We start from the raw sequence: 55,517 nt of genomic DNA on the forward strand, positions 1-55,517 counted from the left end.
CCGAGTTGATGTCGATGGACACCAGGGCTTCGGTCGGATCGATCACGATGGATCCACCGGACGGCAGTTTCACTTCGCGCTGGAAGGCGGTTTCGATCTGGCTTTCGATCTGGAAGCGGTTGAACAGCGGAACGCTGTCTTCATACAGCTTGATCTTGCTGGCGTACTGCGGCATCACCTGGTTTATGAAACTCAGGGCTTCCTGCTGCGCTTCAATGCTGTCGACCAGTACTTCGCCGATGTCCTGGCGCAGGTAGTCGCGGATGGCGCGGATGATCACGTTGCTTTCCTGATAGATCAGGAAGGGGGCAGCGCGGTCCAGCGAGGCTTCTTTGATAGCGGTCCAGAGTTGCAGCAGGTAGTCGAGGTCCCACTGCATTTCTTCGCTGGAGCGGCCAAGGCCTGCAGTGCGCACGATCAAGCCCATGTCGCTTGGCGCGACCAGACCGTTCAGTGCTTCACGCAGTTCATTACGCTCTTCGCCTTCGATACGACGCGAGATGCCACCGGCGCGCGGGTTGTTCGGCATCAGGACCAGGTAACGGCCAGCGAGGCTGATAAAGGTGGTCAGGGCTGCGCCCTTGTTGCCACGCTCTTCTTTCTCGACCTGAACGATGACTTCCTGGCCTTCCCGGAGCACGTCTTTAATGTTGACGCGGCCTTCTGGAGCCTTGCTGAAATATTCGCGGGAGATTTCTTTGAGCGGCAGAAAACCGTGGCGCTCAGAGCCGAAGTCGACGAAAGCAGCTTCGAGGCTAGGTTCTACGCGGGTTATTTTCCCTTTGTAGATGTTGGATTTTTTTTGCTCACGGGCGCCGGACTCGATGTCCAGGTCGTAGAGTTTCTGCCCATCTACCAGGGCAACACGCAACTCTTCGGGCTGAGTTGCGTTAATCAGCATTCTTTTCATGTAGTACCGTCGGTTTCCGGTGCTGGCGGAAGCGGCGTTCGGCACACACGACTTCAGGGGTCGGTGTCAGGTGCGTCAGGAACGGTCGTAAAGCGTTCCAGTGTCTAGCGGCGGTCAGCCAATTGTGCTGGGCCGCGACGGACGTCTCCTGCTCGCTGTGATAACAGAAAGCACTAAGTCAGGAGGAGGAATCAGCTGTTGGTAGCGGACGAGATGAGGCGTCTTGGTAAAGCGAGCTGCTACGCGGACCAACAGTTGTACATCTCCACCCTACACGTATCGCTGAAACTCGGGTGCCGCTCGCGAAAATCCGCAGCGGGTTAACTATTACCGCAACCGTCCAAAGGGGCAGGCTGCGCATCATGGCTTATAGGCTTTATTTCCGAGTTATTCACAGCCTTGGAGGCTTTTCTTTCGTTGAATAACCCGTCGGACGGCCTCACGTCCCAAATGGGTTGCGTTGGTTGGGGATGGCAGTTTTGGCGATCATCCGCAAACCAGGCCGCTTTTGGCGGCGTTCCCGACTATAGCAGCAATGATTAAGTGCTTCAATTCCATAAAAAATTGTTATGATTGCGCGATGACAAATCCTTCCCCTCCAACCTCCGGCGTCCAGCTGCTCGAGGTTGCGCCGGAACTTGCCGGCCAACGCATCGATAACTTTCTCCGCACCCAGCTTAAAGGCGTGCCCAAGACTTTGATTTACCGGATTTTGCGTAAAGGCGAAGTGCGTGTGAATAAAGGTCGGATCAAGCCCGAATATAAGCTGCAGGCCGGCGACATCATTCGTGTGCCGCCACTGCGCCTGGCTGAGCGCGATGAGCCCGAGCCGCTAGCTCAAGGTCTTTTGCAGCGCCTTGAGGCAGCGATTGTCTATGAAGACAAGGCGCTGATCGTGCTGAATAAGCCCGCAGGCATTGCTGTGCATGGCGGCAGTGGCCTGAATTACGGGGTTATCGAAGCCTTTCGTCAGTTGCGCCCGGACGCCAAGGACCTGGAGTTGGTGCATCGCCTGGATCGCGACACCTCGGGTCTGCTGATGATTGCCAAGAAACGCAGCATGCTGCGTCACCTGCATGAAGCCTTGCGTGGCGATGGCGTGGATAAGCGCTATATGGCGCTGGTGCGCGGCCACTGGGCTACGGCGAAAAAACAGGTCAATGCGCCGCTGCTTAAGAGCAATCTGCGTTCCGGTGAGCGCATGGTCGAGGTCAATCCTGAAGGTAAGGAGGCCTTGACTATTTTCCGTGTGCTGCGCCGCTTCGGCGAGTTCGCCACTCTGGTCGAGGCCAAGCCGGTGACCGGGCGTACCCACCAGATTCGTGTACATGCGCAGCATGCCGGGCACTGCATTGCCGGTGACAGCAAGTACGGCGATGACGACTTCACTAAGGAAATTCGCGATCTAGGCGGCAAGCGCCTGTTTTTGCATGCCTATGAGTTGGTCGTGCCGCTGCCTGAGGGTGGTCAGCTCAAGCTTGCCGCGCCAGTCGATGAAATGTGGGCGCGAACCCTGGAGCGTCTCGGTGCCTGATTCTCAGGTGCGTGATTGTCAGGAGCGTCGCTACCAGCTGCTGATCTTCGATTGGGATGGCACCTTGGTCGATTCCATCGGTCGGATCGTTGCGGCGATGCACCTGGCTGCCGATGCCTGTGAGTTGCCGCGCTGCACCGATGATCAGGTGCGCGGCATTATCGGTTTGGGTTTGCCTGAGGCGATTCGTTGCCTGTATCCGGATATGCGTGATGCGCCTCGCGCACAACGTTTGCGGCAAAGCTACAGCGAAAACTACCTGGCCCTGGAGTCCGAGCCGTCGGCGCTGTTCCATGGTGTGGCTGAGGGCTTGGAGGCGTTTCGTGCCGAGGGCTATCGTCTGGCGGTGGCGACTGGTAAAGGTCGGCATGGCTTGCAGCGGGTGTTGGCTGATCGTGGCTGGCTAGACTATTTCGACTACAGCCGCTGCGCCGATGAAACGGCGAGCAAGCCGGACCCGCTGATGCTGCATGAGATTCTTGCGCAAAGCGGTGTTGCAGCCAGTCAGGCGCTGATGGTCGGCGACTCGTCCTTCGATCTGTTGATGGCACAACGCGCTGGCATGGATTGTGTGGCGGTCGGTTATGGCGCGCAGCCGTTGCAGGCGCTGCGTGCGTGTCAGCCAACAATGGCAATAGAATGTTTTACCGAGTTGCGCGCCTGGCTGGGTCGGCGTGCGTCTAATCAGTCAGTTTGAGGTGGTTTTGCATGGCAGATGAATGGAAAGCGTCGGCAGCGGCTGATGGTGACGGAAAAAGCTGGCAGCTGCTGGAAAAAACCCTGCTGGCCGGTGTGCAGGAGCAGCGGCGCGCGCGTCGCTGGGGGATTTTCTTCAAGCTGCTGACCTTCATTTATATCTTCGGCGCGCTGGCGTTGTTCTCGCCCATGCTGGCGATGAAAAAAGGCGCGACTACCGGCAGTCATACTGCGGTAATCGACGTGCGCGGGATGATTGCCGATCAGGAATCGGCCAGTGCCGATAATATTGTCAGCAGCCTGCGTGCGGCGTTTGAGGATGCCAATACCAAGGGTGTGATCCTGCGCATCAATAGCCCGGGCGGCAGTCCGGTGCAGTCGGGCTACATCTATGACGAAATTCGTCGTCTGCGCACCGAATACCCAGCGATCAAGCTGTATGCGGTGATCACTGATCTGGGGGCTTCGGGTGCTTATTACATCGCCAGTGCGGCTGATGAGATCTATGCCGACAAAGCCAGTCTGGTCGGCTCCATCGGTGTAACGGCGGCCACCTTCGGCTTTGTTGGGGTGATGGAGAAGCTGGGTGTGGATCGCCGTGTGTATACCTCTGGTGAGCACAAGGCATTTCTCGACCCGTTCCAGCCACAAAAGGCTGAAGAAACCAAGTTCTGGCAGGGTGTGCTGGAAACCACCCATCGTCAGTTTATTGCCAGCGTCAAGCAGGGTCGTGGTGAGCGCTTGAAGGATGCCGAGCATCCTGAGTTGTTCTCGGGCTTGGTCTGGTCGGGCGAGCAGGCCTTGCAGTTGGGTTTGATCGATGCGCTGGGCAATACAAGCTATGTGGCGCGAGAAGTGGTTGGTGAGAAAAACATTGTTGACTTCACCGTGAAGGAGTCGCCATTTGATCGTTTCGCGAAAACCCTGGGCGCCAGCATGGCTGAGCGTATTGCCCTGTGGATGGGTTTTCAGGGGGCGGCGCTGCGCTAACGCTTGAGTCTGTTGAAGGTGAGCCCGGTCATTGATCGGGCTTGTTGCTTTTAGGGGATATCGATACCGCTGGCCAGTAGCATGTCCACCAGGCGAATCAGTGGTAGGCCGATCAGGCTGCTGCTGTCACTGCCTTCGGTGTTGCGAAACAGGCTGATGCCCAGGCCTTCGGCCTTGAAGCTGCCGGCGCAGTCGAAGGGTTTTTCGGCGGTCAGGTAGCGCATGATTTGCGCTTCGCTGAGTGGGCGGAAATGCACGGTGAAGGGGATGCAGTCGGTTTGCTGCTGGTCGGTGGTGCTGTTAAGTAGGGTGAGGCCGGTTAGAAAGGTCACGCTATTGCCGCTGGCGGCCAGTAATTGTTCGCGGGCGCGCTCAAGGGTGTGTGGTTTGCCGAGGATCTGCGTGCCGAGTACCGCGACCTGGTCCGAGCCGATGATCAGGTGCTGGGAGTGGGTTGCGCTGAGTGCCTGGGCTTTTTCCAATGACAGGCGGCGCACCAAGGTGTCTGCGTCCTCATCGGGGCGCCGTGTTTCATCGATGTGCGGGGCGCTCCAGGTAAAGGGCAGGCGCAGGCGGGTGAGCAGTTCGCGGCGGTAGGGTGAGCTGGAGGCGAGCACCAGAGGCAGCACGGCGATTTCCTTCTATATAAGAGTTTGCAGAGGGTGGGCGATTCTAGCTGTCGGCCCATATGCTGGACAGGCCGAATTTCCTTTGACAGCGGCGGGTTGCATCCCTAAAATGCGGCGCCTATGTCAAATGGCCCGATTCCACCTCACGTTGATCCGCGCAAATTAGCTGATCGCAGTGCCACCCTCGAAGGTGAGCTGCAACTGTCCGATTTGCAGCGACTCTGCGGCCCGCTTGCCGATAACCAAGGCATGGTGCGTACGAAGTTCTTCTTCGAGCGCGACGAGCGCAATGCTGTAGTTTTCCACAGCGAGCTTGAGGTTGAAGTCAAGATGGTTTGCCAGCGTTGTCTGGAGCTGGTCACTTTGCCGATCCATAGCGCGTGTGATTACGCTGTGGTGAAAGAGGGTGCGAATACCCAGTCAGTGCCGCAAGGCTATGACGTGATTGAGTTGGGTGAAGACCCATTGGATCTGCTGGCGCTGGTTGAGGAGGAGCTTCTGCTTGCCTTGCCCATTGTCCCGGCTCATGACCCTAAAGATTGCCAGCAGCCGACCGGCCTCGAAGAGCCCGAGTCGAGCGAGGACGAGGTAACGCGGTCCAACCCGTTCAGTGTATTGGCGCAGTTAAAGCGTGACCCAAACGTTTAGGAGTTAATTAGTTATGGCTGTTCAGCAGAACAAAAAATCCCGTTCCGCCCGTGACATGCGTCGTTCGCACGATGCCCTCGAGGCCAGCACTCTGTCGGTCGAGAAAACCACCGGTGAAATCCACCTGCGTCACCACGTATCGCCAGAAGGCGTTTACCGTGGTCGTAAAGTGATCGACAAGGGCGCTGACGAGTAAATCTTGTCCGCTCCGATCATCGCGATTGATGCAATGGGTGGGGACTTCGGTCCCCACTGCATTGTTCCAGCCTGCATCTCTTGCCTGGCTGAATACCCTTCGTTGCACCTGGTCCTCGTCGGCCAATCCTCTCTGCTTGAATCTCTGATTGTCCGCTATCCCGGCGTTGATCGTGCACGTCTGCGCGTTGAGCATGCTGGCGAAATTATCACCATGGACGAGCGGCCAGCGCAGGCGCTGCGTGGCAAGCCAGATTCGTCGATGCGTATCAGTCTTGAATTGCTGCGCAGTGGTGCGGCGCAGGCTTGCGTCAGTGCCGGTAATACCGGGGCACTGATGGCGTTGTCGCGCTACGTACTGAAAACCCTGCCCGGCATTGATCGTCCGGCCATGGTCACCGCCATTCCGACGCAGGCGGGTTTTTGCCATCTGCTCGATCTGGGCGCCAATGTCGATTGCAGTGCCGAGCATCTGTACCAGTTTGCCGTGATGGGCTCGGTTACCGCTGAAGCGTTGGGTACGGTGCGTCCGCGCGTGGCGCTGCTGAATGTCGGTACTGAAGACATCAAGGGCAACCAGCAGGTCAAGTTGGCAGCCAGTCTGCTGCAGCAGGCGGAAGGCTTGAACTACATCGGTTTTGTCGAGGGTGATGGGTTGTATCGCGGTGAGGCCGATGTGGTGGTGTGCGACGGGTTTGTCGGCAATATCCTGCTCAAGTCCAGCGAAGGCCTGGCGGCAATGATTGCCGGGCGGATTGAGGCGCTGTTCAAATCCAGCCTGGCTGCGCGTCTGGTGGGCGCTTTGGCGTTACCGCTGTTGCGGCGTTTGCAGGGTGAGTTGGCCCCGGCACAGCACAATGGTGCGAGTTTTGTCGGGCTGCAGGGCATTGTGGTGAAAAGCCATGGTGCGGCCGGGCCTGATGGTTTTAAAAGCGCTATTCGCCGAGCATTGCGGGAGATTGAAGAAAATCTGCCGCAGCGTTTGCATGGTCGCCTGGGTGAACACCTGCTTTAGAATGTGACCGCAGCGAACAGCCTGTCATCCAACTGTCAGTTTCTTGCGCTTGGCTAGGCTGAGCGCGTAATACCGACGATCACGATCATTAGGAACAGGTTTCCATGTCTGCATCTCTCGCATTCGTCTTTCCGGGTCAGGGTTCCCAGTCGCTGAGCATGCTCGCCGAGCATGGTGCACAACGACCGCTGATTCTCGAAACCTTCGCCGAGGCTTCCGAAGCCCTTGGTTATGACCTCTGGGCGCTGACCCAGCAAGGTCCTGAAGAGCAACTCAACCAAACTGACAAAACCCAGCCGGCGATTCTCACTGCCTCTGTTGCGTTGTGGCGCGCCTGGCTTGCCGAGAGCGCCGCGCGGCCGGCTTTTGTTGCTGGCCACAGCCTGGGTGAGTACTCGGCGTTGGTAGCGGCGGGCAGCTTGTCGCTGGCTGCTGCGGTTAAGCTGGTGGAGCATCGCGGTCAGCTGATGCAGCAGGCGGTTCCAGCCGGGCAGGGCGGCATGGCGGCGATTCTCGGCCTGGAAGATGCCGATGTATTGGCTGCCTGTGCCGAAGCTGCGCAGGGTGAAGTGGTCAGTGCAGTGAACTTCAATGCCCCGGGCCAGGTGGTGATCGCCGGTGGCGCTGCTGCCGTCGAGCGCGCGATTGAGGCCTGCAAGGCGCGTGGCGCCAAGCGTGCGATGCCGCTGCCGGTCAGTGTGCCGTCGCATTGCGCGCTGATGCGTCCTGCGGCTGAGCGCTTTGCTGAAGCAGTAGCGGCGATTGACTGGCAGGCCCCGCAGATTGCTCTGGTGCAGAACGTCAGTGCTGCGGCAGTGACGGATCTGGAAGGGCTCAAGCGTGACCTGTTAGCTCAGCTCTACAGCCCGGTGCGTTGGGTTGAGTCGATTGTCTGCCTGTCTGCGCAAGGCGTGACTGATCTGGTCGAGTGCGGTCCGGGCAAGGTGTTGTCTGGTTTGAACAAGCGCTGCGTCAAAGGCATCAATACCCATAACCTGGACACCCCGGACGCTTTCGCTGCTGCGAACGCGGCCCTGGTCTGATTAAGGAGAAACGTTATGAGCCTGCAAGGTAAAGTTGCATTGGTCACTGGCGCGAGCCGTGGCATTGGCCAGGCGATTGCCCTGGAGTTGGGGCGTCAGGGTGCGGTGGTTATCGGCACCGCCACGTCTGCTTCGGGCGCTGAGCGTATCGCGGAAACCCTGAAAGCTAATGGCATTGAAGGGGCGGGGCTGGTGCTGGATGTCAGCGACAGCGAGTCGGTCGCCAGCACCCTTGAACATATCCAGCAACATCTTGGTCAGCCGTTGATTCTGGTCAATAACGCCGGCATCACCCGCGATAACCTGATGCTGCGGATGAAAGATGACGAGTGGTTCGATGTCATCAACACCAACCTGAGTAGCCTGTACCGGCTGACCAAGGCCGTGTTGCGCGGCATGACCAAGGCGCGCTACGGGCGCATCATCAATATCGGTTCGGTAGTGGGTGCCATGGGCAACGCCGGGCAGGTCAACTACGCAGCTGCCAAGGCTGGTCTTGAAGGTTTTGGTCGTGCATTGGCGCGTGAGGTGGGTTCGCGGGCGATTACCGTGAACGCCGTGGCACCGGGCTTTATCGACACTGATATGACCCGTGAATTGCCGGAAGCGCAGCGTGATGCGCTGCTGACTCAGATTCCGTTGGGCCGTTTGGGGCAGGCCGAAGAGATCGCAAAAGTGGTCGCTTTCCTCGCTTCTGATGGCGCGGCTTACGTCACAGGCGCTACTATCCCTGTGAACGGCGGGATGTACATGAGCTGAATGTGACGGATGGCTTCAGAAAACTGTCATAGATGCTGTCTAAAATCCGTTATAAAGCTGCAACAGGTTTGTAGGCAGGTCGTTGAAGTGTTTGTGGGGCACCCCGGCATTCAGCTTGAAATGCTAAAAACCCTTTCTATACACTTGGCCGCAGAACAGTGGCCAAGATTTGTCCCATTAGGAGTGAGAACAACGTATGAGCACCATCGAAGAACGCGTCAAGAAAATCGTTGCCGAGCAACTGGGCGTCAAAGAAGAGGAAGTAACCAACAGCGCTTCCTTCGTTGAAGACCTGGGTGCCGACTCTCTTGACACCGTTGAGCTGGTGATGGCTCTCGAGGAAGAATTCGAGACCGAGATCCCGGACGAACAAGCCGAGAAGATCACCACCGTTCAGGAAGCGATCGACTACGTTACCGCTCACGCGTAAAACGTAATCGTCGGATCCCGACTCGGAAAAGCCGCACTCCCTTCATCAGGCGTGCGGCTTTTCTTTAAGCGCTTTCCAGGCGTTGATAACTAGAAAAGGAGATTGCTGTGTCGCGTAGACGCGTCGTGGTTACCGGTATGGGCATGCTGTCGCCATTGGGTAACGATGTGCCGAGTAGCTGGCAGGGCATTTTGGCTGGCCGCAGTGGCATTGGCCTGCTTGAGCACATGGATCTTTCCGCTTTTTCCACGCGTTTTGGTGGCGCGGTAAAGGGCTTCAACGTCGAGGAATACTTGTCCGCCAAAGAGGCGCGCAAGCTCGATCTGTTTATCCAGTACGGCCTCGCTGCCAGTTTTCAGGCAGTGCGCAGCTCTGGCCTGGAAGTCACCGACGCCAACCGTGATCGTATCGGTGTGGCCATGGGCTCCGGCATCGGCGGCCTGACCAATATCGAAAACAACTGCAAATCGCTGCATGAGCAAGGGCCGCGGCGTATTTCGCCGTTCTTCGTGCCTGGCTCAATCATCAATATGATTTCCGGTTTCCTGTCGATCCATCTGGGCCTGCAGGGACCTAACTACGCCATCGCCACAGCCTGTACCACCGGTACGCACTGCATCGGCATGGCGGCGCGCAATATTGCTTACGGCGAAGCCGATGTGATGGTTGCCGGCGGCGCCGAGATGGCCGCTTGCGGCCTGGGTATGGGCGGCTTCGGTGCGGCTCGTGCGCTGTCGACCCGCAATGATGAGCCGGGCCGGGCCAGCCGCCCGTGGGACAAAGATCGCGATGGCTTCGTGCTCTCCGATGGTGCTGGCGCGCTGGTGCTGGAAGAGTTGGAGCATGCCAAGGCACGTGGCGCGACCATCCATGCCGAGCTGATCGGCTTTGGCATGAGCGGCGACGCTTACCACATGACATCGCCACCGGAAGATGGCGCGGGTGCTGCGCGCTGCATGACCAATGCCCTGCGCGATGCTGGCGTAAATCCTGAGCAGGTGCAGTATATCAATGCCCATGGCACCTCGACCTCGGCGGGTGACAAAGCCGAAGTGGCGGCGGTGAAGTCGGTGTTCGGCGAGCACGCTTACAAGCTGGCGGTTAGCTCGACCAAATCCATGACCGGCCACCTGCTCGGCGCTGCCGGTGCGGTGGAGGCGATCTTCAGCATCCTCGCGCTGCGTGATCAGGTGGCACCGCCCACCATCAACCTGGATAACCCGGACGAAGGCTGTGATCTGGACTTCGTCGCGCACCAGGCCAAGGCCATGGCGCTGGACGTAGTGTTGTCCAACTCCTTTGGCTTTGGTGGCACCAACGGCTCGCTGGTGTTCCGCCGGTTCGCCGGTTGATGCTGAGCTGGGTCGATGGCCAGCCGGCCGAGTTGCTGTCCGTCAAGGATCGCGGCCTGGCCTACGGCGATGGGTTATTTGAGACCATCGCCGTAAATGCCGGGCAGCCGGTTCTGCTGGAACGCCATCTGACCCGGTTGGCCGAAGGCTGTGTACGGCTGAAAATTCCTTTCGATCTAGCCGTCGTGCGTGCCCAGTTGCTGGCCTTTAGTCAGCAGCTGGGTGACGGGGTGGCCAAACTCATCCTCACTCGGGGCGACGGGCAGCGTGGCTATGCGCCGCCCCAGCCCGCCCAGCCTCGCGTGATGCTGCAGGCGGCTGCAAAACCGATTTATCCCGCAGCCTATGCCGAGCAGGGCGTACGCCTGTTTGCCTGCGCTACGCGTCTGGCCGAGCAGCCGCTGCTGGCGGGCCTGAAGCATCTCAACCGACTGGAACAGGTGCTGGCGCGTAGCGAGTGGCAGGACGCCGAACATGCCGAGGGCCTGATGCTGGATGCCAGCAGTCGGGTGATCGAGGGCGTTTACAGCAACCTGTTGCTGGTCAGTGGCGGCGTGCTGATTACCGCTGACCTGTCGCGTTGTGGGGTGGCTGGTGTGATGCGCGCTGAGTTGCTGGCCCAGGCGGCCGCGCTTGGGATTGAGTGTCAGGTACGCGATATCAGCTACGCCGAGTTGCTGGCGGCGGACGAAGTCATGCTGTGCAACAGCGTCTATGGCGTGTGGCCAGTTCGCGCTTTGCTTGCACACGACTGGCCGGTCGGCCCGCTCACCCGTAAACTGCAGGCCATTGCCCGCGATCTACTGGACTGCTGATTCGTGATACGCAAAATTTTGCTGCTGCTGGAAGGCGGTGTGTTGCTGGCTGGCCTGCTGGTTGCGTTTGCCGCCTGGCAACAACACACGGCGCTGCATCAGCCGCTGAACCTGACTGAAGAGTACCTGGTGGATGTGCCGGCAGGCGCGACGCCGGGTGGTGTGCTCAATCGCCTTGAGGCCGATGGCATCCTCGATCAGGCCTTCTGGCTACGCCTTTACTGGCGCTTCAATCTGCGTAATCAACCGCTGCACAGTGGCGAGTATCGCCTGATCCCCGGTGCTACAGCGCTGGATATGCTCGGCCAATGGCGACGCGGTGAAGTCCTGCAATACAACCTGACGCTGGTTGAAGGCTGGAATTTCCGCCAGGTGCGCGCGGCGTTGGCGCGTGAAACACGCCTTGAGCTGACCCTGAGCGAGCTGAGCGATGCCGAACTGATGAAGGCGCTTGGTCTGCCGGGCCTGAACCCGGAAGGGCGTTTCTTCCCCGATACCTACAGTTTTGTGCGTGGCATGAGCGATCTTGATTTGCTCAAGCAGGCCCATGCACGACTGGAGCAGGTGCTGGCTGAAGAATGGGCGCAGCGCGCCAAGGACCTGCCCTACAAAGAGCCTTATGACGCGCTGATCATGGCTTCGATGATTGAGAAGGAAACTGGCGTGCCGCAAGAGCGTGGCGAGATTGCCGGGGTATTTGTGCGGCGTCTGCGCATCGGTATGCGTCTGCAGACTGACCCAACGGTGATCTACGGCATGGGCGAACGCTACAACGGCCGCATCACTCGCAACGACCTGCGCGAGCCGACGCCTTATAACACCTACACCATCGATGGCATGCCGCCGACGCCCATCGCCCTGGTCGGCCGTGAGGCGATCCATGCAGCGCTCAACCCGGTGGCCGGCAGCAGCCTGTATTTCGTCGCCCGTGGCGATGGCAGTCACGTATTTTCCAACACCCTGGAACAGCACAATCGCGCCGTGCGTGAGTATCAGCTCAAGCGCCGCGCGGACTATCGTTCGAGCCCGGCCCCAGTCGCGCCCAATAATCAGTAAGGACAGCCTGTGAGCGGTTTGTTTATCACCCTGGAAGGCCCGGAAGGCGCAGGCAAGAGCACCAACCGAGACTACCTGGCCGAGCGCTTGCGCGAGCAGGGTATCGATGTGCTGCTGACCCGTGAGCCGGGTGGCACGCCACTGGCTGAGCGGGTGCGCGAACTGCTGTTGGCGCCCAGTGATGAGCCGATGGCGGCTGATACCGAGCTGCTGCTGGTGTTTGCCGCGCGTGCCCAGCACTTGGCGCAGGTGATTCGTCCGGCCCTGGCGCGCGGCGCTGTGGTGCTCTGTGATCGCTTTACTGATGCAACTTATGCCTACCAGGGCGGCGGTCGGGGGCTCTCCGAGGTGCGTATCGCCTTGTTGGAAGAGTTCGTGCAGGGGGCGTTACGCCCGGATCTGACCCTGGTGTTCGATCTGCCGGTCGAAGTGGGGCTGGCCCGCGCTGCGGCGCGAGGTCGGCTGGATCGCTTCGAGCAGGAAGGCCGGCAGTTCTTCGACGCCGTACGCCAGACCTACCTGCGCCGCGCGGCTGAGCAGCCGCAGCGCTACCGCATCCTTGATGCCTCGCAATCCTTGAGCGAGGTGCAGCAGGCATTGGATCAGCTGCTGCCACAACTGCTGGAGCTGCAGCGTGGCTGACGCTTACCCCTGGCAGGATTCGCTTTGGCAACAACTGGCTGGCCGTAGCCAGCATGCTCACGCTTACCTGCTGCACGGCCCCGCTGGCATCGGCAAGCGCGCGCTGGCTGAGCGGCTGATGGCGCGCCTGCTGTGTCAGCAGCCCGCTGGCCTGGATGCCTGTGGCCAGTGCAAGTCCTGTCATCTGCTGGCGGCCGGCACCCATCCGGATAACTACATTCTGGAGCCGGAAGAGGCCGACAAGGCGATCAAGGTCGACCAGGTGCGTGAGCTGGTCAGTTTTGTGGTGCAGACCGCGCAACTGGCTGGGCGCAAGGTGGTATTGGTCGAGCCGACCGAGTCGATGAACGTCAACGCCGCCAACGCCTTGCTGAAAAGCCTGGAAGAGCCATCCGGCAATACCGTGTTGCTGTTGATCAGCCATCAGCCCAGCCGCCTGTTGCCGACGGTGAAAAGCCGCTGCGTGCAGCAGGCCTGTCCATTGCCAAGCGAGGCGATGAGTCTGGCGTGGTTGCAGCAGGCGTTGCCTGGCTGTAGCGCCGATGAGCATCGCGAGCTGCTGTTCCTTGCCGCAGGCTCGCCGCTGGCGGCGGTTAAGATGCATGAGCAGGGCGTTATCGCTCAGCGCGCGCAGGTGGTTGAGGGGGTGAAGAAGCTGCTCAAACAGCAGATTGCGCCCAGCCAGCTGGCCGAAAGCTGGAATGCGGTGTCCCTGCAGTTGCTGTTTGACTGGTTCTGCCAGTGGTCGCAACTGATGCTGCGCTACCAACTGACCCGTGATGAAAACGGCCTCGGGCAAGCCGATATGCGCAAGGTGGTGCAGTACCTGGCGGAGAAAACCCCGCAGCCGAAAGTGCTGAACATGCAGGATTGGTTGCTGGCGCAGCGTCAGAAAGTTCTCGGCAAGGCTAACCTTAACCGTGTCTTGCTTCTCGAAGCCTTGCTGGTGCAGTGGGCAAGCTTGCCCGGACCGGGCTAGAATCGGCCATTAAGTGAATAAAATCAGGAATGCCGCATGAGTCTGCCTCCTAACTTGGGCCCGCGTAACGGAATTTTGTCGCTGACAATCAAGGACAAATCCGTGCTTTATGCCGCTTACATGCCCTTTATCAAGAACGGCGGCCTGTTTATTCCAACCAACAAGAGCTACAAGCTCGGCGATGAAGTGTTCATGCTGCTCAACCTGATGGATGAGCCGGAAAAGATTCCGGTCGCCGGCAAGGTGGTCTGGATCACCCCCAAGGGCGCTCAGGGCAATCGCGCTGCCGGTGTAGGCGTGCAGTTCAATGATGGCGACAACACCGCGCGCAACAAGATCGAAACCTACCTGGCCGGTGCGCTGACTTCGGATCGCCCGACGCACACCATGTAAGTGGTTTTTCCTCCGTATTACGGTGCCCGCTCTGCGGCACCGATTCTCAAGTGATTGTTCCCCATGCTGGTTGATTCCCACTGTCACCTTGACCGCCTCGATCTGGCCGCCCATGGCGGTTCGCTCGACGCGGCGCTGGATGCTGCGCGCGCGCGCGGCGTTGGTCATTTTCTGTGCATCGGCGTCAGTGCCGATAATGCCGCCGCGGTCAAAGGACTGGCTGAGCGCTATGCCGATGTCGATTGCTCGGTCGGTGTGCACCCGCTGGACCTTGAGCCGGGCGCGGCTCCAGCGCTGGACTGGCTGCTCGGTGAGCTGAATCACCCGCAGGTGGTGGCCATCGGCGAAACCGGCCTGGATTATCACTACGAGCCGGAGTCTGCGGAACTGCAGCAGGCATCCTTCCGTTTGCACCTGGATGCGGCGCGGATTACCGGCAAACCGGTGATCGTGCATACCCGCGAGGCGCGTGCCGACACCCTGGCGCTGCTGCGTGAAGCGGCGTTGCCGCAGGCCGGCGTGCTGCACTGCTTTACCGAAGATTGGGAAATGGCCAAGGCCGCGCTGGATATCGGCTTCTATATCTCGCTGTCCGGTATCGTCACCTTCCGCAATGCCGAAGCGCTGCGTGAAGTGGCGCGCCAGGTGCCAGCTGATCGCTTGCTGGTGGAAACCGACTCGCCTTACCTGGCGCCCATCCCGCATCGCGGCAAGCCGAACCTGCCCGAGTACGTGCGTGATGTGGCCGAGTACCTGGCAGTGCTGCGTGGTGTGAGCTTCGAGCAGTTGGCCGAACAGACCAGCGCCAATTTCAAGCGCCTATTCCCGCTGGCTCGGGTGGTTTGATCAAGCTTTCCTGAAAAGTCGAACACAAAAAAAACCCGGGCTCTGGGGGATGAGACCGGGTTAAGACCATTAGGAGTAAATCAAGGTACGCGGTCCACGGTACCTTGCCTGGCGGGGCGCTTGGGGGATACGCCGCACACCAGTACTGCTCAGTATTGGTGAAGATTGGCGAACGTCCAGGCGGTTTACCGGCATTCTTAAACGGATTTGGAATACAGAGTGCGCTGCTGAGTCCTCAAGCAGTCGCCAGCTGCCGCAGCAGCGCCAGTGTCTCTTCAATAGCACTGGGTTCGCTGTAGAAGTGCGGCGACAGGCGGATACCTGCACCGCGCTGCGCGCAGATCACTTGCTGCTGTTTCAGCTGACTGAACAAGGCCGAGTTGTCCCAACCATCCAAGCTGAAAGTCAGGATGCCGGAGCGCTGCTGACGCTCCACGGCGCTGTGCAGGTGCGCGCCAGGGATTTTCCCCAGCCCATCGAGCAGCCACTGCATGCGCTCCTGCAGGGCGCTTTCGACCGCAGTCATGCCCACCTCTTCCAGCAGCGACAGGCTGGCCTCCAGGGCCATCGCGCCGAGCATGTTCGGGCTGCCGCATTCAAAACGCCGAGCGCTGCGGGCGGGCTCCCAGCTGGTGCGCTGGTAGTCGCCGGCATGCTCGAGCATATGCCAGCCGTACTCATGCAACTTGAGTTGTGCACGCAGATCGCTGCGGCAGTAGAACACCCCGAGCCCTTCCGGGCCGAGCAACCATTTATGGCCGTCGGCCATGGCAAAGGCGCACTGGCTGGCCTGCACATCGAAGGGCAGGGCACCGAGCTGCTGGATCGCATCGATGCACAGCAGCACGCCGCGCGTCTCGCAGCCCTGACCTAGGCGCGGCAGATCCAAACGCAGGCCGCTGGCGTACTGCACCGCGCTGATCGCCATTAGCCGGGTGCGCGGCCCGCAGGCGGCAAGCAGGGCTGTTTCGGCATCGCCCTGATGCAGATTGACCTGCACCACCTCGACGCCCTGCGGGGCGAGCGCTTCCCAGACAATCCGGTTGGAGGGGAATTCTTCGTCGCTGATCACCACTTGATCGCCGGCTCGCCAGTCCAGGCCGAATGCGACAAAGGACAAGGCTTCCGAAGTGTTTTTCACCAGCGCGATATCGCTATGCGAGGGCGCGTTGAGCAAACGCTGTAGGCGTTCACGCAGGCGTCGCTCGACTTGCAGCCAGGCCGGGTAGTCGCGGGCGCCTGTGCGGGCGTTCTCGATGGCAAAGCGGCTGACCGCATCGACGGCCCGTTGTGGCCAGGGGGAAACGGCTGCGTGGTTCAGATAGCGCAGACCGGGAAGTTGCGGAAACTCGTCATGAACTGCGTACATGGTCGGATGATCCGTGCAATTTGCCGTTAGTTAGGCATAATACGCGCCTTCGTTTTTTTGACCCCGTAGTCCTTTTATGCATAAAGAACCCCGCAAGGTCCGTGAGTTTCGCCGCCGCGAACAGGAAATTCTCGACACAGCACTGAAACTCTTCCTCGACCAGGGTGAAGACAGCGTGACTGTGGAGATGATTGCCGACACGGTTGGTATTGGCAAAGGCACCATCTACAAACACTTCAAATCCAAGGCGGAGATTTATCTGCGCCTGATGCTCGACTACGAGCGCGATCTCAACGAGTTGCTGCACTCGGCCGATGTCGACCGGGACAAGGAAGCGCTGTCGCGCGCCTACTTCGAGTTCCGCATGCGCGACCCGCAGCGCTACCGGCTGTTTGACCGCCTGGAAGAGAAGGTGGTCAAGGGCAATCAAGTGCCGGAGATGGTCGAGCAGCTGCACAAGATCCGCGCCTCCAACTTCGAGCGTCTGACCCAACTGATCAAGGGTCGCATCGCCGAAGGCAAGCTGGAAGACGTGCCGCCGTACTTCCATTACTGCGCTGCCTGGGCATTGGTGCACGGCGCTGTAGCGCTGTATCACTCGCCGTTCTGGAGCAATGTGCTGGAAGATCAGGAAGGCTTCTTCCAGTTCCTGATGGACATCGGCGTGCGCATGGGCAACAAGCGCAAGCGTGAGGGTGACACTCCGGCCAGCTGAGGTATTCAGCGCGTGGATAAGCACTCTGCTGCGTTGGCGGCGCCCCTATACTCGGCGCCTACCTTTGCTGGAGACGCGCATGATCGTTGACCGCCAGGGCCGGCGCTTTCGCAATCTGCGCGTCAGCCTGACCGCCGCTTGCAACTATGCCTGCACCTACTGTGTGCCGGACGGCAAACGTCTGGTGGCTGCGCAGGATGAGTTATCCGCCGAGGCCATGCTGCGCGGCGTGGCCTATCTGATCGAAGCCGCTGGCATCGAACGGTTGCGCATCACTGGCGGTGAGCCGCTGGTCAGCCCCAAACTCGACGCTTTTTTGCGCGGCGTCAGTCAGCTCGGTTTGGCCGATATCAGCTTAACCAGCAACGGTCAGCTGCTGGCGCGCAAGCTGCCGTTGTTGCTCGAATGCGGCATTCGCCGTTTGAATATTTCCCTGGACACCCTCGACGCTGCGACATTCCGCAGCATTGCCCGTGGCGGCGACCTGACGACGGTGCTCGATGGCCTGCAGCAGGCGCGGTCGGCGGGGATGCAGATCAAGGTCAATATGGTGCCGTTGCGCGGGCAGAACCTTGATCAGGTGCTGCCGCTGCTCGATTACTGCCTGGCCAATGGCTTCGAGCTGCGCTTTATCGAGCTGATGCGTATGGGCCATCTAGCCCGCGACGGCAACGGTTTTCAGCGTCAGTTTATCGGTATGCCCGAGCTGTTGGCGCTGATCGGCAGCCGCTACGACTATGTCCAGGCCCATGCTGCACTGGACGCCACCGCGCTGCGTTACGCCATCCCCGGCGTTGGCCATTTCGGCGTGATCGCTAATGAAAGCGTACCGTTCTGCCGCACCTGTTCGCGCCTGCGCCTGTCCTCAACCGGCTGGCTGCATGGTTGCCTGTCCTCAAGCAATCGCCACTACATCGGCGACCTGCTCGACAAACCGCGCCACCAGGCGTTGCCTGCGTTGCAGGGCCTGCTGGTCAAGGCGCTGGGCGACAAACAGGCTGTAGCGTTCTCCGGCGGCGCGACGGTGATGAAGATTATTGGCGGCTAAGACCGCCGTTTGCCTTGAGTGAAGAGCATGCAAGATTTCCCCATCAGCTATATCGAACCGGTGTTCCGCCCACCCAGTGAAGCCCATTCGCTGATTCTGCCGGTGACCAATGGCTGCTCTTGGAACCATTGTGGTTTCTGTGAAATGTACACTCAGGAGCAGAAGAAATTCCGTGCCCGTGATGAGGCGCAGGTGCTTGAAGAGATTCGCCTGACCGGTGAGCGGATGATCGTGCAGCGGGTGTTTCTCGCCGACGGCGATGCCCTGGTGCTGCCGACTCGGCGCCTGTTGACCATTCTGCAGGCGATTCGCGAGCACATGCCGGAAGTCGAGCGAGTATCGAGTTACTGCTTGCCGCGCAATTTGCGCAAGAAGTCGGTGGATGAGCTCAAGGAGCTGGCCGATGCCGGCTTACGCATGGCGTATGTGGGGGGCGAATCCGGTGATGACGAGGTGCTGGCGCGGGTCAATAAAGGCGAAACCTACGAGTCTAGCCTGAGTGCGCTGAACAAGCTGGGTGAGGCGGGCATCACCCGTTCGGTGATGATCCTCAATGGCCTGGGCGGCACAACCCTGAGTGAGCAGCATGCGGATAATTCGGCGCGCCTGATGAATGAGTCGCAGCCGGAATTTCTCTCGACCCTGGTGGTAAGTTTTCCGACTGGTGAGGCGCGGTTTCGCCAGGGTTTTGCTGGCTTTCAGGCGCTCAATCAGCAGCAGTTATTTGTCGAGGTGGAGCGTTTGCTAAGTGGTCTCGAGCTGCACGATACGGTATTTCGCAGTGATCATGCCTCCAACTATCTGGTGCTCAAGGGCACTCTTGGCGCTGACAAGCAGCGTCTGCTGGCGCAGGTGCGGCAGGCCATTGAGCAACCGCAACAGGCGCGGTTACGTCAGGAGTGGCAGCGCGGCCTTTGATGCGCAGCAGGTGGCGTGAAACCTGCATCTAGGCGCTATCCGCCGGTTTTTTGTCACCGGCTGCGGGAGAGGCATGATGCGTAGTCTGTTGCTGATAATGAGTGTGTTGCTGCTGGGCGGCTGCATGAAGGCCAGTGATCTGGCAGATGAGGCGATTTATCAATTGCGCGATGTCGGCGTGCTTGACCATAGCCAGACGCGCCGCGCCAGCCCTTGGCGCTTGCAGGCCGATTCGTTAATTTATATCGCTCAAGGCCATTTTGTGCCGCCGGGCTCAGCCTATCCACGGCCCAATGTGGTGGCGGAGGAGGCCTACAAGGGCTTTATCGAGTATTTCCCCATGGTGCGTCGCGCCAAGGCGCCATTAGGCCTGGAAGAGTCGCTGGCCGAGGCCCGTGAAGCCGGTGCGCATTACCTGCTGTACAGCCGCTTTGCCTATGCCGATGACCGGATCGGTACGGTGGAGGAATGGGAGGATCAGGAGGCGCTGGATCGTCTGGGTACCGATCGCGGGGTGATTCAGTTGATGCTGATCGAGACCAATACCCGCTATTTGGTCGATACCACGCGCATTCGTAGCCGCGGAGGCTTCCTCACGCTTTATGATGCCAAGCCTGAGGACCTGATCGGTCCGGCGCTGCAGGATTACGCGCGGCGTTTATTGGGCTTGGGGCGTTGATTGATGACTGATACAGGCAAGGCCGGCGACCTGCTGGCGCAGATACCCAAAGGTGAGGGCAAAGGCTTGCCGCCTGTGCACCTGTGGAACCCGGAGTTCTGCGGTGATATCGACATGCGCATCGCCCGCGACGGCACTTGGTACTACTTGGGTACGCCGATTGGCCGCAAGCCGATGGTTAAACTGTTCTCCACCATTATTCGCCGTGATGGCGATAAATACGTGCTGGTAACACCGGTGGAGATGGTCGGCATCCAGGTTGATGACGCGCCCTTTGTAGCGGTCAGTCTGCAGGTGGAAGGTGAGGGCGAGGCGCAGGTGCTGCGCTTTGTCACCAATGTCGAGGATGAAGTGGTGGCAGGTAGCGAGCACCCGCTGCGGGTTGAACTGGACGCCCTGACCGAGGAGCCCGCACCTTATGTGCATGTGCGGACTAATCTCGAGGCGCTGATCCATCGCAATGTGTTTTATCAGCTGGTCGAGCTGGCGGTGCCGCGCGAGATCGATGGCAAAACCTGGCTGGGTGTGTGGAGCAGTGGAGAGTTTTTCCCTATCGGGCCGTTGCCGGAATAACAGTACGTAGCCTGGATGAAATCCAGGGGCTCGGCTGGTCGGGTTCAAGATCGGTCCCGGATTGCATCCGGGCTACAAAAAGGCATGACCAGCACTCGGGAAACCGAACGCTGCACTTCAAACAAAAAGGCTCCCGAAGGAGCCTTTTTTGCGTCTTACATATTGGGGTAGTTAGGCCCGCCGGTGCCTTCAGGGGCCACCCAGTTGATGTTCTGGGCCGGGTCCTTGATGTCACAGGTTTTGCAGTGCACGCAGTTCTGCGCGTTGATCTGGAACTTTTGCTCGCCATCTTCCTTGGTGACGATTTCGTAAACGCCGGCCGGGCAGTAGCGCTGTGCCGGTTCGTCGTACATCGGCAGGTTCTTGCTCAGCGGAATGCTCGGGTCGGTGAGCTTCAGGTGGCAGGGTTGTTCCTCTTCATGGTTGGTGTTGGAGAGGAATACCGAGCTGAGTTTGTCGAAGCTGAGTTTGCCGTCAGGTTTCGGGTAGCCGATCTTCTGCGCCTCTGCAGCCGGCTTGAGGCAGGCGTAATCCGGCTTGGTGTCGTGCAGGGTGAAGGGCAGCTTGCCGCCGAAGATGTTCTGGTCGAGCCAGTTGAAGCCTGCACCCATCAGGGGGCCGAACTTGTGCATCGCGGGGCCAAAGTTGCGGCTACGGAACAGCTCGTCGTACAGCCAGCTGGCCTTGAATGCGTCGACATAACCGGTCAGCTGGTCGCCGCCTTCCTTGCCTGCAAACAGTGCATCTGCAACGGCTTCAGCGGCGAGCATGCCGGACTTCATGGCGGTGTGGCTGCCCTTGATTTTTGCCACGTTCATGGTGCCAAGATCGCAACCGATCAGGGCGCCGCCGTTGAAAACCATCTTCGGCAGCGAGTTGATGCCGCCTTTGGCCAGTGCGCGAGCACCGTAAGCGACGCGCTTGCCGCCTTCCAGGTACTGGGCGATCACTGGGTGATGCTTGTAGCGCTGGAACTCATCGAACGGCGACAGGTGCGGGTTGCTGTACGACAGGTCGACGATCAGGCCGACTACTACCTGGTTGTTTTCCAGGTGATAGAGGAAGGAGCCGCCAGTGTTTTCGCTAGCAACGATATCCAGCGGCCAGCCGGCGGTGTGCACCACCAGGCCTTGCTCGTGCTTGGCCGGGTCAATGTCCCAGATTTCCTTGATACCGATGCCGTAATGCTGAGCGTCGGCTTCGGAGTCGAGGTCGAATTTCTTGATCAGCTGCTTGCCGATATGGCCACGGCAGCCTTCGGCGAACAGGGTGTACTTGGCACGCAGTTCCATGCCAGGGGTGTAATAACCCTCTTTCGGGTGACCTTCGCGGTCGACACCCAGATCACCGGTGAGAATGCCGTAGACCGCGCCTTCTTCGTTGATCAGCGCTTCCTGAGCAGCAAAGCCTGGGTAGATTTCTACGCCGAGGTTTTCCGCCTGCTGCGCCAGCCAGCGACACAGGTTGCCCAGAGAAATGATGTAGTTGCCATGGTTGTGCATGGTCTTGGGTACGAAGAAGTCCGGAACCTTGGTGGCCTTCTCGGCATTGCTGAGCACGTAGATGTCATCGCGCTTGACCGGAGTGTTCAGCGGGGCGCCGAGCTCTTTCCAGTCTTGGAACAGTTCATTCAATGCGCGCGGCTCGAACACCGCACCGGAAAGAATGTGCGCGCCGACTTCGGAGCCTTTTTCGACCACGCAGACGCTGATTTCTTTGCCGGCTTCGGCGGCTTTCTGCTTCAGTCGGCAGGCGGCGGACAAACCAGCAGGGCCGGCGCCGACGATGACGACGTCGAATTCCATAAATTCGCGTTCCACAGGCTATCTCCTACTCAGGGCTCTCTAATTTTATTTGGCGATCGAGCTCGTTCCGTGAGCGATGCTGGCGCATTATATCCAGACCCTTCGGATGGGCCAATACAAACGTTTGTTTGAATTTTCTGTAGGGCTGTTAGAATCTTACTACATCGCTGACGATTGGCCGCTTCGTTGTATTGACCAGTCTAGGTCGTGCGGTCAAGATACGGGCGGTTTTGTGTCTGCCGTTATTGGTCGACTCCCGGTTCCGGCCGGTCTGCAGTTCCCGCCATGTTCGCTTCTGGCGACATTCTTATTCACCGGAGAGTAACGAGGAATCCATGAAGGTTCTTGTAGCTGTCAAACGAGTGGTCGACTACAACGTCAAAGTTCGCGTCAAAGCGGACAACAGCGGCGTTGATCTTGCCAACGTCAAGATGTCGATGAACCCTTTCTGCGAAATCGCCGTGGAAGAAGCTGTACGCCTGAAAGAGAAAGGCGTGGCGAGCGAGATCGTTGTCGTAACCATCGGCCCGACCACTGCTCAAGAGCAGCTGCGTACAGCGCTGGCACTGGGTGCTGACCGTGCCATCCTGGTTGAGTCGGCCGAGGAGCTGAACTCGCTGGCTGTGGCCAAACTGCTCAAGGCAGTGGTCGACAAAGAGCAGCCGCAGTTGGTGATCATGGGCAAACAGGCCATCGACAGCGACAACAACCAGACCGGCCAGATGCTTGGCGCGCTAACTGGCTTCGGCCAGGGCACTTTCGCCTCCAAGGTTGAAGTGGCTGGCGACAAGGTCAACGTAACCCGCGAAATCGACGGCGGTCTGCAGACCGTTGCGTTGAGCCTGCCGGCTATCGTGACCACCGACCTGCGTCTGAACGAGCCGCGCTATGCGTCGCTGCCGAACATCATGAAAGCCAAGAAGAAGCCGCTGGAAACCGTTACCCCGGGCGACCTGGGTGTTTCCACCGCTTCCACCGTGAAAACCCTGAAAGTCGAAGCGCCTGCTACCCGCAGCGCCGGCATCAAGGTCAAGTCCGTGGCTGAACTGGTCGAGAAACTGAAGAACGAGGCGAAGGTAATCTAAATGACTATCCTGGTTATCGCTGAACACACCAATGCCGCCCTGGCGCCTGCCACGCTGAACACTGTTGCCGCTGCCGCGAAAATCGGTGGTGACATCCATGTTCTGGTTGCAGGTTCCGCTTGCGGCGCTGCTGCCGAAGCTGCTGGCAAGATTGCTGGCGTGGCCAAGGTGCTGGTTGCTGACAACGCCGCTTTCGCGCACCAGCTGCCTGAAAACGTCGCGCCACTGGTAGCTGAACTGGGCAAGGGCTACAGCCACATCCTGGCTGCCGCCACCAGCAACGGTAAGAACATCCTGCCGCGCGTTGCCGCTGCGCTGGACGTTGATCAGATCTCGGAAATCATCGCTGTTGAAAGCGCTGACACGTTCAAGCGTCCGATCTACGCCGGTAACGCCATCGCCACCGTGCAATCTTCCGCTGCCGTTAAAGTCATCACCGTGCGTAGCACCGGTTTTGATCCGGTTGCTGCTGAAGGCGGTTCTGCTGCCGTTGAGGCAGTGGGCGGCGCAGCTGACGCTGGCAAATCGGCTTTCGTTGGCGAAGAGCTGGCCAAGTCCGATCGTCCTGAACTGACCGCTGCCAAGATCGTCGTTTCTGGCGGCCGCGGCATGCAGAACGGTGACAACTTCAAGCACCTGTACGCTCTGGCTGACAAGCTGGGCGCTGCTGTAGGTGCCTCGCGCGCCGCAGTTGACGCAGGTTTTGTACCGAACGATATGCAGGTCGGTCAGACCGGCAAGATCGTTGCGCCACAGCTGTACATCGCCGTCGGTATCTCCGGCGCGATCCAGCACTTGGCCGGCATGAAAGACTCCAAGGTGATCGTTGCGATCAACAAGGACGAAGAAGCGCCGATCTTCCAGGTAGCCGATTACGGTCTGGTAGCTGATCTGTTCGAAGCAGTACCTGAGCTGGAGAAACTGGTTTAAGCCGGCTTCCCTAGTGCAGAAAAAACCCGCTCACTGAGCGGGTTTTTTATTGCCTACATTTTGGTGCTAATCCGGTAATGCTTGGAGAAAGGCCCAGTAGTGCTGCGCGGTCAGCTCCGCCCGTTCAATCATCGGCGCATGGCCGGTATCCGCCAGGATAACCACGCTGGGTTTGCGCAGCAGCGGTTGCATGACCTCGACGCTGGAGACATGCAGCGCCCGATCTTCTGCGCCCCAGATGATCAGCGTGGGTGCCTGGATCTTCGGTAGCTCAGGCTCCAGCGGGATATAGCGTTCGATCAAATGGGCAAATACCTGGTCGTAGTGTGCGCTATTGGCGATGGCCTGCTCGGCGAAATAGCCCTTGAGCGATTCCGTCAGGTAAGGCGGCTGCACGAAGATAAAGTCGAGCAGGCGCTGAAAATCCTCGGGGCTCTTCACCACCAGCGGATTGGGTTCGCCGCGCTGCAGCCGTTGCATCAGCTCGCTAGGCTGCGGCGATGTGATACCGGCATTGTCGAGTAGTGCTAGAGACAGCGTTCTGTGTGGATAGCGCGCGGCATATAGCGCACTGATATGCCCGCCCATGGAGTTGCCGATCAGGTGCGACTGCTCGATTCCCAGTGCATCAATCACGCTGGCCAGGCGCTCGGTCTGGGTGCCTACATCGTAACTGCCGGCCGGTTTGTCGCTGGCGCCAAAGCCCGGCAGGTCGAGGGCAATAACCCGATAATCCTGGCTGAGGTGGCGAGCGAAACGCAGCCAGTTGTCCTTGTTGGCGGCAAAGCCGTGCACCATCAGGATGGTTTGTGCGCTGCTTGGGCCGCCCTCGTAGTAATGAATGCTAAGATCGCCCACGCTGATCTGTTTGAGACTCAGCCCGGCGCGCTGTCGCTCTACCAACTGTATGCTCGTCAACAGAGTCGCGGGCGACAGGTAGAGCAGGGCAGCGCTGCCAGCGAGCAGTAGCATCAATGCTGCGATCAGTTTTTTCATGGTTAGTCTTTATCGCGAATTCGTATGGATGCGTATTAAGCTAGCATGATCCAGAAGTCTCCCGATGTGTGGCCGCAGACGCCCATCCAAGGTTAAGTCGAGAAGTCGCCAATGCTTGAGCGTGGTTTTTATAGGTCGTTTCTCTTGCTGTTCGCAGCGCTGCTGATGCCGGCTTTAGCCGTTGCCGCAGGCAAGTGCGAGCGCCTGGTGGCGACTGGTAATCCGGAGTATCCGCCATACCTCTGGCGCGACCCGCAGAATCCTCAGCAATTGATCGGTGCCAATGCCGACCTGCTGCAGCACCTGGCCAAAGAGCTGGGTGTGGTGGTGGACATTATCTATACCGGGCCCTGGTCGCGGGCGCAGGATGAAGTGCGCACCGGCCGTGTCGACCTGATTGCCGGTGCCTTCCTGACCCTGCCGCGCCTGGAGGTGATGGATTACGTGCATCCGGCGTTTTTCTACACCCCAAGTGTGGTGTGGGTGCATCGTGGTGCCGAGTTCCCCTACGCCGGCTGGGATGACCTGCGCAATCGAACCGGCGACACCCTGGTCAACAACAGTTTTGGTCAGGCCTTTGATGCCTACGCCAAGAGCAACCTGACTTTGGAAGGCGTTGCCAGCCTGACTCAGGCGTTCCAGAAACTCCTGCTGGGGCGTACCGACTACGTGCTGTATGAGCGTTATCCGGGGCAGGCGCTGGCCGATAGCCTGGGTATGCAGGACGATCTGCTGGTGCTCGATCCGCCTATCTCCAGTGAAGGCCTGTACCTGACGTTGTCGCATAACTCGGCCTGCAACGATGCCTGGCTGCGCGGCATGCTGGCGAAGAAAATGAACGAAGCAATCGCCAGCGGTTTGCCGGATGACTTGCTGCAGCGCAATCTGCAGCGCTGGAAAGATCAACAGCTCACACCCAGCGGTGACGCTGAACAGTAGGGAAAATCTGTGATTTATCGACGTATCTGTGCGGCCTTTCTGCCGCTCATGCTCAGCGCCTGTGCATCCGACCCTGCGCCCAATGAGCAACTGCGCCTGACCGAACAGGCGCTCAGCCAGGCCAAGGCGCTGGGTATTTCCGCTGAGCAATCGGCCTCGCTGCGCCTGGCTGAGGAAAAACTCGCTTTAGCGCAAACGGCCATGCAGGACGAGGATTACAAACAGGCGCGGGTGTATGCCGAGCAGGCCGAGCTGGATGCACGGCTGGCCGAAGCCGAGCACCTGACCGAAAAAAGCCAGCAGCAACTGGCCGAGCTGAGCAACGCCATCAATCGCTTGCGTAAACAGCTGGGAGGCTTGCAATGAAGCATGCTCAGCTCAGCCTGTTGGCGATTTTCGCGGCTGTATTGTTGACCGGCTGCGCTTCATCCCACAGCTCCAGCGACCAGGCGCTGCAGGGGGCGCACGCCGCCTTCCAGCAGGTCAAGGAAGATGGTGATGTGCTGCGCAGCGCGCCCAAAGACCTGATTCGCGCAGGCGAATCGCTGGCCAAGGCTGATCGCCTGTCGAGCTACTGGGGCAGCGCCGCTGATGTCAGCCACTATGCCTATCTCAGCCAGCAATACAGTGCGATTGCCGGGCAGAAGAGCGCGCTTAACCTGAATCAGGAACGCGCGGTCAAGCTGGAGCTGGAGCGACAGCGTCTGCAGTTGGCTCTGCGTGAGGCCAAGCTGCTCAGCGTGCAGGATCAGAGCAGCTGGCTTGAAGAGCAGATGGTCAGCCTGGCCACCAGCCAGAGTGAGCGCGGCTTGGTGATGACCTTGGGCGATGTGCTGTTCGATGCCGGTCACAGCGACCTCAAGGCTTCAGCCAACCGCACGGTGCTAAAGCTGGTGCAGTTCCTTCAACTCAACCCCCGACGCATCGTGCGCATCGAGGGTTATACCGATAGCCGTGGCGATGCCCAGGAGAACCTCGAACTGTCCCGCGCTCGCGCTCAGGCAGTGGCTGATGTACTGGTCGATCTGGGCATCGATAGCAAACGCATCGAAGTGCAGGGCCATGGCGAGAGCTTCCCGGTAACCGAAAATGCCTCGGCCAAAGGCCGGGCGCAGAATCGTCGGGTAGAGATCGTGTTCTCCGATGAGCAAGGCAATCTCGGCTCGTCGCGTTAAATCTGGCACCGTTAAAAAGCCTCGGTTAGCCGGGGCTTTTTATTGTCTTTTATTCAGAGCGGCGCAGCCTGCGGGTAGTCGTTAGGCATCGGCGCACAGTCCTTACACCTGTTAATTGAACCGCTACAGTCCTGGCTAGTTGGCACTGTATCGCCCACAATTCAGTAAGCTGTACCGGTGCAATTGTAAAAGCCCGGTTTACTGTTACGGTTCAGTCAAGCAGGAACGCGGTTATGACCAATCTGTTGCTTTATCAGCGTATTGCCCAGCAACTGGCGGAAGACATCCGCCGCGGCGTTTACCAGCCCGGTGAGCGTGTGCCTTCGGTGCGCAAGATGAGTGCGCAGCTGAGCGTCAGCCACGCGACTGTTCTGCAGGCCTACGCCAATCTGGAGGATCAGGGCTTGATCCGTGCCCGCCCGCAATCCGGCTTCTACGTGCACCAGACCCCGGCTCTGACTGCACCAACCCCGGATATCGCCCGCGTAGAGCGCCCTGGTCTGGTGACGCGCAGCAGTATCATCAATCAGGTGCTCACCGAGTCGCGCCGCGAGGGAGTGTTCCCCTTAGGTGCGGCAGTGCCGCATGTGGATTACCTGCCGGTGCGCGCGTTGCACCAGCAGTTGGCCAAGGTCACCCGCTTTCACAGCGCGCGGGCCTTTAGCTATATGTTCAGCCCGGGCTTTGAGCCGCTACGGCGCCAAGTGGCGATCCGCATGCGCGATGCCGGCGTGGTGGTCGACCCGACTGAAGTGGTGATCACCCACGGCTGCGTGGATGCGCTGCAGATGAGCCTGCGCGTGCTGACCAAGCCGGGCGATCTGATCGCTGCCGAGTCACCTACCTATTACGGCCTGCTGCAACTGGCGGATCTGCTCGGCCTGAAAGTTATCGAGATTCCTAGCGACCCGACCACCGGCATCAGCCTGGAAGCCCTGCAGCTGGCGGCCAACCAATGGCCGATCAAAGCCCTGGTATTGACCGCGCGGTTGAGCAATCCGCTGGGCGGCACCATTCCCGAAGAGCGTCAGCGCCAGTTGCTGCGTCTGGCCGGTGATTACGATATTCAGATCATCGAAGACGATATCTACGGCGAACTGATGTTCGAGCAGGGCCCGACCAAGGCACTCAAATCCCATGACCGTGAAGGGCGGGTGGTGTATTGCTCAAGTTTCTCCAAGACCCTGTCGCCTGGTGTGCGTATCGGCTGGATTGTCGCCGGCAAATATCAGGATGAAATTCAGCGCCTGCAGACCTTCAGCACCCACTCGGCCTGCAGCGTGACGCAGATGGCGGTAGCGGCGTATCTGGAGAACGGCGGTTACGACCGCCACCTGCGCTTTATCCGCCAGGAATACCGCAAGAACCTCAGCGCCTTCCAGCTGGCGGTGCAGCAGTACTTCCCTGAAGGCACGCAGATGAGCCGGCCCAAGGGCGGTTTTATTCTCTGGGTCAGTCTGCCGGCGCGGGTCAATACCAAAGATCTGCACGTACGGGCCCTGCAGCAGGGCATCAGCATCGCGCCGGGGTTGATCTTCAGTAATACCGAGCAGTTCAACCACTGCATTCGCCTGAACTGCGGCATCCCGTGGAACCGCGAAGCTGAGCGCGCGTTGATGACGTTGGGCATGCTGGCCGGGCAGCTGTGTCAGGAGGGTGTCACCGTTTCCTGAGGTTGTGTCTGGTCGTATCAGCCTGCGCCGCAGTACTCTACTATCGCCAGTAGGACACATAAGGCAGGGAAACCGGTGCGGACGATTGTTGCGTTACTCTGCCTGTTGCTGGGCGAACAGAGTGCTCGTGGAGCCGACTTCACTGTGGGGGCAGAAGCGATCAACTTCTACCCGATCTACGACGGTACGGCGGCTCACTACCGCGGCTATGGTCGGGATGTGCTGGATCATTTCGCCAGCAAATACGGCTACAACTTCCGCTATGTTCATTTGCCGGTGAAGCGCCTTTACCGCAACTTCCTCAGCACCGACGAACTGGATTTCAAATTCCCCGATAATCCGCTTTGGCAGCGCGATATGCGCAAGGACAAGGCCGTCACCTACAGCAATACTGTCTACCAGGCCATCGAGGGTCTCTTTGTGTTGCCGGCGAATCGTGACAAATCGCTCGCGGAGCTTGCGGCGATTGCCACTGTGAGAGGGTTCGATGCCTGGCCTTACAAAGTCGACATCGCTAATGGCGTTATCGAACTGCAATTCGCTAACACCCAGGACAGCCTCGTGGCGCTGGCTCGGCAAGGTCGGGTGGGCGGCATCTTCTACGAAGCAAGTGCGCTCAACTGGTATCAGTACACGACCGATACCCCGGCCGGTGACAGGCTCGTGTTGAACGAACGCTTGCCGCACTATCGACCGCAGTTTTTTCTGTCCACGCGCACGCAGCCGCAGATCATTGCTCAGTTCAACCAGTTTTTGCAGGACGAATCCCACCTGCTGCAACGCTTAAAGAGCAAATACGGGCTCTCGGATGTCCAGGCACCCTAATACAGAGAACCACCTTTCTCCGTATGCTTCCGCTGCCCTTTACGGCTGATGGGGGCATTTTTACGAGCGGTTAACCCGTCTGCCGATACCTCTGCGTCTACCTGAGCGAATGGTTTGTTCCGATCGCTCAGGAGATGCGCCCATGTCTGCTTACCCCGTATTGCTTACCCGTCCTCTGCTTGCCGGTTTCGCCGCAGGTGTACTGATCAGCCTTGGTGCGTGCAGCGCCGCTAACCCCGAGGCGCCGGCTACCGAGGCTGGCAGCCCGCAGCTGAGCGATCAGGCCCATAAGCGTGAACGTGCCGAGTTGCATGAACAGCTGGCCGCTGCCCCCGCTGAGTTGCAACGTAAAAACCAGGTGATGGGCGGCGCCGTGATGCCCAGTGTGGCCTATGCGCCGATGCCGATGTCGGTACAGGCCGATGCCTTGCCGCCGGGCTATCGTGACGAGAACCGCGAGCAGTATCAGAAACTGGCGGGCAACCCGGTGCATGCCGTGGCCGAGACGCCGGTGTCGACTTTTAGCATCGATGTGGATACCGGCAGCTACGCCAATGTGCGGCGTTTCCTCAATAGCGGTCAGTTGCCGCCGCAGGATGCGGTGCGCCTGGAGGAGCTGGTCAATTACTTCCCTTATGCCTATCCGCTGCCCAAGGGCGATGTGCCGTTTGGCGTGCACACTGAACTGGCGGCCACGCCGTGGAACCCGGAAAGCCGCCTGCTGCGTATCGCCATCAAGGCTTCGGACCTACGCGTAGACGAGCTGCCGCCAGCCAATCTGGTGTTTCTGGTGGATGTCTCCGGCTCGATGGACCGCCGCGAAGGGCTGCCCATGGTGCAGAGTACCTTGAAGCTGCTGGTCGAGCAGTTGCGTGCTCAGGACAAGGTGTCGCTGGTGGTGTATGCCGGCTCATCCAGCGTGGTGCTGGAGCCAACATCCGGCAGTGAGAAAGCCAAGATCCGCGCGGCCATCGATCAGCTGACGGCGGGCGGTTCAACGGCGGGCGAGTCGGGCATTCAGCTGGCCTATCAGCAGGCGCAGCAGGGCTTTATCGACGGCGGCATCAACCGCATCCTGCTGGCTACCGATGGCGACTTCAATGTCGGCATCAGCGACTTCGAAAGCCTCAAGCAACTGGCCGCCGACAAGCGCAAGACCGGTGTGTCCCTGACCACCCTGGGCTTTGGCACCGATAACTACAACGAGCAGTTGATGGAGCAGCTAGCCGACGCTGGTGATGGTAACTACGCCTATATCGACAACCTGCGCGAGGCGCGCAAGGTGCTGGTCGATCAGCTCAGCTCGACCCTGGCGACGGTCGCCAGCGATGTGAAGATTCAGGTCGAGTTCAACCCGGCCGAGGTCAGCGAATATCGGTTATTGGGTTATGAAAACCGTGCACTAAAGCGTGAGGATTTCAGTAACGACAAGGTCGATGCCGGTGAAATCGGCGCGGGCCACACGGTAACCGCGCTGTATGAAGTGGTGCCGGTGGGCGGCAAGGGTTGGCTGGAACCGCTGCGCTATCAGACTGCGAAAACTGACAGCAAGACAGGCGAGCTGGCCTGGCTGCGTATCCGTTACAAGGCGCCAGGGCAGAACGTTAGCAAACTGCTGGAGCAGCCGATTCAAGCCGCTGATGTGCCTGCTATCGGCCAGGCCAGCGAAGACCTGCGCTTTGCCGCCGCCGTGGCTGCGTTTGCTCAGCAGCTTAAAGGCGATACCTACACCGGGCGCTTCAGCCTGGCTGACAGCGCCGAGCTGGCGCGTGCCGCTAAGGGCGATGACCGCTTCGGTCTGCGTGGCGAGTTCGTGCAGCTGGTGGAACTGGCGCAGAGTCTGCAAACTGCGACGAACCGTTCAACTACCGCACGAGTACAGCAGTGAATCGACCCCTCACGGATGACGACGCCGCCTTGTTGCGGCGTTACCGCCGCGGTGACGCGGCGGCTTTCGCCGAGTTGTACCAGCGCCACCGGCTCGGCCTGTTTCGTTTTCTGCTCGGCCTGTGTGGCGACCACGCCCTGGCCGAGGAGGTGTTTCAGGACACCTGGATGAGCCTGATCCGCAGCCAGAGTGAGCAGCGCGATAGCGTGTTGTTCAAGACCTGGCTGTACCAGATCGGCCGTAACCGGTTGATCGACACCTGGCGCAAGCATGGTCGGCACCAGGCGGGGCATGCTGAGTACGATGAACAGCAGCATGCCCCGCACGACCCGCAGCCCGGTCCCGAGCAACAGCTCAGCCTGAGCCGCGATCAGCAGCGTTTAGAGGCCGCCCTGGCCGATTTACCGGCAGAGCAGCGCGAAGTGTTTCTGCTGCGCGCCCATGGCGACCTGGAGCTGGCCGAGATCGCCGAGCTGACCCAGATACCTGCTGAGACGGTAAAGAGCCGTTTGCGCTATGCCCTGCAGAAGTTACGTCGGCTGCTGGCTGACTCGGCCGCCGAGGAGTTGTCCGTATGAACCACGATCAACATAGGCTCGATGAGCAGGAACGGCAGATGCTGGAGCATTTCCGCCAGCACAGCAGCGGTGAACCCAGCGCGCAGCTGGATGCACAGATTCTCGCGGCTGCCACTGCCGCCGTGCGCAACGTGGCCACAGATAAGGCCAAACCCGGTTTGGGCGCGCGCCTGCACAACTGGCTGTTCGGCGCTGGTGGCCGGCAACGCTGGTCGGTGGCATTGGCTGGGGTTGCCTGCCTGGGGATTGGGGTAAGCCTGACCTGGCGTACCTTCGAGCAGGCGCCCGATGCCTTTGACGCCGTGCCGAGCGGCGCGCCGATGGCGCCGGCTGCGGCGAGGATGGCACCACAATCGGCACCGATGTCCGCGCCACTGGCGGAATCCGCGGCGATTAGTGATGAGGCAGAACGCTCACGGGCCGCGCAGCCTGCACCAGTGATCCAGGGCTACAGCGCCGATGCCGCCAAGGCTGAGAAGAAGCTCTCTGTGGGGGCGTCCAATCAGCTGCTGCGTGAAGAGGTGGCGGCCGATGCGTTGCACGACGCCGTGCCTGCCGTGTCAGCCCCTGAAAAAGCGGCACAAGCCGCAGGCATTCAGGCCGAACAGCAGCTGCACAGCGAGTTGCAACGCTTGCTCAAGCTTCGTCGCGATGGCTGGACGGATGAGGCCGATGCCTTGCTGTTGCAACTGATGCGTGAGCACCCGGAGCTGGATATCGACGCACAGCTGCAGCTACTGCAGCAGGATGAATAAGACGGCATGGGTCAGTCGCTGGTGGCCATCGATCCCGGTGGCTGTTGGCTGATCCTTAGGCTAGAGCGCCGCGCTGTAACCTGCCGTACCGATTGCGTGCTTGCCAGAGTACGGGGCAGAGGCCAGCATAGCGGCTTGTGTCACTGCCTTTGTACCTGCCCATGTTGCCTATTCGAAACCTCGCGCTGCTGTTGACTGTCTTGTCACTGGCAGCTTGCGAGCAAAGCACCAACCCTCCTGCCAAGCCCAAAGCTGAAACCGTCAAGGTGCAACCGGCACCAGCCGCAGCGCCTAGCAAAGCGGCCAAGACCGAGCCGGCGCCCGTCGTAAATAAGCCCAGCGCTGTTGAAAGCAAACCTGTGCCAGAGGCTCAAGCCAAGCCGAAACCTGCTGTGGTTGCGCGTAAGGCCGAACCCGCAGAGCCGAAAGCACCGCTGGATCTGAGCCTGCATACCAATGTGTTTGATCCCCTGCAGCCGGTGGCACCGCTCAGCGACCTGTCGGTCCCGTTATTGCCGCCTATGTTTGGCGACAAGGACAAGATTGAGGGGCCCTTCCAGCTCAATGGCAAGCTGATTACCAATGAGCGCGGCGATGACTACTGGGAGTCGGTCGAGGGCGCGCAGCTGCAGTTCGAATTCAAGCAATAGCAGGCAGCGTGGATAGCCCGCCTGCTGCCGGCAATCAGAAGCGGTAGGCTTGTTCGCCGATGGCGGCGAACAGCGTCTGATCCAGTGGGGTAAAGCGCTGTTCGCCCGGTAAACGTACCCACAAGGGCTCCTGCACGGCTGCCGGGTTGTAGGCGGCCTGCTTGAGGTCGGTTTTCTTGTATTTGAAGGTGCCGGTGGTTTCCACCTCGCCGAGCAGGCGGATAAACAGCGGCGCGGCGTACACCGGCAACTCGGCATCCAGGTGCGCGGCAAGGGCGGCGCTATCCAGTTGCTGGCCTTCACTCAGACGCAGCGCAGCCATGCCACAGCGGCCATTGGTGCCGGGGATTTCCACGCCATAGACCACCGCATCCTCGACGCCGGGGAAGGCACCGAGGACGTTTTCCACTTCGGTGGTGGAGACGTTTTCGCCTTTCCAGCGAAAGGTATCGCCCAGGCGGTCGACAAACTGCGCGTGCTTGCAGCCGATATCGCGCATCAAATCGCCGGTGTTGAACCAGGCATCGCCCTTCTTGAACACATTGCGCAGGATCGCCGCCTCGCTTTTGGCCGGGTCGGTGTAACCGTCGAATGGCCACTTGGCGCTGATTTCGCTGATCAGCAAACCCGGCTCGCCTTTGTCGGCTTTCTGCAGAAAACCTTTGGCGGTGCGCATCGCGCAGTCGTTCTCCAGGTCGTAGCGCACGATGGCGTAGGTGGCGGGGGAGAAGCCCACGGTATTGTCGAAGTTGAATACGTTGGTAAAGCCGATATTGCCTTCGCTGGAGGCATAGAACTCGGTGATCTGCTCGACCCCAAAGCGGGCCTTGAACTCGGCCCAGATCGAGGGGCGCAGGCCGTTGCCGATCATGCAGCGCAGGCTGTTGTTCTTTTCGGCGGCCGTCTCGGGCTGGTTAAGCAGGTAGCGGCACAGCTCGCCGATATAGCCGAAGCAGGTGGCCTGATAGCGCTGCACATCCGGCCAGAAGGCGCTGGCGGAGAACTTGCGGCGCAGGGCGATGGCCGCGCCACCGGCCAGGGCGGCGCTCCAGCACACGGTCACGGCGTTGTTGTGGTAGCAGGGCAGAGTCAGGTAGAGCACGTCCTGGTTGTTCAGGGTCAGCCCGGAATGGCCGAAGCCGCCATAGGCCTTGATCCACTTGCCGTGACTCATTATCGAGGCCTTGGGCAGGCCGGTGGTGCCGGAGGTGTAGATCAGGAAACAAGGGTCCTTCATCTGCACCTTGGCGCTGTCGGGCGGGTTATCGCTGGCCTGGCTGCGCGCCAGTTGCATCAGATTGGTCCAGCCGTCGGGGGCTTGGCCGGGATCGCTTAGGCAATCCTGATCGGCCACCCAGTAACGTGGCGTCTGCGGTTTATCGAGCTGCTCGGCGACCTCATTGAAGGCGGCGAGCAGTTCTTCACCGATCAGCATAAAACCCGGTTTCACCAGGTTCAGGCTGTGCGCCAGCACCTTGCCGCGCTGGGTGGTGTTGACCAGCGCGCCGACCGCGCCGAGCTTGCTCAGCGCGGCGAGAATAGCCAGCAGCTCCAGGCGGTTTTCCAGCATCACCGCCACCACGCTGCCATGGCGCACGCCCTCCGCCTTGAAGGCCCAGGCCAGGCGGTTGGCCCAGGCGTTGAACTGGGCATAGCTAAGGCTGCGCGACTCATCCAGCAGCGCTGGCCGGTCGGGGTGCTGCTGCACAGTGCGCTCCAGCGCCCAGGCCAGCGACAGGTTCTTCTCGCGGTTACGAATACCGGCGTAATACAGGCCGCGCAACATACGCGGCACACGCGGCAGGTGCTGGGGTAGACGGGCAAGGAAACGCAGCGGGGAAATCAGATCGGTCTGGCTCATGGCTCTCGCGCTTATGGTTGTTATGCGGGGGCGAAGGTCAACTCTAGTCGCCCGCATGCACACCTGCCATGGCTCTGGCGCAAGCCTGGCCGGGCGGATCGGCAAATAGCGCTGCAGCTGTGTATTGCCAGCGAGCCCTGGGCTGTGGCATTAGCTCGGCATGCTGGCGAGATGGCGTACAGAACCAGGAGGGGCAATGAACCTGAACCAAATCACCGTGGCGGTCAGCGATGTGCCGCGATCTATTCGCTTTTATCAGGGCCTGGGCCTGCAACTGATTGTCGAGAGTCTGCCGGACTATGCGCGGTTTTGTTGCCCGGATGGCCAGGCGAGCTTTTCCCTAAGCAAGGTTGCCCAGGTGCCGGCGAGCCAGACGTTGATCTACTTCGAATGCGCCGAACTGGATCAGACCGTCGCGCGCCTACAGGCCCAGGGCGTCGAGTTCAGCATGCTGCCGACCGATCAGCCCTGGCTGTGGCGCGAAGCCTATCTGCAAGACCCGGATGGCAATCCGCTGTGTTTGTATCACGCCGGCGAAAACCGTCTGAATCCGCCTTGGCGGCTTAAGTAAGGCGCTTAATGCTCTGCGCCCATGCCCGCTCTAAGGTGAGCGGGCGTTGGTATGGCCTGCCGGTTTAGTCGACAAACAGATCGTTCATCAGTTTTCCGGTTGGGTCATAGCGGTACTGCTCGAAGTCGTTCTGGCCCTGCTCACGCAGGATTTCCTCATCGATCAGCAGGCGCCCGCTGATGCTGCGTTCGCTGCTGGACAGGATGGCGTGGGCGGCATCGGCCATGATCGCCGGCAGGCGTGCGGCCTTCATCACCGCCAGGCCGCCTGCCTCGAACTCGATGGCGGCGGTGGCGATCACCGTCTTCGGCCACAGCGAGTTGACGCTGATGCCGTACTTCTTGAATTCCTCATGCATGCCTAAGGTGAGCATGCTCATGCCGTACTTGGTGGTGGTGTAGGGGCCGTAGTTGGCGAACCACTTGGGGTCGAGGTTAAGCGGCGGCGACAGGCTGAGAATATGGCCCTTACTCTGCTTAAGGTAGGGCAACGCTGCCTGGCTGCAGACCATCACCGCGCGGGTGTTGATCTGGAACATCAGGTCGAAGCGCTTGGGCTCGAGTTTCTCCACACCCACCAGTTTGATGGCGCCAGCATTGTTGATCAGCGCGTCGATACCGCCAAAGTGCTCGGCGGCTTGGGCCATGGCAGTTTTCACTGCGCTTTCGTCACGCACATCGACCTGCAGGGCCAGGGCCTTACCGCCCACTTCCTCAACTTCTGCCGCTACAGAGTAAATGGTGCCAGGCAACTTGGCATGAGGCTCGGCGCTTTTCGCTGCAATCACGATATTGGCGCCTTCACGGGCGGCGCGCAGGGCGATTTCACGGCCGATGCCACGGCTGGCGCCGGTGATAAATAGGGTTTTGTCTTGCAGTGACATATGCGTGCTCTCGAATTGTTATGGTTTTTGTGGGAGGGGCCGGGCGGCGATCCGCTTTAGCCGCGACAAGTAACTAATTAGTCGCGGCTAAAGCCCCTCCCACGGGATGCGATCAGCTTTCGCTGGCTTCGATTTCCACCAGCAGCTGACGGTTCTTCACCTGATCGCCACGGCTGACGCCAATGCGGCGTACCACACCGTCGATGCTGGCCTTGAGCGGGTGTTCCATCTTCATCGCTTCCAACACCACCAGCAGCTGGCCCTTGCTGACGCTAGCGCCTTCCTCCACCAATACCTCGACAATCGCGCCGTCCATCGGTGCCTTGACGCTGCCCGAGCCGGCGCCGGCAGCGCTGCTGACCGGCTGGTGGGTGATATCAGTCAGCTGCAGATTGCCGTTATGGCCGTACAGCCAGAGGTTTTCGCCAGCCTGGTGATAGGCCAGTCGCTGACGAATGCCATCCAGCTCCAGGGTGGCCCAACGGCCGTCGCTGGCCAGCAGCTTAAGGCTGACCTGCTGTTCGCCAATCGTGGCCAGCAGGCTGGGCTGTGGGCCGTCGCCCAGCACTTCCAGCTCCACGGTAAATGCCTGTTCGCCCTGCTTGAGCAGAAAGCGCCAGGGCGCGCTGCCGGCGTTGCGCCAGCCGGAGAGCCCCGGTTGGTGCGCGCGGGCATTGGCCGATTGCTGGAACAGCAGGGCGGCTGCGGCAGCCAGTTCGCTGGCTTTTGGCGGCCGCGGGCTCAGGCTCGGGTCATCGGCGAAATGCTCGGTGATAAACGCGGTAGTGGCATTGCCGGCGGCAAATTCAGGGTGGCTGAGCAGGTTGGCGAGAAAGCGTTGGTTGCCGTTGACGCCGAGCAGCACGCAATCCTCAACCGCACGCACCAGCTTGCGCCGCGCTTCCTCGCGGGTGGCGCCATAGGCGATAACCTTGGCCAGCATGGGATCGTAGAACGGCGTGATGGCCTGGCCTTCAACCAGACCGTGGTCGATGCGGATACCGTCGCGCAGCGCCGGCTCCCAGCGCAGTGCGCTGCCGGTTTGCGGGAGGAAGTTCTGTGTGGCGTCTTCGGCGTACAGGCGCACTTCCATGGCGTGGCCGGTCAGGCGAATCTCGTCCTGTTTAAGCGGCAGCGGCTGGCCTTCAGCCACGCGAATCTGCCAGGCGACCAGGTCCTGGCCGGTGATCAGTTCGGTGACTGGGTGCTCAACCTGCAGGCGGGTGTTCATTTCCAGAAAGAAGAATTCGCCGCTCTGATCGAGGAGAAATTCCACGGTGCCAGCGCCGACGTAGTTGACCGAGGCGGCCGCTTTCACCGCCGCCTCGCCCATGGCTTGGCGCAGCTCAGGCGTCATTACCGGGCAGGGCGCTTCCTCGACCACCTTCTGATGGCGGCGCTGCACCGAGCAGTCGCGCTCGCCGAGATAGACGATATTGCCGTGTTGATCGCCGAACACCTGGATTTCTACATGGCGCGGCTGGATGACCGCACGTTCGAGAATCAGTTCGCCGGAGCCGAAGGCGTTCTGTGCCTCCGAGCGGGCGGTGCGGATTTGCGCCAGCAGTTCGCTGGACTCATGTACCAGGCGCATGCCACGACCGCCGCCGCCGGCGCTGGCCTTGATCATCAGCGGGTAGCCGATACGCTCGGCCTCGCGGCTCAGGGTGTCGTCGTCCTCGGCTGCGCCCTCAAAACCGGGAATACACGGCACGCCTGCTTCCAGCATGGCGATCTTCGACAGGCGCTTGCTGCCCATCAGGTGGATGGCTTCCACAGTCGGGCCGATAAACACGATGCCGGCGGCCTCACAGGCGCGGGCGAACTCGGCATTTTCCGAGAGAAAACCGTAGCCAGGGTGGATCGCGTCGGCCCCGGTTTTCTGCGCCGCGTTGATGATGTTCTCAATCACCAGATAGGACTGGTTGACCTGGGCCGGGCCGATGCACACGGCTTCATCGGCTTCCTGCACATGGCGTGCGCCGGCATCGGCTTCCGAATAGACGGCCACGGTGCGGTAGCCGAGGTCCTGGGCGGTGCGCATCACCCGGCAGGCGATTTCCCCGCGGTTGGCGATCAGAATTTTGTTAAAGGCGGGCATCTTCGTGCTCCTGTGGGGCGATCCCCGGATTACATCCGGGCTACGGTGTTCTTGCGTACGTGGGAGGGGCTTTAGCCGCGAAAAGCGATACCAGTCGCGGCTAAAGCCCCTCCCACAGGGTTATTCAGCAGCCCACTTCGGCGCACGTTTCTGTACAAACGCCATGGTGCCTTCGATGCCTTCGGCGCCAGTAACGGCAGCAGCAAACTGCTCGGCGGCGCGGTCCAGTAGGGGGGCGAGTGCTTCTTGCTCGGCGGCCAGCAGCAGCGCCTTGGTCTGGGCATTGGCCTGCGGCGCGCATTGGCGTACCTGGCTGAGCACCTGCTGCAAGCGCACGTCGAGGTGTTCGCTGTCGACTTCGCTGAAATGCACCAGGCCCAGGCGCTCGGCCTCGCTGCCATTGAAGCGGGCGGCGGTAAGAGCCAGGCGACGGGTCTGGGTCAGGCCGATGCGCCGCACCACAAAGGGTGCGATCTGCGCGGGCAGAATGCCCAAGGTGGTTTCCGGCAGGCCGAACTTGGCGTCCTGCTGGCAGAGGGCGATATCCGACACGCAGGCCAGGCCGAAACCGCCACCGAGCACTGCGCCTTCAAGCACGGCGATCAGCACCTGCGGCGTGTTCTGCGCTTCTTCCAGCAGGCTGCCAAAGGCGCGGTTAAGGTTGCGGTAGGCATCACCACCAGCCGCACGCGCGCCGGCCATGTCCTTGATGTCGCCGCCGGCGCAGAAATGCCCACCGGCACCGCGCAGGACAATGGCGCGTACGTTCAGATCATTACGCAGGCTTTCCAGTACGCCGCGCAGCTCAGTGACCATGGCCAGGCTCATGGCATTGCGGCTGTCCGGGCGGTTAAGGGTGATATGCAGCACGCCGGCATCGAGGCTTAGCAGCAGAGTTTCGCAGTTCGGTAGGTCGGCCATGGCGGCTCCTTGATGTATGCGCAAGGGGAAGGTGGCCGTAGGGTGGGTCACGTTTTATCGACCCACCGAGCGGTGCCACGGTGGACGTAAAAAGCGACGTCCACCCTACGTTTTTCCGTTCTTAGCCCTTCTTTATGGCCCGCCATCCCTGGCGGCCACCCTTCGGGCCGTCGTTACGCGACGTTAAAAATAGCTCCCGGCTATTTTTTCTTCCCAGGCAGAATGCCCATCAGCTTGCAGATAATGCCCAGCATGATTTCGTCGGCACCGCCGCCGATGCTCACCAGGCGCACGTCGCGGTAGGCGCGAGCCACCGGGTTTTCCCACATGTAGCCCATGCCGCCCCAGTACTGCAGGCAGCTGTCGGTGACTTCACGGCCGAGGCGGCCGGCCTTGAGCTTGGCCATCGAGGCAAGGTTGGTCACGTCGCGGCCGCGCACGTATTGCTCGGTGGCCTGATAAACCAGGGCGCGCAGGCACTCGACTTCGGTCTGCAGCTCGGCCATGCGGAAGTGGATAACCTGGTTGTCGATCAGCGCATTGCCGAAGGTCTTGCGCTCCTTGCAGTAGTCGATGGTGGCGTTGATGCAGTGCTCCAGGCCCTTGATCATGTTGGCTGCGCCGAACAGGCGCTCTTCCTGGAACTGCAACATCTGCATCATAAAACCTGCGCCTTCGTGGCCGATGCGGTAGCGCTGCGGCACGCGTACGTTGTCGAAGAACACCTGAGCGGTTTCCGAGCTGCGCATACCGAGTTTGTCCAGGTGCGGGCTGACCGAAATGCCTGGGGTGTTCATCGGCACCATGATCAGCGACTTGTTGACGTGCGGCTTGTCGTCCGAGGTATTGGCCAGCAGGCAGATAAAGTCGGCGGAAGGGGAGTTGGTGATCCACATTTTGCTGCCGTTGATCACATAGTCACTGCCGTCTTTCTTGGCGGTGGTTTTCAGCCCAGCCACATCCGAGCCGGCACCCACTTCGGAGACGCCGATACAGCCGACCATCTCGCCAGTGATCGCCGGCTTGAGGAACTCTTCGCGCAGCTCATCAGAGCCGAAGCGCGCCAGGGCCGGGGTGCACATATCGGTCTGCACGCCGATGGACATGGGAATGCCGCCGCAGATGATGGTGCCGAACTCTTCGGCGGCGACGATCGAGTAGCTGTAGTCCAGGCCCATGCCGCCGAACTTCTCCGGCTTGGAGATGCCCAGCAGGCCGAGGTCGCCGGCCTTCTTGAAAATATCGTGGATGGGGAAGCGGCCGTCTTTTTCCCATTGTTCGACGTGCGGGTTGATTTCCTTGTCGACAAAGTTACGGACCGTGCGGCGCAGCTCTTCGTGTTCTTGGGTGAAGATCATTTTTTATTCTCCGAAGGGTTACAGGCGGGCTACGCCGAAAGTGGTGGTTTTAAGCGGACGAACCGCAGCTTCGGCGCAGATATCCAGCAGGTAGCCGAGCAGCTTGCGCGTATCGCGTGGGTCGATCAGGCCGTCGTCCCACAGGCTGGCGGTGCCGTAGAGCGCGGTGGATTGGCTGTCGAGTTTCTGCGCGGTGACGGTTTCCAGCATGTCGAGCATCTTCGGGTCGGCTTCTTTGCCTTCCTTCAGGTGTTTTTCCTCGGTGACGATGCGCAGCACTTTGCCGGCCTGGGCACCGCCCATCACGGCGGTCTTGCTGTTGGGCCAGGCGAAGATAAAACGCGGGTCCAGACCACGGCCGCACATGGCGTAGTTGCCGGCCCCATACGAGCCGCCGACAACAATGGTCAGTTTCGGCACCGTAGCGTTGGCCACGGCCTGGATCATTTTTGAGCCGTGCTTGATCACCCCGAGCTGTTCCGACTCGGTGCCGACCATAAAACCGGTGGTGTTGTGGAAGAACAGGATCGGCGTGTTGCTCTGCTCGCACAGCTGGATAAATTGCGCCGCCTTGGCCGCGCCTTGCGGGGTGATCGGACCGTTGTTGCCGATAAAACCGCAGGGCTGACCTTCGATCTGCAAGTGGCCGCAGACGGTCTGGTTATCGAACTCGTTCTTGAAGTCGAGGAAGGCCGAGCCGTCGGCGATGCGGGCGATGATCTCGCGCACGTCGTAGGGCTTTTTGGCATCAAACGGCACCAGGCCGAGCAGTTCGTCGACCGGATACAGCGGCTCGCTGTAGGCCTTGGTTGGGCGTGCCGGCAGTTGAGCATTCCACGGCAGCATGGCGAGGATTTCACGAGCGATGCGCACGCCGTCGGCGTCGTTCTCGGCCAGGTACTCGGCGGTGCCGGCGACCTGGGCGTGCATCTCGGCGCCGCCCAGTTGCTCATCGGTGGCGATCTCTCCGGTGGCGGCTTTCAGCAAGGGGGGGCCTGCGAGAAACATCTTGGCCTTGCCACGCACCACCACCACATAGTCCGACAGCCCTGGCTGATAAGCGCCGCCGGCGGTGCTGGAGCCGTGCACCACGGTAATTTGCGGCAAACCCATGGCCGACATGCGCGCCTGGTTGGCAAAGCCGCGTGCGCCTTCGACGAAGATGTCGGCGGCGTAGTTGAGGTTGGCGCCGCCGCTTTCGGTCAGCGCCACCACCGGCAGTTTGTTCTCGAAGGCGATCTGCTGCAGGCGCAGGGTTTTCTTCAGGCCGGTAGGGGAGATGGTGCCGCCCTTGATCGCGCTGTTGCTGGCAGTGACCAGGCAGCGCACCCCGGCGATATAACCGATACCGGAAATAATCCCGCCGCCGGCCTGGGTACCGTCCTTGTCGTCGTGCAGCTTGTAGCCGGCCAGGGACGACAGTTCGAGAAAGGGCGCGCCGGGGTCCAGCAGCAGGTTCAGGCGCTCACGGGGCAGCAGTTGGCCGCGCTTTTCGAATTTCGCTTTGGCATCAAGCGCCTTGTTCAGGCAGTTCTGTTCGATCTGGCGAAAGCTGTCGACGGCAGTGAGCATGGCTTCGCGGTTCTTGGCGAAGTCCTCACCATGCACGTCAATTTCGGAGTGGATAACCGGCATGGCGTTACTCCTCGCCCTTGAGTACGTCAGGCACGTAGGCCCGATGGAAGCCGTTATAGGTTTCGCTGTTTTTCGCCTTGCCCAGGGTCCAGGCACGGGTGCCCTGGCTCGCCGCACCGTCGATGCGGATGGTGTTGCCGCTGATAAAGTTGGCGCCTGGCGTGAGCAGGAAGACGATGGCGGCGGCCACTTCCGATTCGCTGCCAATGCGTTGCAGCGGCACATGATCCTTGAGCGAGCGGATCATGTTCTTCATCGATTCGGGGTAGGTGTCCATGCCGCTGGAGGCGATCCAGCCTGGTGCCACGGCGTTGACCCGCACCCCGGCGTGGCCCCATTCGTAGGCGGCGGTCTTGGTGAAGTTCTCCATGCCTGCACGTGCGGCACCCGAGTGGCCCATGCCGGGCATACCGCCCCACATGTCGGCGAGCATATTGACGATGCTGCCGCCATGTTTGCTCATGCTCTGCAGGAACACTTCCTTGGCGATCAGAAAACCGCCGACCAGGTTGGTGCGCACCACGGTCTCGAAGCCTTTCTGGTTGATGCCGATCAGCGGCGCGGGGAACTGGCCGCCGGCATTATTGACCAGGTGATGGATCTGCCCGCGCCCGGCGACCACGGTTTTGACCATGGCTTTGACGGCTTCTTCATCGCGGATATCGCAGACCTGAAAGCTGGCGCTGCCGCCGTCTTCGATGATCTCGCCGCAGGTGGCTTCAAGCTTTTCCAGCTTGCGTCCGACCAGCACCACATGGGCACCCAGGTTCGCCAGCTCATGGGCGGTGCAACGACCAATGCCGCTGCCGCCACCGGTGACCATGATGGTCTGGCCGCTAAAGAGGCCGGGTTTAAATACCGAGTCGTAGCTCATTGTTATTGTCCTTGTTCGAGGCTAACGGCCAGCGCCTTGGGCACCGGTATCGGGAATTCCAGCAACTGTTGGGCAAAGGCCTTGCCTTGCGGATCGATGCGCAGGGAGGCGACGCCGCCGCCACCCAGGGCGTTTTCCAGCAGGAAGTTCAGGCTATGGCTGCCGGGCAGATACCAGCGGCTGACCTTGCCGGTTTGCGGGTCGAGCGCGTGCTGCATCCATTCGGCCACGGCACCCTCACTCAGCGCAGCGGCGATCCAGGCCAAGTACTCGGGCTTTCTGGCCATTACACCGATATTGCTGTGGTTGCCTTTGTCGCCGGAGCGCGCTACGGCCAGCTTGATCAGCGGTACGCAGGCGTCGGCCTGTTCAGGTGGCAGTGGGGCGCTGGTGTCGGCGGCGATCTGTGCGCTATCCAGCACCGCAATTTGCGGCAGTGCGACTGGGGTGCGTACGCCGTTCAGTTCCACTTCGAGTACACAGGCGCTTTTGTCGGCGAGAAAGCTGAACAGGCGGATCACCGGGTAAACCGTAGGGCGGCCGCCGACGATGCCAGTCAAACCCGGTGCCATGCCGGTCGCGGCCTGGGCGATCTCGCGGGAGAACAGGATCAGCGCTTCCTTCTTGGCATGGCGCACGGCGATCTTGATCACGATCTCGCGGGTGTCGGTGCGCTGGCCACGCGGGCCGTAGGTGGCTTCGGAACCCAGCAGCTCGATGCTGACTTCCTTGTAAGGCCCCCAGCCGCGCTCGGCGAACATTTCCTCGGTCTTGTTGATGATCGCCTGGCTGACGCGTTGGGCTTTCTTTACCGCATCGATACCAGCCATCAGGCAGCTGGCGGTGCAGCGGAAACCGTCCGGGTGGGTGGCGCTGACCTTGTATTGATCAGTCGGCGGCAGGCCGCGTGCGCCTTTCAGTTCCACACGGTTGTCGCCGACTTGGCTCAGTTGCACCTGGGTGAAATCGCAGAGCACATCGGGCAGGAAATAGGCCCGTGGATCGCCGATTTCATAGAGCATCTGCTCGCCCACGGTAAAAGGCGTGACCAAGCCGCCGGAACCTTCCGGCTTGGTCACGACAAAGCTGCCATCGGCTGCCACTTCCACTACGGGAAAGCCGATGTGTTCGTAGTCGGGCACGCTTTCCCAGTCGGTGAAGTTGCCGCCGGTGCACTGCGCGCCGCATTCGATGATATGTCCGGCCAATGCGGCTTGGGCGAGCTGGTCGTAGTCGCTCCAGGCCCAGCCAAATTCATGCACCAGGGCGGCGCTGACCACGGCGCTGTCGACCACCCGGCCGGTGATCACGATATCTGCACCGAGCTTCAACGCTTCGACAATGCCCGGTGCGCCGAGGTAGGCGTTGACCGAAACGCAGAAGGGCGGCAGCGGCGCGCCGCTGAACATTTCCACGGTGCCAGCCTTGGCCAGTTCACCGAGCTTGGGTTGCAGGTTGTCGCCATGCAGCACGGCAATCTTCAAGTCGACTCCGGCCTGCTCACAGGCAGCGGCCAGGGCAGCGGCGCAGGCGCTGGGGTTGACCCCGCCGGCGTTGCTGATTACGCGGATGTTCTTCGCGGCGATCTCGCCCAGCAGCGGCGCCAGGGTCTCCACAAAGTCGGTGGCGTAGCCGGCGTCGGGCTTCTTCATCCGCGCGCCGGCCATGATCGACATGGTCACTTCGGCCAGGTAGTCGAAAACCAGGTAATCCAGTTCGGTGCCCTTTACCAGCTGGGCGGCGGCGGTGCTGGTGTCGCCCCAGAAGGCGGAAGCGCAGCCGATGCGTACGGTTTTAGTCATTGGAATAGGTCCGCAACACATGAATAAGGTGAATTGAAGGCTACCAAGCAAGCGCTTGGTTGAAAAGCCCTGGAGAGAATCTTTCTAACCGAAAGTGTGGCCAAGCGCTTGCTTGGGTGGCTGGCGCAGCATAAATTTCACTAATAACGACAAGCACTTGGGTAAACCAGCTGAGAACCAGCGTGCAATTGCACACTGGGCCGCTTGGCCCGAGGCATAAAGAGAGTTGGAGAGTACTTAGCGTGGATGATCAACAAGCGCAGGCGGTGATGCAGCAACTGGTGGCCAGCGGGCAGATCACCGACCCGGACAGCGCGCGCGGCAAGCTGCTGCAAACCGCCGCGCACCTGTTTCGCAGCAAGGGTTATGAGCGCACCACAGTGCGCGACCTGGCCAGCGCCGTGGGCATTCAGTCCGGCAGCATCTTTCATCACTTCAAGAGTAAGGACGAAATCCTGCGTTCGGTGATGGAGGAGACCATTCGCTACAACACCGCGCTGATGCAGGCCTCTCTGGCCGAAGCCAGCGACCTGCGCGGCCGCGTGCTGGCGCTGATTCGCTGCGAATTGCAGTCGATCATGGGCGGCACGGGTGAGGCCATGGCGGTGCTGGTATACGAGTGGCGTTCGCTGTCGGAGCCGGGCCGCGAATTTATCCTGGAGCTGCGCGATAACTACGAACAGCTCTGGCTGCAGGTGCTGGGTGAGGCCAAGGCGGCCGGCTACTTCAAGGCTGACCCCTTTATTTTGCGTCGCCTGCTGACTGGCGCGCTGAGCTGGACCACCACCTGGTTCCGCCCAGAAGGGCCGATGACCCTCGACCAGCTGGCCGAGGAGGCGCTGTCGCTGGTGCTCAAGGACGCTTGAGGAAATTCAGCTACGCTAGGGTGGCACATTGATAGTATTTTGGCGCCAACGGATTGCGAGCGTTTCAGGTCACGGAAGAAGTCGCTGCGTTTTGTTCTGAGGTTCGCCGTTTGGCCACGCTGTTACGAGGTTTACTGCTCGGCTTGCTGTTTTCTGTGGTGTGCGTTGCACAGGCCGCGGAAGAGGTGCGAGTGGGGGCCTATCATTTCCCGCCCTATGTGATTAAACCGGAAAGCGAGCGCCCAGGTGGCCTGCTACCGGAGTTGTTGCAGGCACTCAATCAACTGCAAAGCGACTATCGCTTTACCCTGGTCGCGACCTCGACCATGCGCCGTTATCGCGATCTGCAAAGCGGCCGTTTCGACCTGATTCTGTTCGAATCCCCAGCCTGGGGCTGGCAAGACACCGCGCATACCGCACTGGATCTGCATATCGAAGATGCCGAAGTCTATGTCGCACGCCTGCAGCCAGGCCGTGACGAGCGGTATTTCGACTCGCTCGAAGGCAAGCGCATGGCCCTTTATAGCGGCTATCACTACGGCTTTGCCGGGTTCAACTCGGACAAGCAGTTGCTCACCGATAGGTTCAACGCGGTGCTGACCTACTCCCACGACAGCAACCTGGTCATGCTGCTGCGCGGGCGGGCTGATGTAGCGGTGGTCACGCGCTCTTACCTGCGCGCTTATCAGCAGCGTTACCCGGAGCAAAGCAGCGCCTTGCTGGTTTCCCAGCGAGTTGACCAGGTGTATCAGCACCAGGCGTTGTTCCGTCCGGAGTCTGCGCTGCAGCCGCAAGCCTTTGCCGAGTTGCTCAAACAGCTCAATCGCGACAAACAGCTGGATAAACTGCTGGGGCGCTACCATTTGCGTGACGCATCAGTGCTGATAAATGACTGAAAATGCTCTGTTCGGTCAGATTTGCCTAGGGTAGGCTGCGGTTATCCGAAAAATAGGGAAGTTGGCGTCAAATGGGATTCATCAGGCGTGGGGTAAGCAGGTTTTTCGGCATGAGTCTGGCGTTGCTGCTGGCCGGGCCGCTTATGGCTGCGCAGGAAGTGCGCGTGGCCGCTGTGTATTTCCCGCCTTATGTGTTCAAGACTGAACAGACCCAGGCCACCGGTTTGCTCGAAGAGCTGGTAACGGCCCTGAACCAGGCCCAGACGGACTATCGCTTTGTTATGGTGCCAACCTCGGTAAAGCGCCGCTTTCGTGATTTCGAGCAGCAGCGCATCGACCTGGCGATTTTCGAGAATCCAGGCTGGGGCTGGCAGGACATTCCGCACGAGGCGCTGGATATGCGTCTGGAAGATTCCGAAGTGTTTGTCACCCGTGCTGAGCCGGGCCGCGATCAGCGTTATTTCGACTCGCTCGAAGGCAAGCGCCTGGCGCTCTGCCATGGTTATCACTATGCCTTTGCCGGCTTCAATTCTTCGCCGGAATACCTGAGCAAGACCTTCAACGCTACCTTGACCCATTCTCACGAAAGCAACCTGCTGATGGTGCTGCATCAGCGTGCGGAAATCGCCTTGGTAACGCGCTCCTATATCGGCGACTTCCTCGAACGCAATCGGCAGTACGCCGGGCAGTTGCTGATATCCGAACGCGCCGATCAGCGCTATCGCCATCATGTGCTGTTTCGCCCGCAGGCGCCGATTACGTCGGAGCAGTTTATGGCGATCTATGAACCGCTACGTGAGAACGGCCAGCTGGAGAAGATTTTTAGCCGCTACCAGGTTGCCGTCATGCCACCCGCAGCGGATAGCTCAATAGCAACAGGTGCAGCAGATTGACCGCACAATGCAAGGCGATGGCCAGGCTAATCCGCCCGCTGAAATGAAAGATCAGTCCATAACCCAGGCCCGCAATACCAGCGACCACAGCGAATAGCGGACTGAAAGGCACATGTACGGCGGCAAACAGCAGCGTCGTCAGGCCAATCCCCACCCAGGCTCCGAGCCAGCTGACCAGGCGGCTCTGTAGCAAACCGCGAAACAGCAGTTCCTCGGCCAGCACGGCCACTCCCAGGTTGACCGCCAACCACAGCCATAGCTGCGCCGGCCATTTCGGTTGCCAGCCGACCAGACCCAGCGCCAATGCCAGCAGCGGTACACCGAGCAACGTCAGTGCCGCCGTCAGCCAGACGCTTTTTGAGAGTGTTTTGCTCGGCGTTTTTTGCCCCAGCCACCAGGCCAGCAGCGTGACGCCGACCAGCAGCTTGTCCCAGGACAAACGCAGGGCGTAAGGCGCGGCATCGGCACTCAGTTGGCGCGGCGGCCACAGGGGTGTGGCGCTAAAGCCAGGGACGAGGTGCGCAGCGAAGGCGATGCACGCCAGCAGGCTCAGGGTTGTCCATAACGCGTTGGGCAGGTGCTTGTCGGCATACAGCAGTAATGCGCAGAGAGCGGCCCCGGCGGCCAACCCCGGCAGCTGGATATAACCCAGGGCAAACCCGGTGGCCAGGCACAGGGCTGGCAGCATCAGGCGCAGATGCAATGGCATGGTACGTCCTTGTCGTTCGCGGTTAGGGCTCGCGGGCGTCCTTGGCTTCTTGCTCAAGCTGGCGTTGGCGGATCTTCTCCAGCTGTTCCTCGCTTAGCGGCAGCGGTTTGGCAGTGCGCAGCAGCACCATCAGGCCACCCACGATGGAGCCCAGCACCAGAAGCATCAGCAGCCAGATATACCAGGTCATAACACCATCCTTGCAGGGTTGAGCCGCCACCATAGCCTGCGGCGGCCGGCAATTAAACGGCAACAGCGTACCGCCGTGGAGCGCGCGGCGCTCTGTTGCGGGGTAAATGACTGTGATGACTGTCACATGGCAGCAACTTGGCGCTGGTTGAATGGCGGCTTTCCAACGCACAGGGAGTTTGCCCATGACCACTGCCAGCGCGCTTACGCGCTTGCTCAAGCCGGTTACGCCGTTGGCTGCGGACATGAGCATCGCCGATGTGGCGGATCGTCTGCTGACGCCGGAGCACAAAGCCTTCCTCTCGCTGCCAATTGTTGATAACGCTGGCAGGCCATTGGGCCTGGTCAGCCGCAGCACCTTGCAGGACATCTTTATGCAGCGCTTCGGCCGCGACTTGCGCGGCCGCCATGCGGTGCAGGAGGTAATGAATCCGGCGCCGCTGGTGGTTAGCCTGGAGACCAGCCTGGAGGATGCGGCCAAGCAGATCACCGGGCAGCTGCAATATCCGATCACCGAAGACTTTATCCTGGTCGACGACCAGGGCCTGTATCGCGGCCTGGGCACCGTGCTCGATCTGCTCAAGGCCATGGAGGCGCGCATCGCCCAGCGCAATCTGGTGCTGCGCAAGGCGCTGGTGGAACTCAAGGAGTCGCAGACCCAGCTGGTGCAGTCAGAAAAAATGGCCTCGCTTGGGCAGATGGTCGCCGGCGTCGCCCACGAACTGAACACGCCGCTGGGCTATGTGAAAAACAACGTGCAGCTGCTGCGCGAACTGAGTGCGCCGCTGTTCGAACTGGCCGAGGCGCAGGCTGTGCTGGGCGACTGCTTGAATGATCCGACCTGTGATGAGGCGCGGCTGGCAATGGCCCTGGACACTGCCGCCGAGGCGCGCGTCAAGGCCGCGCCGGAACTGCTGGTGGACGACTTTACCCAGCTGTTCAGCGACACCCTCTATGGCCTGGAGCAGATTGCCGAACTGGTGGTCGGGCTGAAGGATTTCGCCCGCCTGGACCGCGCCATGAGCGAGGAGGTCGACCTCAATGAGTGCATCCGCAGCGCCCTGGTGATTGCCCGCAACGGCATCAAGGACAAGGCCGAAACCATCCTGCAGCTCGGCGAGTTGCCGCGCATTCCCTGCGCGCCGTCGCAGATCAACCAGGTGCTGCTCAACCTGCTCAATAACGCCGCCCAGGCCATTGATGGCTTCGGTCAGATTCTGGTGAAAACCTGGGCCGATGACAGCGCCGTGTTTGTTTCCGTGCAGGACTCCGGGCGCGGCATGCCCGCAGAGGTGCTGGCGCGCATCTTTGATCCGTTTTTCACCACCAAACCGGTAGGCCAGGGCACCGGGCTGGGGCTGTCGATCAGCTACAAAATCATCCAGGACCACGGCGGGCAGATTCGTGCAGCGTCCGAGCCCGGGCGCGGTACACGCTTTCTGATTCGCCTGCCGCGCCCGCAGGCGCTGCCACTACAACGGAGTGCCTGATATGAGCGAGCCGATTCGTATTCTGTTTGTCGACGACGAAGAGCGCATTCTGCGCAGCCTGGCCCTGCAGTTTCGCCGTGAATATGAAGTGCTTACCGAGAGCGACCCGCGTCGCGCCCTGGAGCGCCTAAAAAGCGAAAGCGTGCAGATCATCGTCAGCGACCAGCGCATGCCGCAGATGAGCGGCGCCGAACTGCTGGCTCAGGCGCGTGAGATTGCTCCCGATACCCTGCGCATTCTGCTGACCGGCTACAGCGATCTGGATGCCGCCGTGGAGGCGCTCAATAGTGGTGGCATCTTCCGTTACCTGACCAAACCCTGGGATCAGCAGGAAATGGCCTTCACCCTGCGCCAGGCCGCGCAGATTGCCGCACGCCAGTTGCAAGCGCCGAAAGTCTCGGCAGCCATACCGCAGGCGGCGCTCAATGTACTGCTCTTGGATGAGGATGCGCCGACCCTGGCTGTGGTGGCCGAGTTCTGTGTGGCCGGCGGCCATCGCTTGCTGCGCGCGGCATCGCTGAGTGAGGCGGTGGCACTGCTGAACAGTCAGCCGATTGATCTGCTGGTCAGTGACCTGCAAGTGGCAGGCGAAGACACCGCGCCGCTGCTGAAAAGCCTGGCCCAGGCCCATCCGCGGTTGCTCAGTCTGGTGGTGACGCCGTTCTGCGATACCCAGGCGCTGCTCAAGTTGATCAACGAGGCGCAGATTTTCCGTTACCTGCCCAAGCCGATTCGGCGCGGTCTGTTCGACAAGGGTTTGCTGGCAGCGGCCGAGCAGGCGCAGATTTGGCGTGCGCAGCCGGCGCAGGTGGTCACCCGCCTGGCGCAGCAGCCGCGTGAAGAGCGGGATAGGGAGAAGGTTGGCAGTTTGCTCGGCATGCTCGGGCGTTTGCGTGAACGCCTGATTGCCTGATTGCCTGATTGGACCAGAGATTGTTCGCGGGCATGGCCCGCTCCTACAACCGCTGTAAGGCGTAGGAGCGGGCCATGCCCGCGAAACAACAGTCGTTAGCGGCGTACCTGTTTAAGGGTTTCGGCGATCAGGAAGGCCAGTTCCAGCGACTGGTCGGCGTTCATCCGTGGGTCGCAGTGGGTGTGGTAGCGGTCCGACAGGCCGTCTTCGGTGATCGGCCGCGCGCCGCCGATGCATTCGGTGACGTTCTGCCCGGTCATCTCGATATGGATACCACCGGCGTAGCTGCCCTCGGCCTGGTGCACGGCAAAGAACTGCTTCACTTCGGCCAGAATCTGCGCAAAGTCGCGGGTCTTGTAGCCGCTTGAGGCCTTGATGGTGTTGCCATGCATCGGGTCACTGCTCCACAGCACCTGACGACCTTCGCGTTGCACGGTCTGGATCAGGCGCGGCAGACCGGCTTCGACCTTGTCCGCACCCATGCGCACGATCAGGTTGAGGCGGCCGGGATCGTTGTCCGGGTTGAGGATATCGATCAGACGGATCAGGTCTTCGCTGTCCATGCTCGGGCCGACTTTCACCCCAATCGGGTTGCCGACGCCGCGCAGGAACTCGACATGCGCGCCGTCCAGCTGACGGGTGCGGTCGCCGATCCACAGCATATGCGCTGAGCAGTCGTACCAGCCGCCGGTGAGGCTGTCCTTGCGCACAAAGGCTTGCTCGTAGTTCAGCAGCAGCGCTTCGTGGGCGGTGAAGAAGCTGGTTTCACGCACTTGCGCCGCGCCGTCCATGCCGCAGGCGCGCATAAAGGCCAGGGTTTCGTCGATACGGTCGGCCAGCTGGCTGTACTTCTCGCCCAGCGCCGAGTTGGCAATAAAGTCGAGGTTCCACTGGTGCACCTGGTGCAGGTCGGCGAAGCCACCCTGGGCAAAGGCACGCAGCAGGTTCAGCGAGGCGGTGGACTGGTGGTAGGCCTGCAGCAGGCGCTCCGGGTCCGGTACGCGGCTGGCGGCGTCAAAGCCGATACCGTTGACGATATCGCCACGGTAGGCGGGTAGGGTCACGCCGTCGATGGTTTCATCGTTGGCCGAGCGCGGCTTGGCGAACTGCCCGGCCATACGACCGACCTTGACTACCGGGCAACCGGCGGCGAAGGTCATGACGATGGCCATCTGCAGCAGCACCTTGAAGGTGTCGCGGATTTTCGCTGCGCTGAACTCGGCAAAGCTCTCGGCGCAATCGCCGCCCTGCAGGAGAAACGCGCGACCCTGGGTGACCTCGGCAAACTGGCGGCGCAGTTCGCGGGCTTCACCGGCAAACACCAGCGGCGGATAACCGGCCAGGGTCTGCTCAACCTGGGCCAGTTGCGCGGCGTTCGGGTACTGCGGTTGTTGCTGGATCGGCTTGGCTCTCCAGCTTTCAGGGCTCCAGGGTTGCGACATTGCGGCTCTCGGCTTAAGTCAATTTAGGCGGACGGGCATGGTAACCGATAAGCCATCGCCGGCAAGCCGATAGGCGCGATAGAGCCGCTGCATGGTTCAGCTTTTGTAGCCCGGATGTAATCCGGGGGCTGCTGGCTCTGTTCCCGGATTACATCCGGGCTACGTTTAGGCGGTGGCTGGTTTTAAGTCCAGCACCTTCGCTGTGCGTGGCAATACGTCACGCCCCGGTAGAAAGCGGCCAAAACCTGGCTGCCTGCCCAGCGCCTCAGGGAACTCGCTACCACGGCGGTAGGCGATACGGCCGTTGATCAGGGTGGCATCCACCGCCGCGTCATTGCGTTTGACCACCCGTTCCAGGCCAAGCACTTCCATCGGCGCTTCATGCATCTCGTCCAGTTCATCGGTCAGCCCAGCCGGGTTGACGATCACCACATCGGCGCGGTCGCCAACGCGGATAGTGCCGGCGTCGACGCCGATAAAGTCCGCCAGCTCGCCAGTCAGGCGGTGGATGGCGCGGCCCATGTCCATAAAGGGTGTGCCAGCCAGTTCGGCGTCACGCACGTATTTAAGAAAGCGCAGCGGGAAGTTGTACTGGGCGATAGAGCGCAGGTGTGCGCCGGAGTCGGCAAAGCCCGGCTGGGTCCAGGGGCTGGACAGCAACTTGTGCATCACCGCCTCGCGCTGGTTGCCGTAGCAGGTGGTCCACTTCAGCGCCTCACGGTATTCGCAGGCCAGCTCAAAGTAGGCGTCCACCGGGTCCAGGCCGCGAGCAGCGCCGAGCTGCTTGAAGTTCTTGCCAACCAGGCTGGCGTCCGGGCACTCCGTTACCCAGCAGTCGGAGAAGTCGCGGTGCCACAGGCCCTTGGTCAGCACGGCCTTGACCTGTTTCTTGAACAGCGCGCGGAACTCCGGCTCCAGCACCTTGGCATACAGCTCGTCCGGGTCCTTGATATTGCGCAGGATCTCGCCCGCACCGAACTCCTCGAAGGCATTTACGTTGAGGCCTTCCAGGCGCAGGGTGAAGGGCGCCGGTAGGGTTTGCCAGCGGAAGTGGCCGCGCAGCACGCGGTTGGCCAGCCAGCCGGAGAGGCGGGTGAAGTAATGCAGCAGCGGCTGGGATTTCAGGTCCAGGGCGGTGAGCATCGAGCACTTCAGAGGTTTGCGCAGCCAGCCGTGGGCCTGGTAGAGGAAGGCGAATACGTTGACCTTGGTCACCGCGTCCGGCGCACCCTGCAGCACTGCGCCACGCCCGCGCAGCACGGCGAACAGGCGCGAGAACTCGGTCCAGCTGGCGAAGGTCGAGGGCAGCGGGCTGGACCAGGCGCGGTCGCCGTCCATCTTGTCGAGCTTGGTGGTCATTACCGACAGGCCGATGCAGCCGGCATCCAGCGCCTCTTCCAGCAGCTGTTCCATGCGCGCCAGTTCGGCTTCCGTCGGTTTGACCTTGCTGGTTGCGCGCTCCAGACCGAGCACCGCCACGCGCAGTTCGGAGTGGCCAAGGAAAGAGCTGACATTCGGCCCCAGCGGCTGTTGATCGTAGAACGCGCGGTAGCCGGCGGCGTCGCGCCAGGTCTTCTTCTCCTGCAGGATCGGCAGCACGTATTCGCGCGGCACTGCCTCGACGCGGGTGAACAAGTCCGAGCAGTCCTCGGCTTCGGCCAGCACCATGCTGATCGAGCAGGAGCCGATGGTCACGCTGGTCACCCCGTGGCGCACCGACTCCTTCAATGCGGGGGCGGCGATCACTTCGGCGTCGTAATGCGAGTGGATTTCCAGAAAGCCCGGCGTGACCCACTTGCCGGCCGCATCCAGCACCTCGGGGCAGCCGCTTTCATCCAGCGGGCTGAGGCTCAGCACATCGATGCGTCCGTCCTTGATGCCGATATGCCGCAGCTGCCCTGGCTGGTTGCTGCCGTCGAAGTACAGACCGTTCTTGATGATGATGTCGTGGCTCATAGCAGACTCCAGGGCGCGAGCAGCAGGCCGCCGGTGACCAGCAGCAACAGGTAGATGGCAATGCGGAAATGCTGTTCGTTGAAGCGCTGGTGCAGGCGCTCACCCAGCCACACGCCGATCAGTAGCAGCGGGGCGTAACTGGCGACTTGCGGCAGCGCGGGCAGCAGGCGGCCGTCGAGCAGAAAGGCCAGGGTCAGCAGGCTGTTGAGGGTGAACCACACCGTGACCAGGGTGGCGCGCAGGCGCGCCTTGTCCAGTTGCGTACCGGCCAGGGCGAATACCAGCAGCGGCCCGCCGGAAGCAAACAGGCCGTGGCTGACGCCAGCGCACAGGCTAAGCAGGCGGCTGAGCCACATGGGGCGCACGGGCTGCACGGCCGCATGACGCAGGCGCCACAGCTCGCGGGCAGCGAACCACAGCACCAACGCGCCAAACAGGCGCTTGGCCAGGGCGGCGTCGAGAAAGGGCAGCAGGGCATAGCCGATCAGCGTGCCCGCGACCATGCCAGGCAGGATCATGCCCAGCAGCAGGCGGCGGTCGATCATCTGCCGATGCCGCCAGACCAGGTAACCGGTCATGCAGATATTTAGCGGCACCAGCACTGGCAGCAGCTGATCAATGGGC

The 55,517-nt window shown here is 60.8% G+C and carries 56 protein-coding genes (2 of these 56 only partly in view); 38 read left to right on the forward strand and 18 right to left on the reverse strand.

All coding sequences use genetic code 11. The features are described from left to right. On the reverse strand, window positions 1-910 hold the start of the coding sequence (gene rne / locus P3C18_RS08715; RefSeq protein WP_275961416.1) for a ribonuclease E. 2,213 nt of this gene lie to the left of the window's left edge; 910 of the gene's 3,123 nt are visible here — the first part of the coding sequence; its start codon is at window positions 908-910; its stop codon lies off the left edge, out of view. 580 nt (window positions 911-1,490) lie between these two features. Here rne and rluC point away from each other — a divergent pair. The 3 genes from rluC to P3C18_RS08730 are packed head-to-tail and all read left to right on the forward strand — an operon-like array spanning window position 1,491 to window position 4,130. Continuing rightward, window positions 1,491-2,444 carry a 23S rRNA pseudouridine(955/2504/2580) synthase RluC gene (gene rluC, locus P3C18_RS08720; RefSeq protein ID WP_275961417.1) on the forward strand — a complete coding sequence of 318 codons (954 nt, stop codon included), beginning with the start codon at window positions 1,491-1,493 and terminating at the stop codon, window positions 2,442-2,444. After that, a complete protein-coding gene (locus P3C18_RS08725) occupies window positions 2,437-3,141 on the forward strand; it encodes an HAD-IA family hydrolase (RefSeq protein WP_275961418.1) in 705 nt (234 codons plus the stop codon). Before rluC ends, P3C18_RS08725 begins: the two co-directional genes overlap by 8 nt. An 11-nt stretch (window positions 3,142-3,152) precedes the next feature. Further along, on the forward strand, window positions 3,153-4,130 hold the full coding sequence (locus tag P3C18_RS08730; protein ID WP_275961419.1) for a S49 family peptidase: 978 nt from the start codon (window positions 3,153-3,155) through the stop codon (window positions 4,128-4,130). 50 nt (window positions 4,131-4,180) lie between these two features. Here the strand turns inward: P3C18_RS08730 and P3C18_RS08735 are convergent, their stop codons facing one another. Then, window positions 4,181-4,759, reverse strand: coding sequence for a nucleoside triphosphate pyrophosphatase (locus P3C18_RS08735; protein ID WP_275961420.1), 579 nt, complete (start codon window positions 4,757-4,759; stop codon window positions 4,181-4,183). A gap of 120 nt (window positions 4,760-4,879) precedes the next feature. Here P3C18_RS08735 and P3C18_RS08740 point away from each other — a divergent pair, with 120 nt between their 5' ends. The 13 genes from P3C18_RS08740 to P3C18_RS08800 all read left to right on the forward strand — a co-directional run bounded on the left by P3C18_RS08740 (window position 4,880) and on the right by P3C18_RS08800 (window position 14,932). Then, on the forward strand, window positions 4,880-5,407 hold the full coding sequence (locus tag P3C18_RS08740; protein WP_170049017.1) for a YceD family protein: 528 nt from the start codon (window positions 4,880-4,882) through the stop codon (window positions 5,405-5,407). A 13-nt stretch (window positions 5,408-5,420) separates the two neighbouring features. Then, window positions 5,421-5,603, forward strand: coding sequence for a 50S ribosomal protein L32 (rpmF, locus tag P3C18_RS08745; protein WP_002552688.1), 183 nt, complete (start codon window positions 5,421-5,423; stop codon window positions 5,601-5,603). 3 nt (window positions 5,604-5,606) lie between these two features. Continuing rightward, on the forward strand, window positions 5,607-6,617 hold the full coding sequence (gene plsX / locus P3C18_RS08750) for a phosphate acyltransferase PlsX (RefSeq protein WP_275961421.1): 1,011 nt from the start codon (window positions 5,607-5,609) through the stop codon (window positions 6,615-6,617). Between the two features lie 104 nt (window positions 6,618-6,721). After that, complete coding sequence (gene fabD / locus P3C18_RS08755) at window positions 6,722-7,660, forward strand: ACP S-malonyltransferase (RefSeq protein ID WP_275961422.1); 939 nt, start codon at window positions 6,722-6,724, stop codon at window positions 7,658-7,660. 15 nt (window positions 7,661-7,675) lie between these two features. Further along, window positions 7,676-8,419, forward strand: coding sequence for a 3-oxoacyl-ACP reductase FabG (gene fabG, locus P3C18_RS08760; RefSeq protein ID WP_275961423.1), 744 nt, complete (start codon window positions 7,676-7,678; stop codon window positions 8,417-8,419). 196 nt (window positions 8,420-8,615) lie between these two features. Beyond that, window positions 8,616-8,849 (forward strand): acyl carrier protein, encoded by a 234-nt coding sequence (gene acpP / locus P3C18_RS08765; RefSeq protein WP_058066290.1) that lies wholly within the window; start codon window positions 8,616-8,618, stop codon window positions 8,847-8,849. A 107-nt stretch (window positions 8,850-8,956) separates the two neighbouring features. Next, complete coding sequence (gene fabF / locus P3C18_RS08770) at window positions 8,957-10,201, forward strand: beta-ketoacyl-ACP synthase II (protein WP_275961424.1); 1,245 nt, start codon at window positions 8,957-8,959, stop codon at window positions 10,199-10,201. Next, window positions 10,201-11,016 carry an aminodeoxychorismate lyase gene (gene pabC, locus P3C18_RS08775; protein ID WP_275961425.1) on the forward strand — a complete coding sequence of 272 codons (816 nt, stop codon included), beginning with the start codon at window positions 10,201-10,203 and terminating at the stop codon, window positions 11,014-11,016. The genes fabF and pabC overlap by 1 nt, the downstream gene beginning before the upstream one ends. 3 nt (window positions 11,017-11,019) lie before the next feature. Further along, complete coding sequence (gene mltG, locus P3C18_RS08780; RefSeq protein ID WP_275961426.1) at window positions 11,020-12,072, forward strand: endolytic transglycosylase MltG; 1,053 nt, start codon at window positions 11,020-11,022, stop codon at window positions 12,070-12,072. Between the two features lie 9 nt (window positions 12,073-12,081). Continuing rightward, window positions 12,082-12,714: a dTMP kinase gene (gene tmk / locus P3C18_RS08785; RefSeq protein ID WP_275961427.1), complete on the forward strand. Its 633-nt coding sequence runs from the start codon at window positions 12,082-12,084 to the stop codon at window positions 12,712-12,714. Then, entirely contained in the window at window positions 12,707-13,693 is a 987-nt protein-coding gene (locus P3C18_RS08790) for a DNA polymerase III subunit delta' (protein ID WP_275961428.1), read from the forward strand. The genes tmk and P3C18_RS08790 overlap by 8 nt, the downstream gene beginning before the upstream one ends. 36 nt (window positions 13,694-13,729) lie before the next feature. Further along, complete coding sequence (locus P3C18_RS08795) at window positions 13,730-14,086, forward strand: PilZ domain-containing protein (RefSeq protein ID WP_090238100.1); 357 nt, start codon at window positions 13,730-13,732, stop codon at window positions 14,084-14,086. 63 nt (window positions 14,087-14,149) lie between these two features. Next, window positions 14,150-14,932 carry a TatD family hydrolase gene (locus tag P3C18_RS08800; protein WP_275961429.1) on the forward strand — a complete coding sequence of 261 codons (783 nt, stop codon included), beginning with the start codon at window positions 14,150-14,152 and terminating at the stop codon, window positions 14,930-14,932. A 235-nt stretch (window positions 14,933-15,167) separates the two neighbouring features. Here the strand turns inward: P3C18_RS08800 and P3C18_RS08805 are convergent, their stop codons facing one another. Beyond that, entirely contained in the window at window positions 15,168-16,301 is a 1,134-nt protein-coding gene (locus P3C18_RS08805) for an aminotransferase class V-fold PLP-dependent enzyme (RefSeq protein ID WP_275961430.1), read from the reverse strand. A 76-nt stretch (window positions 16,302-16,377) separates the two neighbouring features. Between P3C18_RS08805 and P3C18_RS08810 the strand changes: the two genes are divergently transcribed. The 5 genes from P3C18_RS08810 to P3C18_RS08830 all read left to right on the forward strand — a co-directional run bounded on the left by P3C18_RS08810 (window position 16,378) and on the right by P3C18_RS08830 (window position 20,234). After that, window positions 16,378-17,016 (forward strand): TetR/AcrR family transcriptional regulator, encoded by a 639-nt coding sequence (locus P3C18_RS08810; RefSeq protein ID WP_090247979.1) that lies wholly within the window; start codon window positions 16,378-16,380, stop codon window positions 17,014-17,016. Between the two features lie 79 nt (window positions 17,017-17,095). Beyond that, on the forward strand, window positions 17,096-18,064 hold the full coding sequence (locus tag P3C18_RS08815) for a radical SAM protein (RefSeq protein ID WP_275961431.1): 969 nt from the start codon (window positions 17,096-17,098) through the stop codon (window positions 18,062-18,064). A gap of 27 nt (window positions 18,065-18,091) precedes the next feature. Beyond that, window positions 18,092-18,982 (forward strand): radical SAM protein, encoded by an 891-nt coding sequence (locus tag P3C18_RS08820; protein WP_275961432.1) that lies wholly within the window; start codon window positions 18,092-18,094, stop codon window positions 18,980-18,982. A 76-nt stretch (window positions 18,983-19,058) separates the two neighbouring features. Next, window positions 19,059-19,661 carry a DUF4823 domain-containing protein gene (locus P3C18_RS08825; protein ID WP_275961433.1) on the forward strand — a complete coding sequence of 201 codons (603 nt, stop codon included), beginning with the start codon at window positions 19,059-19,061 and terminating at the stop codon, window positions 19,659-19,661. A gap of 3 nt (window positions 19,662-19,664) precedes the next feature. Further along, window positions 19,665-20,234, forward strand: a complete 570-nt coding sequence (locus tag P3C18_RS08830) for a DUF1285 domain-containing protein (protein ID WP_275961434.1) — start codon at window positions 19,665-19,667, stop codon at window positions 20,232-20,234. A gap of 155 nt (window positions 20,235-20,389) precedes the next feature. Here the strand turns inward: P3C18_RS08830 and P3C18_RS08835 are convergent, their stop codons facing one another. Continuing rightward, window positions 20,390-22,054, reverse strand: coding sequence for an electron transfer flavoprotein-ubiquinone oxidoreductase (locus P3C18_RS08835; RefSeq protein ID WP_275961435.1), 1,665 nt, complete (start codon window positions 22,052-22,054; stop codon window positions 20,390-20,392). Window positions 22,055-22,374: 320 nt separating this feature from the next. Between P3C18_RS08835 and P3C18_RS08840 the strand changes: the two genes are divergently transcribed. Beyond that, a complete protein-coding gene (locus P3C18_RS08840; RefSeq protein ID WP_275961436.1) occupies window positions 22,375-23,124 on the forward strand; it encodes an electron transfer flavoprotein subunit beta/FixA family protein in 750 nt (249 codons plus the stop codon). Continuing rightward, on the forward strand, window positions 23,125-24,054 hold the full coding sequence (locus P3C18_RS08845; RefSeq protein ID WP_275961437.1) for an FAD-binding protein: 930 nt from the start codon (window positions 23,125-23,127) through the stop codon (window positions 24,052-24,054). A gap of 66 nt (window positions 24,055-24,120) precedes the next feature. Here the strand turns inward: P3C18_RS08845 and P3C18_RS08850 are convergent, their stop codons facing one another. Beyond that, complete coding sequence (locus tag P3C18_RS08850; RefSeq protein ID WP_275961438.1) at window positions 24,121-25,050, reverse strand: alpha/beta fold hydrolase; 930 nt, start codon at window positions 25,048-25,050, stop codon at window positions 24,121-24,123. A 111-nt stretch (window positions 25,051-25,161) separates the two neighbouring features. Here P3C18_RS08850 and P3C18_RS08855 point away from each other — a divergent pair, with 111 nt between their 5' ends. The 9 genes from P3C18_RS08855 (at window position 25,162) to P3C18_RS08895 (ending at window position 33,533) form a co-directional block, all read left to right on the forward strand. Beyond that, window positions 25,162-25,989, forward strand: coding sequence for a transporter substrate-binding domain-containing protein (locus P3C18_RS08855; protein WP_275961439.1), 828 nt, complete (start codon window positions 25,162-25,164; stop codon window positions 25,987-25,989). A 48-nt stretch (window positions 25,990-26,037) separates the two neighbouring features. After that, a complete protein-coding gene (locus P3C18_RS08860) occupies window positions 26,038-26,355 on the forward strand; it encodes a DUF4398 domain-containing protein (RefSeq protein WP_275961614.1) in 318 nt (105 codons plus the stop codon). Beyond that, window positions 26,352-27,164 carry an OmpA family protein gene (locus tag P3C18_RS08865; protein ID WP_275961440.1) on the forward strand — a complete coding sequence of 271 codons (813 nt, stop codon included), beginning with the start codon at window positions 26,352-26,354 and terminating at the stop codon, window positions 27,162-27,164. The genes P3C18_RS08860 and P3C18_RS08865 overlap by 4 nt, the downstream gene beginning before the upstream one ends. A gap of 233 nt (window positions 27,165-27,397) precedes the next feature. Further along, window positions 27,398-28,837, forward strand: a complete 1,440-nt coding sequence (locus tag P3C18_RS08870) for a PLP-dependent aminotransferase family protein (RefSeq protein WP_275961441.1) — start codon at window positions 27,398-27,400, stop codon at window positions 28,835-28,837. Between the two features lie 75 nt (window positions 28,838-28,912). Beyond that, window positions 28,913-29,662: a hypothetical protein gene (locus P3C18_RS08875; RefSeq protein WP_275961442.1), complete on the forward strand. Its 750-nt coding sequence runs from the start codon at window positions 28,913-28,915 to the stop codon at window positions 29,660-29,662. A gap of 142 nt (window positions 29,663-29,804) precedes the next feature. Then, the gene (locus P3C18_RS08880) at window positions 29,805-31,550 is read left to right on the forward strand and encodes a VWA domain-containing protein (protein WP_275961443.1); all 1,746 of its coding nucleotides are present in this window, start codon (window positions 29,805-29,807) and stop codon (window positions 31,548-31,550) included. Next, window positions 31,547-32,128 (forward strand): RNA polymerase sigma factor, encoded by a 582-nt coding sequence (locus P3C18_RS08885; protein ID WP_275961444.1) that lies wholly within the window; start codon window positions 31,547-31,549, stop codon window positions 32,126-32,128. Before P3C18_RS08880 ends, P3C18_RS08885 begins: the two co-directional genes overlap by 4 nt. Further along, a complete protein-coding gene (locus P3C18_RS08890) occupies window positions 32,125-32,883 on the forward strand; it encodes a hypothetical protein (protein ID WP_275961445.1) in 759 nt (252 codons plus the stop codon). Before P3C18_RS08885 ends, P3C18_RS08890 begins: the two co-directional genes overlap by 4 nt. Before the next feature lie 392 nt (window positions 32,884-33,275). Next, window positions 33,276-33,533 carry a hypothetical protein gene (locus P3C18_RS08895; RefSeq protein WP_275961446.1) on the forward strand — a complete coding sequence of 86 codons (258 nt, stop codon included), beginning with the start codon at window positions 33,276-33,278 and terminating at the stop codon, window positions 33,531-33,533. Window positions 33,534-33,567: 34 nt separating this feature from the next. On the opposite strand, the gene P3C18_RS08900 is transcribed toward P3C18_RS08895, so the two are convergent. Next, window positions 33,568-35,394, reverse strand: a complete 1,827-nt coding sequence (locus tag P3C18_RS08900) for a long-chain-acyl-CoA synthetase (RefSeq protein WP_275961447.1) — start codon at window positions 35,392-35,394, stop codon at window positions 33,568-33,570. Between the two features lie 196 nt (window positions 35,395-35,590). Here P3C18_RS08900 and P3C18_RS08905 point away from each other — a divergent pair, with 196 nt between their 5' ends. Then, on the forward strand, window positions 35,591-35,965 hold the full coding sequence (locus P3C18_RS08905) for a VOC family protein (protein ID WP_275961448.1): 375 nt from the start codon (window positions 35,591-35,593) through the stop codon (window positions 35,963-35,965). 64 nt (window positions 35,966-36,029) lie between these two features. On the opposite strand, the gene P3C18_RS08910 is transcribed toward P3C18_RS08905, so the two are convergent. The 7 genes from P3C18_RS08910 to P3C18_RS08940 all read right to left on the reverse strand — a co-directional run bounded on the left by P3C18_RS08910 (window position 36,030) and on the right by P3C18_RS08940 (window position 45,539). Then, entirely contained in the window at window positions 36,030-36,848 is an 819-nt protein-coding gene (locus P3C18_RS08910) for an NAD(P)-dependent oxidoreductase (RefSeq protein WP_275961449.1), read from the reverse strand. 112 nt (window positions 36,849-36,960) lie between these two features. After that, window positions 36,961-38,949, reverse strand: coding sequence for an acetyl/propionyl/methylcrotonyl-CoA carboxylase subunit alpha (locus P3C18_RS08915; protein WP_275961450.1), 1,989 nt, complete (start codon window positions 38,947-38,949; stop codon window positions 36,961-36,963). Window positions 38,950-39,069: 120 nt separating this feature from the next. After that, complete coding sequence (locus P3C18_RS08920) at window positions 39,070-39,870, reverse strand: enoyl-CoA hydratase-related protein (RefSeq protein ID WP_275961451.1); 801 nt, start codon at window positions 39,868-39,870, stop codon at window positions 39,070-39,072. Window positions 39,871-40,070: 200 nt separating this feature from the next. Then, window positions 40,071-41,228 carry a citronellyl-CoA dehydrogenase gene (gene atuD, locus P3C18_RS08925; protein WP_275961452.1) on the reverse strand — a complete coding sequence of 386 codons (1,158 nt, stop codon included), beginning with the start codon at window positions 41,226-41,228 and terminating at the stop codon, window positions 40,071-40,073. Between the two features lie 18 nt (window positions 41,229-41,246). Beyond that, window positions 41,247-42,863: a geranyl-CoA carboxylase subunit beta gene (gene atuC / locus P3C18_RS08930; protein ID WP_275961453.1), complete on the reverse strand. Its 1,617-nt coding sequence runs from the start codon at window positions 42,861-42,863 to the stop codon at window positions 41,247-41,249. Between the two features lie 4 nt (window positions 42,864-42,867). Then, on the reverse strand, window positions 42,868-43,737 hold the full coding sequence (locus tag P3C18_RS08935; RefSeq protein WP_275961454.1) for an SDR family oxidoreductase: 870 nt from the start codon (window positions 43,735-43,737) through the stop codon (window positions 42,868-42,870). A gap of 2 nt (window positions 43,738-43,739) precedes the next feature. After that, window positions 43,740-45,539, reverse strand: a complete 1,800-nt coding sequence (locus P3C18_RS08940; RefSeq protein WP_275961455.1) for an acyclic terpene utilization AtuA family protein — start codon at window positions 45,537-45,539, stop codon at window positions 43,740-43,742. 242 nt (window positions 45,540-45,781) lie between these two features. Here P3C18_RS08940 and P3C18_RS08945 point away from each other — a divergent pair, with 242 nt between their 5' ends. From P3C18_RS08945 to P3C18_RS08955, 3 genes are all read left to right on the forward strand, one after another. Further along, window positions 45,782-46,405, forward strand: a complete 624-nt coding sequence (locus P3C18_RS08945; protein ID WP_275961456.1) for a TetR/AcrR family transcriptional regulator — start codon at window positions 45,782-45,784, stop codon at window positions 46,403-46,405. A gap of 191 nt (window positions 46,406-46,596) precedes the next feature. Beyond that, window positions 46,597-47,301 carry a transporter substrate-binding domain-containing protein gene (locus tag P3C18_RS08950; RefSeq protein WP_275961457.1) on the forward strand — a complete coding sequence of 235 codons (705 nt, stop codon included), beginning with the start codon at window positions 46,597-46,599 and terminating at the stop codon, window positions 47,299-47,301. A gap of 110 nt (window positions 47,302-47,411) precedes the next feature. Further along, entirely contained in the window at window positions 47,412-48,194 is a 783-nt protein-coding gene (locus tag P3C18_RS08955; protein WP_275961458.1) for a transporter substrate-binding domain-containing protein, read from the forward strand. On the opposite strand, the gene P3C18_RS08960 is transcribed toward P3C18_RS08955, so the two are convergent. After that, window positions 48,145-48,903, reverse strand: a complete 759-nt coding sequence (locus P3C18_RS08960; RefSeq protein ID WP_275961459.1) for a CPBP family intramembrane glutamic endopeptidase — start codon at window positions 48,901-48,903, stop codon at window positions 48,145-48,147. The genes P3C18_RS08955 and P3C18_RS08960 overlap by 50 nt on opposite strands. 22 nt (window positions 48,904-48,925) lie before the next feature. After that, window positions 48,926-49,093 (reverse strand): DUF2897 family protein, encoded by a 168-nt coding sequence (locus tag P3C18_RS08965; RefSeq protein WP_090387853.1) that lies wholly within the window; start codon window positions 49,091-49,093, stop codon window positions 48,926-48,928. Window positions 49,094-49,277: 184 nt separating this feature from the next. On the opposite strand from P3C18_RS08965, the gene P3C18_RS08970 reads away from it, so the two are divergent. Together P3C18_RS08970 and P3C18_RS08975 are read left to right on the forward strand one after the other, a co-directional pair. Beyond that, a complete protein-coding gene (locus P3C18_RS08970) occupies window positions 49,278-50,582 on the forward strand; it encodes an ATP-binding protein (protein ID WP_275961460.1) in 1,305 nt (434 codons plus the stop codon). Window position 50,583: 1 nt separating this feature from the next. Continuing rightward, window positions 50,584-51,495: a response regulator gene (locus tag P3C18_RS08975; RefSeq protein WP_275961461.1), complete on the forward strand. Its 912-nt coding sequence runs from the start codon at window positions 50,584-50,586 to the stop codon at window positions 51,493-51,495. 95 nt (window positions 51,496-51,590) lie between these two features. Here P3C18_RS08975 and P3C18_RS08980 read toward each other — a convergent pair whose 3' ends face one another. The 3 genes from P3C18_RS08980 to P3C18_RS08990 all read right to left on the reverse strand — a co-directional run. Further along, window positions 51,591-52,937, reverse strand: a complete 1,347-nt coding sequence (locus tag P3C18_RS08980) for a 3-deoxy-7-phosphoheptulonate synthase class II (protein ID WP_275961462.1) — start codon at window positions 52,935-52,937, stop codon at window positions 51,591-51,593. Window positions 52,938-53,102: 165 nt separating this feature from the next. Next, window positions 53,103-54,893 carry an N-acyl-D-glutamate amidohydrolase gene (locus P3C18_RS08985; RefSeq protein ID WP_275961463.1) on the reverse strand — a complete coding sequence of 597 codons (1,791 nt, stop codon included), beginning with the start codon at window positions 54,891-54,893 and terminating at the stop codon, window positions 53,103-53,105. Beyond that, window positions 54,890-55,517 carry the 3' portion of a sulfite exporter TauE/SafE family protein gene (locus P3C18_RS08990; protein ID WP_275961464.1) on the reverse strand. 113 nt of this gene lie beyond the right edge of the window, so 628 of the gene's 741 nt are visible here — the last part of the coding sequence; the start codon falls outside the window, past its right edge — the gene reads right to left on this strand; it ends in the stop codon at window positions 54,890-54,892. Before P3C18_RS08990 ends, P3C18_RS08985 begins: the two co-directional genes overlap by 4 nt.

Source organism: Pseudomonas sp. 1928-m (assembly GCF_029269135.1).
Lineage (GTDB): Bacteria > Pseudomonadota > Gammaproteobacteria > Pseudomonadales > Pseudomonadaceae > Aquipseudomonas.

What these genes read in the sequence shown, in the direction of transcription:
- P3C18_RS08935 (WP_275961454.1), bottom strand. Translation starts at nt 43,737, where the DNA reads ATGAGCTACGACTCGGTATTTAAACCCGGCCTCTTTAGCGGCCAGACC.
- pabC (WP_275961425.1), top strand. Translation starts at nt 10,201, where the DNA reads ATGCTGAGCTGGGTCGATGGCCAGCCGGCCGAGTTGCTGTCCGTCAAG.
- P3C18_RS08730 (WP_275961419.1), top strand. Translation starts at nt 3,153, where the DNA reads ATGGCAGATGAATGGAAAGCGTCGGCAGCGGCTGATGGTGACGGAAAA.
- P3C18_RS08825 (WP_275961433.1), top strand. Translation starts at nt 19,059, where the DNA reads ATGCGTAGTCTGTTGCTGATAATGAGTGTGTTGCTGCTGGGCGGCTGC.
- rpmF (WP_002552688.1), top strand. Translation starts at nt 5,421, where the DNA reads ATGGCTGTTCAGCAGAACAAAAAATCCCGTTCCGCCCGTGACATGCGT.
- fabD (WP_275961422.1), top strand. Translation starts at nt 6,722, where the DNA reads ATGTCTGCATCTCTCGCATTCGTCTTTCCGGGTCAGGGTTCCCAGTCG.
- fabG (WP_275961423.1), top strand. Translation starts at nt 7,676, where the DNA reads ATGAGCCTGCAAGGTAAAGTTGCATTGGTCACTGGCGCGAGCCGTGGC.
- P3C18_RS08740 (WP_170049017.1), top strand. Translation starts at nt 4,880, where the DNA reads ATGTCAAATGGCCCGATTCCACCTCACGTTGATCCGCGCAAATTAGCT.
- P3C18_RS08960 (WP_275961459.1), bottom strand. Translation starts at nt 48,903, where the DNA reads ATGCCATTGCATCTGCGCCTGATGCTGCCAGCCCTGTGCCTGGCCACC.
- P3C18_RS08900 (WP_275961447.1), bottom strand. Translation starts at nt 35,394, where the DNA reads ATGAGCCAGACCGATCTGATTTCCCCGCTGCGTTTCCTTGCCCGTCTA.
- P3C18_RS08970 (WP_275961460.1), top strand. Translation starts at nt 49,278, where the DNA reads ATGACCACTGCCAGCGCGCTTACGCGCTTGCTCAAGCCGGTTACGCCG.
- P3C18_RS08830 (WP_275961434.1), top strand. Translation starts at nt 19,665, where the DNA reads ATGACTGATACAGGCAAGGCCGGCGACCTGCTGGCGCAGATACCCAAA.
- P3C18_RS08965 (WP_090387853.1), bottom strand. Translation starts at nt 49,093, where the DNA reads ATGACCTGGTATATCTGGCTGCTGATGCTTCTGGTGCTGGGCTCCATC.
- P3C18_RS08795 (WP_090238100.1), top strand. Translation starts at nt 13,730, where the DNA reads ATGAGTCTGCCTCCTAACTTGGGCCCGCGTAACGGAATTTTGTCGCTG.
- P3C18_RS08920 (WP_275961451.1), bottom strand. Translation starts at nt 39,870, where the DNA reads ATGGCCGACCTACCGAACTGCGAAACTCTGCTGCTAAGCCTCGATGCC.
- P3C18_RS08860 (WP_275961614.1), top strand. Translation starts at nt 26,038, where the DNA reads ATGCTCAGCGCCTGTGCATCCGACCCTGCGCCCAATGAGCAACTGCGC.
- atuD (WP_275961452.1), bottom strand. Translation starts at nt 41,228, where the DNA reads ATGATCTTCACCCAAGAACACGAAGAGCTGCGCCGCACGGTCCGTAAC.
- P3C18_RS08985 (WP_275961463.1), bottom strand. Translation starts at nt 54,893, where the DNA reads ATGAGCCACGACATCATCATCAAGAACGGTCTGTACTTCGACGGCAGC.
- rluC (WP_275961417.1), top strand. Translation starts at nt 1,491, where the DNA reads ATGACAAATCCTTCCCCTCCAACCTCCGGCGTCCAGCTGCTCGAGGTT.
- P3C18_RS08910 (WP_275961449.1), bottom strand. Translation starts at nt 36,848, where the DNA reads ATGTCACTGCAAGACAAAACCCTATTTATCACCGGCGCCAGCCGTGGC.
- P3C18_RS08980 (WP_275961462.1), bottom strand. Translation starts at nt 52,937, where the DNA reads ATGTCGCAACCCTGGAGCCCTGAAAGCTGGAGAGCCAAGCCGATCCAG.
- acpP (WP_058066290.1), top strand. Translation starts at nt 8,616, where the DNA reads ATGAGCACCATCGAAGAACGCGTCAAGAAAATCGTTGCCGAGCAACTG.
- P3C18_RS08870 (WP_275961441.1), top strand. Translation starts at nt 27,398, where the DNA reads ATGACCAATCTGTTGCTTTATCAGCGTATTGCCCAGCAACTGGCGGAA.
- P3C18_RS08850 (WP_275961438.1), bottom strand. Translation starts at nt 25,050, where the DNA reads ATGAAAAAACTGATCGCAGCATTGATGCTACTGCTCGCTGGCAGCGCT.
- P3C18_RS08805 (WP_275961430.1), bottom strand. Translation starts at nt 16,301, where the DNA reads ATGTACGCAGTTCATGACGAGTTTCCGCAACTTCCCGGTCTGCGCTAT.
- P3C18_RS08865 (WP_275961440.1), top strand. Translation starts at nt 26,352, where the DNA reads ATGAAGCATGCTCAGCTCAGCCTGTTGGCGATTTTCGCGGCTGTATTG.
- P3C18_RS08915 (WP_275961450.1), bottom strand. Translation starts at nt 38,949, where the DNA reads ATGCCCGCCTTTAACAAAATTCTGATCGCCAACCGCGGGGAAATCGCC.
- P3C18_RS08940 (WP_275961455.1), bottom strand. Translation starts at nt 45,539, where the DNA reads ATGACTAAAACCGTACGCATCGGCTGCGCTTCCGCCTTCTGGGGCGAC.
- P3C18_RS08810 (WP_090247979.1), top strand. Translation starts at nt 16,378, where the DNA reads ATGCATAAAGAACCCCGCAAGGTCCGTGAGTTTCGCCGCCGCGAACAG.
- P3C18_RS08955 (WP_275961458.1), top strand. Translation starts at nt 47,412, where the DNA reads ATGAGTCTGGCGTTGCTGCTGGCCGGGCCGCTTATGGCTGCGCAGGAA.
- P3C18_RS08800 (WP_275961429.1), top strand. Translation starts at nt 14,150, where the DNA reads ATGCTGGTTGATTCCCACTGTCACCTTGACCGCCTCGATCTGGCCGCC.
- P3C18_RS08820 (WP_275961432.1), top strand. Translation starts at nt 18,092, where the DNA reads ATGCAAGATTTCCCCATCAGCTATATCGAACCGGTGTTCCGCCCACCC.
- P3C18_RS08815 (WP_275961431.1), top strand. Translation starts at nt 17,096, where the DNA reads ATGATCGTTGACCGCCAGGGCCGGCGCTTTCGCAATCTGCGCGTCAGC.
- P3C18_RS08855 (WP_275961439.1), top strand. Translation starts at nt 25,162, where the DNA reads ATGCTTGAGCGTGGTTTTTATAGGTCGTTTCTCTTGCTGTTCGCAGCG.
- P3C18_RS08880 (WP_275961443.1), top strand. Translation starts at nt 29,805, where the DNA reads ATGTCTGCTTACCCCGTATTGCTTACCCGTCCTCTGCTTGCCGGTTTC.
- P3C18_RS08840 (WP_275961436.1), top strand. Translation starts at nt 22,375, where the DNA reads ATGAAGGTTCTTGTAGCTGTCAAACGAGTGGTCGACTACAACGTCAAA.
- P3C18_RS08905 (WP_275961448.1), top strand. Translation starts at nt 35,591, where the DNA reads ATGAACCTGAACCAAATCACCGTGGCGGTCAGCGATGTGCCGCGATCT.
- P3C18_RS08975 (WP_275961461.1), top strand. Translation starts at nt 50,584, where the DNA reads ATGAGCGAGCCGATTCGTATTCTGTTTGTCGACGACGAAGAGCGCATT.
- P3C18_RS08845 (WP_275961437.1), top strand. Translation starts at nt 23,125, where the DNA reads ATGACTATCCTGGTTATCGCTGAACACACCAATGCCGCCCTGGCGCCT.
- P3C18_RS08890 (WP_275961445.1), top strand. Translation starts at nt 32,125, where the DNA reads ATGAACCACGATCAACATAGGCTCGATGAGCAGGAACGGCAGATGCTG.
- atuC (WP_275961453.1), bottom strand. Translation starts at nt 42,863, where the DNA reads ATGCCGGTTATCCACTCCGAAATTGACGTGCATGGTGAGGACTTCGCC.